Source organism: Mesorhizobium sp. M0663, from assembly GCF_040320585.1.
Lineage (GTDB): Bacteria > Pseudomonadota > Alphaproteobacteria > Rhizobiales > Rhizobiaceae > Mesorhizobium.
Genome location: NZ_JAMYPX010000006.1, coordinates 55,882 through 111,677 on the forward strand (window position 1 = coordinate 55,882; position 55,796 = coordinate 111,677).

At 61.3% G+C, this 55,796-nt stretch carries 59 protein-coding genes and 1 tRNA gene (1 of these 60 running past the window's edge); 33 read left to right on the top strand and 27 right to left on the bottom strand.

Going from position 1 to position 55,796, the window contains the following annotated elements:
- Together NKI54_RS14060 and NKI54_RS14065 are read left to right on the top strand one after the other, a co-directional pair.
- Positions 1-343, top strand: the 3' portion of a protein-coding gene (locus NKI54_RS14060; RefSeq protein ID WP_352691753.1) for a hypothetical protein. It extends 74 nt beyond the left edge of the window; only the last 343 of its 417 coding nucleotides appear in the window; the start codon falls outside the window, past its left edge; it ends in the stop codon at positions 341-343.
- Between the two features lie 108 nt (positions 344-451).
- On the top strand, positions 452-604 hold the full coding sequence (locus NKI54_RS14065; RefSeq protein WP_352691755.1) for a hypothetical protein: 153 nt from the start codon (positions 452-454) through the stop codon (positions 602-604).
- 60 nt (positions 605-664) lie between these two features.
- On the opposite strand, the gene NKI54_RS14070 is transcribed toward NKI54_RS14065, so the two are convergent.
- The 10 genes from NKI54_RS14070 to NKI54_RS14115 all read right to left on the bottom strand — a co-directional run bounded on the left by NKI54_RS14070 (position 665) and on the right by NKI54_RS14115 (position 7,351).
- Positions 665-919, bottom strand: coding sequence for a hypothetical protein (locus NKI54_RS14070; protein ID WP_352691757.1), 255 nt, complete (start codon positions 917-919; stop codon positions 665-667).
- Positions 910-1,047, bottom strand: coding sequence for a YHYH domain-containing protein (locus NKI54_RS14075; RefSeq protein WP_352691759.1), 138 nt, complete (start codon positions 1,045-1,047; stop codon positions 910-912). The genes NKI54_RS14070 and NKI54_RS14075 overlap by 10 nt, the downstream gene beginning before the upstream one ends.
- A gap of 118 nt (positions 1,048-1,165) precedes the next feature.
- Positions 1,166-1,702, bottom strand: a complete 537-nt coding sequence (locus tag NKI54_RS14080; RefSeq protein WP_352691761.1) for a cell division protein ZapB — start codon at positions 1,700-1,702, stop codon at positions 1,166-1,168.
- Between the two features lie 89 nt (positions 1,703-1,791).
- Positions 1,792-2,541 (bottom strand): hypothetical protein, encoded by a 750-nt coding sequence (locus tag NKI54_RS14085; protein WP_352691764.1) that lies wholly within the window; start codon positions 2,539-2,541, stop codon positions 1,792-1,794.
- A gap of 11 nt (positions 2,542-2,552) precedes the next feature.
- Positions 2,553-3,128, bottom strand: coding sequence for a hypothetical protein (locus NKI54_RS14090; RefSeq protein WP_352691766.1), 576 nt, complete (start codon positions 3,126-3,128; stop codon positions 2,553-2,555).
- 217 nt (positions 3,129-3,345) lie between these two features.
- Positions 3,346-3,687, bottom strand: coding sequence for a hypothetical protein (locus NKI54_RS14095; protein WP_352691768.1), 342 nt, complete (start codon positions 3,685-3,687; stop codon positions 3,346-3,348).
- A 365-nt stretch (positions 3,688-4,052) separates the two neighbouring features.
- Positions 4,053-4,412, bottom strand: a complete 360-nt coding sequence (locus NKI54_RS14100; protein ID WP_352691770.1) for a hypothetical protein — start codon at positions 4,410-4,412, stop codon at positions 4,053-4,055.
- A gap of 249 nt (positions 4,413-4,661) precedes the next feature.
- Positions 4,662-5,135, bottom strand: a complete 474-nt coding sequence (locus NKI54_RS14105) for a hypothetical protein (protein WP_352691772.1) — start codon at positions 5,133-5,135, stop codon at positions 4,662-4,664.
- 293 nt (positions 5,136-5,428) lie between these two features.
- Positions 5,429-6,952: a recombinase family protein gene (locus NKI54_RS14110; RefSeq protein ID WP_352691774.1), complete on the bottom strand. Its 1,524-nt coding sequence runs from the start codon at positions 6,950-6,952 to the stop codon at positions 5,429-5,431.
- Between the two features lie 54 nt (positions 6,953-7,006).
- Entirely contained in the window at positions 7,007-7,351 is a 345-nt protein-coding gene (locus NKI54_RS14115) for a DUF2147 domain-containing protein (protein ID WP_352691776.1), read from the bottom strand.
- A gap of 459 nt (positions 7,352-7,810) precedes the next feature.
- Here NKI54_RS14115 and NKI54_RS14120 point away from each other — a divergent pair, with 459 nt between their 5' ends.
- Complete coding sequence (locus tag NKI54_RS14120) at positions 7,811-8,077, top strand: sel1 repeat family protein (protein ID WP_352636424.1); 267 nt, start codon at positions 7,811-7,813, stop codon at positions 8,075-8,077.
- Positions 8,078-8,456: 379 nt separating this feature from the next.
- Positions 8,457-9,578, top strand: coding sequence for a branched-chain amino acid ABC transporter substrate-binding protein (locus NKI54_RS14125; protein WP_023677800.1), 1,122 nt, complete (start codon positions 8,457-8,459; stop codon positions 9,576-9,578).
- Positions 9,579-9,676: 98 nt separating this feature from the next.
- Here the strand turns inward: NKI54_RS14125 and NKI54_RS14130 are convergent, their stop codons facing one another.
- The 11 genes from NKI54_RS14130 to NKI54_RS14180 form a co-directional block, all read right to left on the bottom strand.
- Complete coding sequence (locus NKI54_RS14130) at positions 9,677-11,665, bottom strand: acetyl/propionyl/methylcrotonyl-CoA carboxylase subunit alpha (RefSeq protein WP_352636426.1); 1,989 nt, start codon at positions 11,663-11,665, stop codon at positions 9,677-9,679.
- Between the two features lie 111 nt (positions 11,666-11,776).
- Positions 11,777-12,151, bottom strand: a complete 375-nt coding sequence (locus NKI54_RS14135) for a hypothetical protein (protein WP_352591963.1) — start codon at positions 12,149-12,151, stop codon at positions 11,777-11,779.
- Positions 12,152-12,194: 43 nt separating this feature from the next.
- A complete protein-coding gene (locus NKI54_RS14140) occupies positions 12,195-12,575 on the bottom strand; it encodes a hypothetical protein (protein WP_245274740.1) in 381 nt (126 codons plus the stop codon).
- 29 nt (positions 12,576-12,604) lie between these two features.
- Positions 12,605-12,979: a hypothetical protein gene (locus tag NKI54_RS14145; RefSeq protein WP_352636440.1), complete on the bottom strand. Its 375-nt coding sequence runs from the start codon at positions 12,977-12,979 to the stop codon at positions 12,605-12,607.
- 115 nt (positions 12,980-13,094) lie between these two features.
- A complete protein-coding gene (locus tag NKI54_RS14150; protein ID WP_352591969.1) occupies positions 13,095-13,625 on the bottom strand; it encodes an O-acetyl-ADP-ribose deacetylase in 531 nt (176 codons plus the stop codon).
- A 1-nt stretch (position 13,626) separates the two neighbouring features.
- The gene (locus tag NKI54_RS14155; RefSeq protein WP_352636427.1) at positions 13,627-15,234 is read right to left on the bottom strand and encodes a carboxyl transferase domain-containing protein; all 1,608 of its coding nucleotides are present in this window, start codon (positions 15,232-15,234) and stop codon (positions 13,627-13,629) included.
- 4 nt (positions 15,235-15,238) lie between these two features.
- A complete protein-coding gene (locus NKI54_RS14160) occupies positions 15,239-15,622 on the bottom strand; it encodes a type II toxin-antitoxin system VapC family toxin (protein WP_023677795.1) in 384 nt (127 codons plus the stop codon).
- Complete coding sequence (locus NKI54_RS14165; RefSeq protein WP_352591975.1) at positions 15,619-16,011, bottom strand: AbrB/MazE/SpoVT family DNA-binding domain-containing protein; 393 nt, start codon at positions 16,009-16,011, stop codon at positions 15,619-15,621. The genes NKI54_RS14160 and NKI54_RS14165 overlap by 4 nt, the downstream gene beginning before the upstream one ends.
- A gap of 82 nt (positions 16,012-16,093) precedes the next feature.
- Positions 16,094-17,257, bottom strand: a complete 1,164-nt coding sequence (locus tag NKI54_RS14170; RefSeq protein WP_352636428.1) for an isovaleryl-CoA dehydrogenase — start codon at positions 17,255-17,257, stop codon at positions 16,094-16,096.
- Positions 17,258-17,305: 48 nt separating this feature from the next.
- A complete protein-coding gene (locus tag NKI54_RS14175; protein WP_352591978.1) occupies positions 17,306-17,968 on the bottom strand; it encodes a TetR/AcrR family transcriptional regulator in 663 nt (220 codons plus the stop codon).
- 150 nt (positions 17,969-18,118) lie between these two features.
- Positions 18,119-18,397: an acylphosphatase gene (locus NKI54_RS14180; protein ID WP_023677791.1), complete on the bottom strand. Its 279-nt coding sequence runs from the start codon at positions 18,395-18,397 to the stop codon at positions 18,119-18,121.
- A gap of 199 nt (positions 18,398-18,596) precedes the next feature.
- On the opposite strand from NKI54_RS14180, the gene NKI54_RS14185 reads away from it, so the two are divergent.
- Positions 18,597-19,097, top strand: a complete 501-nt coding sequence (locus tag NKI54_RS14185; protein WP_023677790.1) for a MarR family winged helix-turn-helix transcriptional regulator — start codon at positions 18,597-18,599, stop codon at positions 19,095-19,097.
- 32 nt (positions 19,098-19,129) lie between these two features.
- Here NKI54_RS14185 and NKI54_RS14190 read toward each other — a convergent pair whose 3' ends face one another.
- On the bottom strand, positions 19,130-20,242 hold the full coding sequence (locus tag NKI54_RS14190; RefSeq protein WP_352691780.1) for a pyridoxal phosphate-dependent aminotransferase: 1,113 nt from the start codon (positions 20,240-20,242) through the stop codon (positions 19,130-19,132).
- A gap of 119 nt (positions 20,243-20,361) precedes the next feature.
- Between NKI54_RS14190 and NKI54_RS14195 the strand changes: the two genes are divergently transcribed.
- Together NKI54_RS14195 and NKI54_RS14200 are read left to right on the top strand one after the other, a co-directional pair.
- Positions 20,362-22,014, top strand: coding sequence for a tetratricopeptide repeat-containing sulfotransferase family protein (locus tag NKI54_RS14195; RefSeq protein WP_352622527.1), 1,653 nt, complete (start codon positions 20,362-20,364; stop codon positions 22,012-22,014).
- 80 nt (positions 22,015-22,094) lie between these two features.
- Complete coding sequence (locus NKI54_RS14200) at positions 22,095-23,747, top strand: tetratricopeptide repeat-containing sulfotransferase family protein (RefSeq protein WP_352691782.1); 1,653 nt, start codon at positions 22,095-22,097, stop codon at positions 23,745-23,747.
- A gap of 263 nt (positions 23,748-24,010) precedes the next feature.
- Here NKI54_RS14200 and NKI54_RS14205 read toward each other — a convergent pair whose 3' ends face one another.
- A complete protein-coding gene (locus NKI54_RS14205; protein ID WP_352471037.1) occupies positions 24,011-25,162 on the bottom strand; it encodes a porin in 1,152 nt (383 codons plus the stop codon).
- Positions 25,163-25,611: 449 nt separating this feature from the next.
- On the opposite strand from NKI54_RS14205, the gene NKI54_RS14210 reads away from it, so the two are divergent.
- The 4 genes from NKI54_RS14210 to NKI54_RS14225 all read left to right on the top strand — a co-directional run bounded on the left by NKI54_RS14210 (position 25,612) and on the right by NKI54_RS14225 (position 28,642).
- Positions 25,612-25,702: transfer RNA gene (locus NKI54_RS14210), tRNA-Ser, on the top strand.
- A gap of 94 nt (positions 25,703-25,796) precedes the next feature.
- Complete coding sequence (locus tag NKI54_RS14215) at positions 25,797-26,048, top strand: GIY-YIG nuclease family protein (protein WP_352622533.1); 252 nt, start codon at positions 25,797-25,799, stop codon at positions 26,046-26,048.
- 97 nt (positions 26,049-26,145) lie between these two features.
- Positions 26,146-27,342, top strand: coding sequence for a porin (locus NKI54_RS14220; protein WP_352622535.1), 1,197 nt, complete (start codon positions 26,146-26,148; stop codon positions 27,340-27,342).
- A gap of 238 nt (positions 27,343-27,580) precedes the next feature.
- A complete protein-coding gene (locus tag NKI54_RS14225) occupies positions 27,581-28,642 on the top strand; it encodes a tyrosine-type recombinase/integrase (protein ID WP_023677783.1) in 1,062 nt (353 codons plus the stop codon).
- 265 nt (positions 28,643-28,907) lie between these two features.
- On the opposite strand, the gene NKI54_RS14230 is transcribed toward NKI54_RS14225, so the two are convergent.
- Positions 28,908-29,801: an alpha/beta fold hydrolase gene (locus NKI54_RS14230; RefSeq protein WP_352691784.1), complete on the bottom strand. Its 894-nt coding sequence runs from the start codon at positions 29,799-29,801 to the stop codon at positions 28,908-28,910.
- 232 nt (positions 29,802-30,033) lie between these two features.
- Positions 30,034-32,073 carry a lytic transglycosylase domain-containing protein gene (locus tag NKI54_RS14235; RefSeq protein WP_352691830.1) on the bottom strand — a complete coding sequence of 680 codons (2,040 nt, stop codon included), beginning with the start codon at positions 32,071-32,073 and terminating at the stop codon, positions 30,034-30,036.
- 327 nt (positions 32,074-32,400) lie between these two features.
- Between NKI54_RS14235 and dapA the strand changes: the two genes are divergently transcribed.
- The 4 genes from dapA (at position 32,401) to NKI54_RS14255 (ending at position 35,251) form a co-directional block, all read left to right on the top strand.
- A complete protein-coding gene (gene dapA, locus NKI54_RS14240) occupies positions 32,401-33,282 on the top strand; it encodes a 4-hydroxy-tetrahydrodipicolinate synthase (RefSeq protein ID WP_352449009.1) in 882 nt (293 codons plus the stop codon).
- 25 nt (positions 33,283-33,307) lie between these two features.
- Positions 33,308-33,787 (top strand): SsrA-binding protein SmpB, encoded by a 480-nt coding sequence (gene smpB, locus NKI54_RS14245; protein WP_023768487.1) that lies wholly within the window; start codon positions 33,308-33,310, stop codon positions 33,785-33,787.
- A gap of 106 nt (positions 33,788-33,893) precedes the next feature.
- Positions 33,894-34,622, top strand: coding sequence for a GH25 family lysozyme (locus tag NKI54_RS14250; protein ID WP_352691786.1), 729 nt, complete (start codon positions 33,894-33,896; stop codon positions 34,620-34,622).
- A 107-nt stretch (positions 34,623-34,729) separates the two neighbouring features.
- On the top strand, positions 34,730-35,251 hold the full coding sequence (locus NKI54_RS14255; RefSeq protein ID WP_352622542.1) for a hypothetical protein: 522 nt from the start codon (positions 34,730-34,732) through the stop codon (positions 35,249-35,251).
- 30 nt (positions 35,252-35,281) lie between these two features.
- On the opposite strand, the gene NKI54_RS14260 is transcribed toward NKI54_RS14255, so the two are convergent.
- A complete protein-coding gene (locus NKI54_RS14260; protein WP_245274739.1) occupies positions 35,282-35,959 on the bottom strand; it encodes a uracil-DNA glycosylase in 678 nt (225 codons plus the stop codon).
- Complete coding sequence (locus tag NKI54_RS14265; protein WP_023677774.1) at positions 35,956-36,537, bottom strand: LabA-like NYN domain-containing protein; 582 nt, start codon at positions 36,535-36,537, stop codon at positions 35,956-35,958. The genes NKI54_RS14260 and NKI54_RS14265 overlap by 4 nt, the downstream gene beginning before the upstream one ends.
- A gap of 278 nt (positions 36,538-36,815) precedes the next feature.
- Here NKI54_RS14265 and rpoZ point away from each other — a divergent pair, with 278 nt between their 5' ends.
- The 18 genes from rpoZ to NKI54_RS14355 all read left to right on the top strand — a co-directional run bounded on the left by rpoZ (position 36,816) and on the right by NKI54_RS14355 (position 55,703).
- Positions 36,816-37,217 carry a DNA-directed RNA polymerase subunit omega gene (rpoZ, locus tag NKI54_RS14270; protein WP_023677773.1) on the top strand — a complete coding sequence of 134 codons (402 nt, stop codon included), beginning with the start codon at positions 36,816-36,818 and terminating at the stop codon, positions 37,215-37,217.
- A gap of 111 nt (positions 37,218-37,328) precedes the next feature.
- The gene (locus NKI54_RS14275; RefSeq protein ID WP_023677772.1) at positions 37,329-39,557 is read left to right on the top strand and encodes a RelA/SpoT family protein; all 2,229 of its coding nucleotides are present in this window, start codon (positions 37,329-37,331) and stop codon (positions 39,555-39,557) included.
- A gap of 102 nt (positions 39,558-39,659) precedes the next feature.
- Positions 39,660-40,238 carry an orotate phosphoribosyltransferase gene (pyrE, locus tag NKI54_RS14280; RefSeq protein WP_352449004.1) on the top strand — a complete coding sequence of 193 codons (579 nt, stop codon included), beginning with the start codon at positions 39,660-39,662 and terminating at the stop codon, positions 40,236-40,238.
- Between the two features lie 13 nt (positions 40,239-40,251).
- Positions 40,252-40,632 (top strand): VOC family protein, encoded by a 381-nt coding sequence (locus NKI54_RS14285; protein ID WP_352592010.1) that lies wholly within the window; start codon positions 40,252-40,254, stop codon positions 40,630-40,632.
- A 230-nt stretch (positions 40,633-40,862) separates the two neighbouring features.
- Positions 40,863-41,444, top strand: coding sequence for a DUF2062 domain-containing protein (locus NKI54_RS14290; protein WP_023677769.1), 582 nt, complete (start codon positions 40,863-40,865; stop codon positions 41,442-41,444).
- The gene (gene acpS / locus NKI54_RS14295) at positions 41,441-41,854 is read left to right on the top strand and encodes a holo-ACP synthase (RefSeq protein WP_023719885.1); all 414 of its coding nucleotides are present in this window, start codon (positions 41,441-41,443) and stop codon (positions 41,852-41,854) included. The genes NKI54_RS14290 and acpS overlap by 4 nt, the downstream gene beginning before the upstream one ends.
- A 77-nt stretch (positions 41,855-41,931) precedes the next feature.
- Positions 41,932-42,681, top strand: a complete 750-nt coding sequence (gene lepB / locus NKI54_RS14300) for a signal peptidase I (protein ID WP_023677767.1) — start codon at positions 41,932-41,934, stop codon at positions 42,679-42,681.
- 4 nt (positions 42,682-42,685) lie between these two features.
- Complete coding sequence (gene rnc, locus NKI54_RS14305; protein WP_023677766.1) at positions 42,686-43,411, top strand: ribonuclease III; 726 nt, start codon at positions 42,686-42,688, stop codon at positions 43,409-43,411.
- Complete coding sequence (gene era, locus NKI54_RS14310) at positions 43,408-44,334, top strand: GTPase Era (protein WP_023677765.1); 927 nt, start codon at positions 43,408-43,410, stop codon at positions 44,332-44,334. The genes rnc and era overlap by 4 nt, the downstream gene beginning before the upstream one ends.
- A gap of 368 nt (positions 44,335-44,702) precedes the next feature.
- Positions 44,703-45,407 carry an antitoxin Xre/MbcA/ParS-like domain-containing protein gene (locus NKI54_RS14315; protein WP_352454374.1) on the top strand — a complete coding sequence of 235 codons (705 nt, stop codon included), beginning with the start codon at positions 44,703-44,705 and terminating at the stop codon, positions 45,405-45,407.
- Positions 45,408-45,770: 363 nt separating this feature from the next.
- On the top strand, positions 45,771-46,859 hold the full coding sequence (locus NKI54_RS14320) for a porin (protein WP_352637892.1): 1,089 nt from the start codon (positions 45,771-45,773) through the stop codon (positions 46,857-46,859).
- 117 nt (positions 46,860-46,976) lie between these two features.
- A complete protein-coding gene (gene recO, locus NKI54_RS14325; RefSeq protein ID WP_352637865.1) occupies positions 46,977-47,762 on the top strand; it encodes a DNA repair protein RecO in 786 nt (261 codons plus the stop codon).
- A 248-nt stretch (positions 47,763-48,010) separates the two neighbouring features.
- Positions 48,011-50,710, top strand: coding sequence for a DUF2339 domain-containing protein (locus NKI54_RS14330; RefSeq protein WP_352637866.1), 2,700 nt, complete (start codon positions 48,011-48,013; stop codon positions 50,708-50,710).
- A 612-nt stretch (positions 50,711-51,322) separates the two neighbouring features.
- Complete coding sequence (locus tag NKI54_RS14335) at positions 51,323-51,841, top strand: sigma-70 family RNA polymerase sigma factor (protein WP_352622556.1); 519 nt, start codon at positions 51,323-51,325, stop codon at positions 51,839-51,841.
- A complete protein-coding gene (locus tag NKI54_RS14340; protein WP_352637867.1) occupies positions 51,838-52,632 on the top strand; it encodes an anti-sigma factor family protein in 795 nt (264 codons plus the stop codon). The genes NKI54_RS14335 and NKI54_RS14340 overlap by 4 nt, the downstream gene beginning before the upstream one ends.
- Positions 52,633-52,841: 209 nt before the next feature.
- Positions 52,842-53,948 carry a peptidase C39 family protein gene (locus tag NKI54_RS14345; RefSeq protein WP_352637868.1) on the top strand — a complete coding sequence of 369 codons (1,107 nt, stop codon included), beginning with the start codon at positions 52,842-52,844 and terminating at the stop codon, positions 53,946-53,948.
- Positions 53,945-55,408 carry a RimK family ATP-grasp domain-containing protein gene (locus tag NKI54_RS14350; protein WP_352448993.1) on the top strand — a complete coding sequence of 488 codons (1,464 nt, stop codon included), beginning with the start codon at positions 53,945-53,947 and terminating at the stop codon, positions 55,406-55,408. Before NKI54_RS14345 ends, NKI54_RS14350 begins: the two co-directional genes overlap by 4 nt.
- A 22-nt stretch (positions 55,409-55,430) precedes the next feature.
- The gene (locus tag NKI54_RS14355; RefSeq protein ID WP_023719871.1) at positions 55,431-55,703 is read left to right on the top strand and encodes a DUF3303 domain-containing protein; all 273 of its coding nucleotides are present in this window, start codon (positions 55,431-55,433) and stop codon (positions 55,701-55,703) included.
- Positions 55,704-55,796: the final 93 nt, after the last annotated feature.

Here is a 55,796-nt window from a genome sequence, read left to right on the forward strand (position 1 = left end):
GAAATTGAATCTCGGGATGAACCACGAGGTGGCCGTCAAGTTGGCGAGCATGGGCATAAAGCCTAAGGGGACGGCAACGCTCGCGTTCTCATTCTACAAGCTACTCGCGCTAGGCGCGCTCGCCATGGGCCTTTACTGGGCCTTCACTAGCGCGTGGTGGTGGGGCGTACTGGGATTGATCGCCATGACTATTATCTGGAATGGCAACAAAGCCGGACACGCTGATAATTTACTCGATGCGGCGATGGATGACGCGCTATTTTACGAGCGTGTGCGGGAGTTAAACGGCTGGCGCTACCAGATCGACTCAGATGCTGCGGCCCCATTCATGGCGACCAGCTAGCAGCTGTTCTCCCGGATAGCGGAGACTCCCGATTGGCTTGGCTTTTTTTCCCTGCGGATGTGTGATTCATAGCTATCGGCAATCACGCCACACATGGAAAGCCGATAGATGGCCAGCTACCTGATCACCTATTTTGACAAAACCGGAGAAACCCTTGAGGAACTCTCAACCTCCCAATGGGACCATTGGGATGCTTGCGAGTTTGGCTGGGGCAACGCACCTAAGGGCACGGAAGACTTTCAAGTGACCGAAGCGCTGTAATGGTTACCCCGAGTGCCCATGCGTTGACCCTAACGAAAACGCATGGGCACTTTGGATCAGTTAGTCGTCGCCGTCCTGTTCTGAGGAGTCGGCATTCTCTTCGACATACGACTGACAGCCTTCGACAAACGAGTTGCTGTTGCCACCGCAGTCGGATGCGCTTTCAATGCCTTTACCTGCTGCCCAGTCGTATCCGGCCTGATGACCGGAACAATCTTGGGTGCAGTCGTAGCCGTTGAACGTCTGAGCAAATGACACGCTCGGCATAACACCAGCAGCCACGAAACAAATGGCGGATAGCAATTTCAGTGACAATGGTATCCACCGGTCTGCGTGTCGTGGTGACAGCCGTTTGAGTCTGTGCCGCCACTGTGTGCGACAGCTGCGCCAACGCCCCCCATGATCCAAGAGAGCAGACACATGACAATCAATGCGTACTTCATTATCAACCCCCTAGTATTTGCCCAAGTGCAAACCGGTTAGACATGGGATTGATAAAATCCGCAAGCGAATTTTGATTGTCTGGTTAAGGCACACAGCAAGGGTGCAGCAATCCGGTTGTTAGCCTGCGGCGATCTCCAAAGCGGTCTTGAGTTCCGACAGATCGGTATCGGCCAAGGCGTCGGCAGTATCCGTCACGTCTACCTCAGGGCCACTCAGGGAAGGAAAGAACGAGTCCAGTTCCGTCCGGGTCACCTTGGGTGCCCCTGCGGTCAAGTCGCGCTGCGGCTTGGTGTCGGCGGTATAGGGCTTACCTGTTGCGGGGTCGTGGGTGCCCTTCTGAATACCAAGCTGCACCTCTGCCAATTCCATGCGGCCAGCAAGGTCGGCAGCTGCGGTAATCTCGGCATGGCCGGGCCTGTCTGCGCCGTGGGAGCGCGTCCGAACATCAACCTTGCGGATGGCCTCGCGGACCAGCTGGAGAGCCTCGCGTTCCTGCTTAAGCTGGCGCTCAAGTTCCTGACGTTGAGAGATGAGCGAGGCGTTCTCCTCAGTCAGCCGGGAGACCTCGTCCTTGAGCTTGCCGATTTCGGTGGAGTTGTCGAGGGTATCGAGTTGAGCGAGGAGTTCCTCGCGGGTCATTGGTTTCTTGGCCATTTGTGGCGGTCCTTTTGTCAAATGATTGAGTTGATAGCGATCACGCAGATCGAAGCGAGGTAGATGGTGATAGCGAGGTTCAGCATGGGTCAGCCATCGACACCCGGCAGGGACTGCCACCAGAGGGAATAGGCGTTTGCCAATCGGGCAGGGTCCAGCCGACCGGTTACCACATCTGAGACGATGCGACGGGCCAAGCTGTCGTTGGTGCGCGATGCCGCATAAACTAGCGAGTTCCAGCGTTCTCCACCGATCTGTTCGGATGCAATGGGGGTCGCTTCCATCACTGTCGTTTCGAGCAGGTTGGTGGCTGTCACCTCGTCCAAGCCGGTGGCCTGAGAGAGACGGGCGATGGTGTCGTTAAAGTCTCCCGTTTCGACCATTGTTTCCACCCCGTCCACGAAGGCCTCATCCGTGAAGCACTCGGCAATGTCGTTTAGGGTTTCGGACAGGGCGAGTGCAGGGTCATTGCCGTCGACCTCCAACTTCAGCTGGAGAGCCTCGAGTTCTTCGTCGGACATTTCGTCAACGTCGATGTGTTTAAGCGGATCGTCGCCAGCCGGGATTGCCCGATGGTCAAGCGCAGCCTCATTGGTCTGGTAGTCGGGCGCGGTGGCGCTGGGGGTGCCCTGGGGGCCAGTCAAGCCAAGCTGTTCGGCAATGTCAGCATCGACATACGTGTTGAGACCAGCAACAAACACCTTGCCATCGGGGGCAGGACCGGCAGCGGAGCCGCTGGCGTAGTTGGGATTACTCGTGGGGGACCAACCGGACCTGTCGTCCATAGGGTTGGGCATGCGCATCGTTTCGGCTGCGGTGTGGTCGTAGTAGTTGGACATATTGTGATTTCCTAAAGGAGGTTCGCGGCCCTCAGGGCCATGCGGGTGTAGGCGAGGAGGGTCAGAGACTGACCGTCGTTGGTGGAGACGGTGGAGGACCAGAAGTCCTTGCCGTGTATCTGTTGGGCATGGCGGACGAAGTCGCGGCCAAGGTGACGATGGGTTGCCCCTGAGGCCTTCTTGACCAGCGAAGTGGTGCCGATGGTCTTGCGGAAGTCCCCCAAGAGGGCACCCGCGCGGGTCTCAAGGAACCGGGCGCGGTTCGCCCAGAGACCCCCAGCCTCACCAGAATGGAAGTAGACATGCATCCATCCAATGAGCGCCAGGGCGTGAGTGACCGCTTCGGTATAGGTGCGGCTGTCCTTGTGCTGCCAGCTAGCGAGGAGCCCCTTGGCCTTGGCGATCTGGGGGAGCTTTGGGTGAAGGTCGGTGACACTGAGACAGAAGGACGGAGGAAGAACCATGCGGTTCTCCAACCCCCTCAAGTCCACCCCGACACGCGCGGCAAACTTGGGGTCTGTTCGCATGTAGAGGTCGATGGCCTTCTTGAAGATGGCCAGTTCGTTGCGGGATGGAAGGCGGGCCAAGGGGTCCCCCCGAGAACTCGTGGCGTCCCGGTGAGGTCCGCAGTAACGGGAGACCCCGGAGCGTTTGCGGTCGCAACCGGGACAATCGCAAGGTTTGGTTTCGTTGGTGATCTGGCGACAACGCAACTGCTGGCCGCTTATGGGAGCTTGGGGTCCAACACGCCAGTCGCGCGGTAGACCCCGAGTGACAGGGGATGCCATGGGTTACCTCTGGGGTTTATTGAAACGCGCTGTAGTTCTTGAGGCCGGACGTGGCGACGTCCAGGAACGTGGTCATCGGGTTCATGCGTTGCTTGTTGAACTCAAGCTGGTTGGCTTTGCCCTGCATGACGTAGTTGGCTTGAGCGCCCTGCCGCTGGTCCTTGGCGTTGGAGATAGACAAGGCGGTCTGTCGGCTCTGTTCGGCCAGCCTGAGGCCAGCAGTGCTGCCGTTCATGCCAGCGCCCGAAGCGACTGCGGCTGACTTGGCGCGGTCACCCTCAAGGGTTGCTTCGTATCCCGCCTTGTTGGCGGCATCGGTCTTGATGACGAAGTCATGCATATTGCTGGCTTGGTTCATCTTGTAGCGAGCTTGAATGCTCTTGGTGTTGGCGGTAGCTGCGGATGCTTGTCCAGCAGCCTCAGCGATCCCGGCAGCAATGCCGAGAGTAAGACCTAGATCGCAAATGGCGACCTCCTATGTGGTTGGATGTGGGAGAGCCTCATTCAGGAGGCGGTAGAGGAAGGCGGTCGAAAATCGAACGTCGAGCCGAGCTTATGGGGAACTCAAGTTCAACCCGAGTTAACTGGTGATGAACTCAGGGGTACCTCAAGAGATAATCCTTGGTAGTAATCCTAAAGAGAGAACCTTGAGGAGTCTCTAGGTAACTAAAGATAACTTAAGGGGCGCGCGCGTGTACGCGTATAGGGAGCCCAATCTCGTCTTCAAGCAGCGCGACCGATTTTTTGTCTTTCAACAAGGGTCTCGCCACTAGACAGGCCTTCGAATGGGCGGAACTTGATCCGTACCGCTGAGCGGTCCTGAGTGTCCACGACATCATGGTCTGCCCAGTAGGCCAGGGTAAGGTCCCGCTTGAAGACCGGGGTTCCTGCCCGTTCAACGTGGATACGGGTCTCGGGCGAGTAGCCTAGGGTGTCCCTGAGGCTGCGGCACAAAGGGCCGATCGGGTCCTTGTAGGTACGGCGACCATAAGCGGTGTCGGATGTGTCGATGCGTTTGCCCGAGGCCGGGTGATGGGCGGTATAGGAACCGTTGAGTTCGATGGTGGTGGTGTGAGGGGACATTGGAACGGCTTTCTTCCTGTGTGCGGTGGTGGCCACAACAGGGGTTGTGTAGGTGCGGGGGGACGAGACGGGCATACAAGGGCGTCCCGTGGACCGGACGGTCCCCGAGTGGGAGTCGGTTACAAGTAGGCTCCCTTTGTGTGTGCGGTGGTGGCCTAGACGGGTGCCCGTGGGGTTGGGTGGAGCATGACAGCGAACTGACTGGCCAGCGGCATTGAGACGGGGCACCGCACACAGGTTGCGAGGCGGCTAGACGGGCTTGCCGTCCCGGAAGTACCTGAGTTCATCGACCGAGTGGCGGCGGATGAACCAGTCGGGCATTAGGTCCTGGGTGTCCTTGGGGCGCTGAGTGCCAGCGGCTACAATCTCAGTGATCCGGTCATACTCGAAATAGTTGGTGTCCGAAGGGAGCCACCCGAGGAGCCGGAAGGACCAGAGGGTCCCAAGGATTTCCTTGATCGCTTCAACATGGACGCGGTGGTTGCATCGTACCCTTTCCATATCCTTCGCAGTGCAGCCTTCCGGCAACATTCCGCCGACGTGGGCGAGACGGCGCGCGGCGCGGGTGATGCGAAGGGGCAGGGGAGACGTGCGGCCCCAGTGGCGACCATGTGTTGGGAACGTGGCAGCTAATGAGGGCTTGGCGGGAGTGGCGCGCATGGCGTCGATAGTCGCGGCTATGTCCGCAGACGCGGTAAGTTCCGCTGCATCGGTATAGGTCACGGTTGATCCTAGATGTTGTGGGTGTGGTGCGCCATTGGCACAGGATATGGAGGCTGCCCCTTGGGGCCACAGAAGGACCCACCTAGACTGAAAAACAGGGAACAAGGGAACAGACGTGGGGACGCGAGCGAGGGCGTTCGCATGTCTTGTATGAGGGGAAAACCAGACATGAGCAGCGAGCGGAGGAAAAGAAAATTTTTCGTTCTATGTCCAGTATGGGCTACTAATTATTTTATTCTAAGTGACCCCCGCTTTTGGGGGTATTCTAGGAATAATATTCTCCTCCGCTGTAATCAGCCCGGCTCCCCTGTGCTGTCGAAAACAAGGGCTTGGCTGTGCCCGCTTCTCATGGTGACAAGCGCCCGCCTGAGGGTCTTGCTGTCGCTCTCAAGGTCGATGCGCTGCACGAGACTGGAGAGGAGCCCTTGGGCACCCTTCCGGTCATCCTTGGCAAGCCGCCTTATCTCCTCCTGGTCCATTTCAAAGTCCCAGACAGCCGCCGCGCTCTCACGATACCGCGCATCGTTCTCGCGGATAGCTACGATCTCTCGACGCTTGGCTTCGATCTGGCGGGTGAGTTCATCGGCCTTCCCCGAGAAAGCCTTGCGGGTTTCGGCGGTTTCAGCGTCGAGGGCACCCGCAAGGGCGTTCTCGCGCTTGGCCTCAAGGGCACCTATGGTGTCCTCAAGGTCCCTTGAGAGATCAGGGGACGTCGGGTCTTGCGGTACAGGTACGGCAAGGAAGCCGATGCGGTCAATCAACTCCCGCTCGAATTGGTCATAGCGCCAGTTGGGCGCGGTGCATGTCGTGCGCTTGAACGACTTCCCCGTACAGATGAAATAGCCCCACACCGCACCGCCCTTCTTGGAGGACGTGAGGACCATCGGGGAGCCACAGTGTCCGCAGTGGACCATGCGGGAAAACAGGTTCGATGTGCGGCCCACCTGTCTGCTGTGGCGGCGGGCCTTGGTGCGCTGCCGGGTAGCCAGCCATTCGGTCTCGCTGATCAGCGCCGGGAAATAGCCGGGGACTTCCTCGCCCTTGAGGACAAGGCACCCATAGGCGGCTGGAGAACGAAGGACTTCCCCGACCACAGCTTGAGCCCAAGTTTTCCCTGAGGGAGAAGGGATGCCACGAGTGTTCAGCATCTGTGTGATAGACTGCTGGCCGTGCCCTTCCTTAGCGAGTTCAAAGAGCAGCCGCGCATCGGCGGCGCGTTCATTCAACTCGTTGGTGTCGCGGTCAATCCAGAATGGCAACTTCGCAACCTTGATCCTTGTCCCGCCGCTTGCGACAGCTGCCCGTGCCTTCTGGGCCTTTCGGGACCATGCTTCACCTACTCTGTGAGACAGCTTGGCGCTGTATTCGTAGGCGGCTTGCATGGACATGAGGGACATCATGAGGCTGGCGAAGTTAGCGCGGTAATCCTCATACGTGTGGACCCGTTGGTCCTGTAGGGTCACCAAGGTAAGGCCGGTCTTGAGGAGTTCCGCGAGGATTGGTTGGGCATCCATGGGATGAATGCGTGAGAAGCGGTCTAGGTTCTCCAAGAGGAGGACCGCATTGCTTGGGATGGTGCCATCCTTCACATCGGCAATGAACTGCCCAAGGCTCGCCGCAACGTCGAGGTTGCCGCCCTTGAAGGCTGAGACACCATTGTCGACCAGCCGCTTGTCGAGGGTCAGCCCGAAGGTGGAGCAGAAGGCCTCAGCATTCTTTGTCTGTCTTGCGAGACTGTCGCCCTGTGCCTGCTTGCCGGATGACCAGCGAGCATAGGAAATCGCGCTTAGTCCCTTGAGTTCTCTGGGCTGTAGCATGGCTGGACGGTCTCCGTTGGTGTCTTGGAGACCGTCCGATATCACTATGCAGAATTAAAGTCTATGCCAGGTCTGGCTCTTGCAGATCAGCCCGCCGAGCACGCAGCCGCTCATCTTGAGCGAACTGCCGGAAAGCGATGCTTTGCCCGAATAGGTCTTGTCGGTTTCCGGGTCGGTTATGGTGCCGGCATATTTGTTGTCGCCGGCAACCTTCAGTGAACCGATGTTCTTGCCGGCAAATTTGCCGGATTTGAGCGTAATCGAAAATGCCCCGCCGCCACCCGAAATGGCGGCAGTCGATCCGGCTTGCGTTTTCCAATTGCCTTCGATCGGATCGGCCCATGCCGCGCCGGTCATCATTATTGCGGCCGCGAGGGCCAGGCTCACTTGTCGAAACATGTCTTTCCTCCCTCAGGTAAGTCCAATCGGGCTCCGTCCCGGGTGTCTGCCCCTTACGCAAACGTAAGCTAGTCCAGCTCCCGGAAAAACAAAAGCGGTGCCGCGACGGAAGGGTTGCGGGTTTTTGCCCGCTCCCGAACGGCCGCGCCGGCGAAAAATGAAACGGGCCGCACACGTCTTTGTCTTCTGTGGTTAGCGGAGTCTTGATCCGCGCCTCGCAAGTTTTCTTCAAATCTTGTGCAAACCGGCGCGATTGCTGGCTTTGTATCCTTAACGAATTTTCGCGTTTACCTCTTGTTTTAGCTTTGTTTTCCTCAAATTAAGCACGCCATTTAACGACGGATTCAAGCCTCCGGGGCATTCTCGAAAGCATCGAAAGAGCGGCCGCCCCCGACGGTAATCAAGGACACCGAGGGGCAGACGGAGACAGCTCTCGGGAGCCAGAACAGGGGATTTGAAATGGCACGTTTTGAAATGCTTGAAGCCGGCTTCGGCGCCATGGGGGCAACTGCCCAGGCCGATGTTCTTTTCGAGTTGGGCATGATGTATGCGACTGGCCGCGATTGCGAGACCGATGTCGTCGCCGCCCACAAATGGTTCAACATCGCCGCGATCAAGGGTTCGGCCCGCGCCGCGGAACTGCGCTCCGAATTGTCTGCCGCCATGTCGAAGGTCGAGATCGCCAAGGCGCTGCGCGAAGCTCGCGAATGGATGACGATGCACTGAATTCGCCGGCATCGACTTCACAAGGGTACTGACCTCACAACAGGGACGCTTCGGGTCAAGGCCGCGCAGAGGGCCGGGCCCGAAAAATCAAGGCCGCGCAAGACGGCTGAGCCAACAAGATCAAGAACACGGCGGCAAGCTGTGCAATAGACAGGGAAGGCGAGCGGGTCCTGGCGCCGATGCGTTGGGAAGCTCATGGCAAAAGCCGCGACCGGCCGGAACAAGGCTGGCGCGGCTTTGTCTTTCGGACTGCGTGTTGCAGGCCCAATCGAGGGCCGACGATGCGTCTAGACAGCCCCGGTGAAGGATGAAATTCTCCCGCCACTCTGGAAGAGGCGCGGCCGGGATGGTCGCGCGAGAGTGGAGGAGTTGTGTCACCATGAAGAAATTCAGTATTTTGAGCGCCGCCATATTTGGCCTGATGATGACCGCGCCGGTCGCCTTCGCCGACGACATCACCTTTTCGGTGGTCGGACCGATGACCGGTCAGCTTGCCACCATCGGCGATCAGTTCAAGCAGGGCGCGCAAGCCGCCGCCGACGCGATCAACGCGGCGGGCGGCGTCGACGGCCGCCAGATCAAGCTCGACATCGAGGACGACCAGTGCGATCCGAAGCAGGCGGTTTCGGTCGCCAACCGCATCATCGCCAATGGTGTCAAGTTCATCGATGGCCACGCCTGCTCGGGCTCCAGCATCCCGGCCTCCGCCGTCTACGCCGAAGCCGGTGCGCTGATGATGAGTCCGGCTTCCTCGAACCCGGTACTAACCGACGCAGCGGCGAAGGCCGGCTGGCCGACGATCATGCGCCTCTATACGCGCGACGATGCGCAGGGCGCTTTCATCGGTCCATGGATCGCCAAGAAATATGCCGGCAAGAACGTCGTCATCATGCACGACAAGAGCGCCTATGGGCAGGGCGTGGCCGATGCCGTCAAGGCAACGATGAACCAGAACGGTCTCAAAGAGATCCTCTACGAGGGCATCAACGCCGGCGAGAAGGACTATTCCGCTCTTGTTACCAAGCTCAAGGAGCTGAAAGCCGACGTCGTCTATTTCGGCGGCTATCACCCCGAAGCCGGCCTGATCCTGCGCCAGTCGGCGGAGCAGAACCTCAAGTTCCAGTTGATCATGCCGGACTCGATCGCTTCGCCGGAATTCTGGCAGGTTGCCGGTCCGGCCGGCGAAGGCACCATGTTCGTCTTCCCGTCGGATCCGCAGGCGAAGCCCGAAGCCAAGGAAGCCATCGCCAAGATCAAGGCCGGCGGCTTCGTGCCGGAGGGCTTCACGCTGTTTTCCTATGCGGTGATCCAGGCCTTCGCCGAAGGCATCAAACGCGCCGGCAGCGACGATCCGGCAAAAGTCGCCGAAGCGTTGAAGAACGGCCAGCCGATCAGCACGGTTGTCGGGTCAGTCACCTTCGACGAGAAGGGCGACCTCAAAAACGCCAGCTACGACATCAACCAGTGGCACGACGGCAAATACGCGCCGATCCAGCCGTGATGGCCGCGGCGCCGCAAGACGCGCTGCTGTAATTGAACATGGCCGGGGTCAAACCCGGCCATGTTGTTTTTGGCGACGCCTTTGTCACGCGTTCGAGATCACTTCGTGGATAGGGAAACAGCAGTCAACTGAGGTTCTTCGGCAAAGCGAACCAGCACGGTGCCGTCGGTTACCTGCGCGCCTTCGGCAGCAATCTCGGCGATAACCCCGTCATGGGGCGCGGCAATGGTGTGCTCCATCTTCATCGCCTCCAGGATCAGCAGCGGCTGGCCCTTGATCACGGACTCGCCTCTGGCTGCACGCACCAATTTGACCAGGCCGGGCATTGGAGCGCGCAGGCTGCCGGAAGCGGCGGCGGCTTCGTCGGTTCGCGCCAGCGGATCCGGCACGGCAAAACCGTAGCCGATTGCACCGTCGAAGACCGTGACGTGGCCCGGCCAGCGGGCGAGGCGAGGCGCGGCGCGGAGATCACGCGAATTGGCGCTGTCATAGGGCGCATCCAGCGCCACCTCGAACCGCCCGTCCGGCCGCACCGACACGCGCGCGCCGATCTCCTGCTCGCCAAACTTCAGCAGAGTGCGCCGCGCTACAGTGTGGAAATGCGCATAGCCGGCCAGTGACGACCAGGGATCGTCCGAGGACGGCAAGTCGCCCGCACCGGACGCGGCAAGTGCCGCGGCGGCAATCGTCTCACCGCTCGGCGGCGGAACCGCCGTCAACGCCTGCAGATGCCTGGCGATCAGGCCGGTATCGACATCGCCCGCCGCAAAATCTGCATCAGCGGCCAGCGCGGCAAGAAAGGCAGTGTTGACCGTCGACCCGGCGATTTCGGTCTGCGACAGCGCTGCGCCAAGTCCCGTGAGGGCCGCCCGTCTGTCCTTGCCGTGGATGACCAGCTTGGCGATCATCGGATCGTAAAACGGCGAAATCGCATCGCCAGCGCGCACACCGGTTTCGACGCGCATGGTCGCACCCTCCGGTGCCGGCTGCGGAAATTTCAGATGGTGCAAGGTGCCGGTCGCCGGCAAAAACCCTCTTGCCGCGTCCTCGGCATAGATGCGCGCCTCGAAGGCGTGGCCGGAGAGCGCGATCTCGCTCTGCGTCTTCGGCAGTTTTTCGCCGGAGGCTACCCGCAACTGCCACTCGACCAGGTCGATGCCGGTGACCATTTCGGTGACGGGGTGCTCGACCTGCAGGCGGGTGTTCATTTCCATGAACCAGAAACGGTCGGCCTTCAGCCCTTGCGAGGCATCGACAATGAACTCGATCGTGCCGGCGCCGGAATAGTGGATTGCCTTGGCGGCTTTCACCGCCGCGTCGGTCATCGCCTTGCGCAGTGCCGGCGTCATGCCCGGGGCAGGCGCCTCCTCGATCACCTTCTGGTGGCGGCGCTGTGCCGAGCAGTCGCGTTCGTGAAGATGCACGGCGTTGCCGAAATTGTCACCAAACACCTGCACTTCGATGTGGCGAGGCTTGTCGACATATTTTTCCACCAAGACGCGGTCGTCACCGAACGCGGCTTTCGCCTCGCGCCGCGCGCCCGACAGTGCTTCCGAAAAATCATCGGGATGCTCGACGCGCCGCATGCCTTTGCCGCCGCCGCCGGCGCGCGCCTTGATCAGTACGGGGTAGCCTATCTCGCGCGCCTTGGAGGCGAGCAACACGATCTCCTGCGCTTCGCCATGGTAGCCCGGAACGACAGGCACGCCGGCCTTTTCCATCAGCCGCTTGGCCGCGTCCTTCAGTCCCATGGCGCGGATCGAGGCCGCCGACGGGCCAATGAAGATCAGCCCCGCCGCGACCACCTGGTCGACGAAATCAGGGTTTTCCGAAAGAAAGCCGTAGCCCGGATGGATGGCCTCGGCACCTGTGGCCAAGGCCGCCGCGATGATCTTGTCGCCGCGCAGATAGCTTTCGTTGGCGGGAGAGGCGCCGATATGCACCGCTTCGTCGGCCATTTCGACATGCAAGGCGCGATTGTCGGCGTCGGAATAGACGGCGACGCTGCGCACACCCATCCTGCGTGCCGTGCGGATCACCCGGCAGGCGATCTCGCCACGGTTGGCGATCAGGATCTTGGCGAACATCGGGCCTCCACAGGCAGAGCTGCCGCCAACGGCGCGAATTCTCGTCACGCGAACTGCGGCAATGCCCTGCTTTGTAGTCTGGCGGTCAAAGGGTAGGCAAGCGAGGCCTGCCTACTTTGAGGCCGCGATTTCGCAAGCTCCCCCGGTCGTGACCCTGTAACGGTCGCGGGTGACCTGGCAGGATTTCATCGCCATATCCTCGGCAGCCTTTTGCGAGGGCGCATTCAAGCGCGAGCCGCACAGGATGTACAACGAACGCACCCGGGAATACGGAGTGGTCGCATAAGCTGAATGGCCGCTGGCCGCCACATAGGCCTTATATGCCTTGGTGCATGGCCGATCCGCGGTCGCCGGAAAATACGGGTAGAAGCGGACGTCGCCCTTGCTTCCAGCCAGCGATTCCGCCGCGCCGACATTGGGGCTCGAGATTAGAAGCAACCCGGTTATTAGCGAGAAGACTGCTTGTTTGACGCCTATAGATTTCATTTTTCCCACCCATTGAATACGTCGAAGGCCGACGAGTGTCGGTCTATTTGGAGGCAGCTATGGCGCAGGCCCCTGCAGTCGTGACCTTGTACTTGCTGCGCGCGGACTGGCAGGATTTCAACGCCAGCGCCTCCGCAGCCTTCTGGGATGTTGCATTCAGATAAGCACCGCAAATAGTGAATTCGGTTGCCCAGTTGAATGGCGTCATCGCATAGGCCGAGTGACCGCCAGCCGCCACATAGTCCTTGTAATTCTTGCCGCAGCCTCCGATTGTACCCGGTGCAAAATAGACCGGAAAGCGGCTGTCGCCCTTGCTTCCCGCCAGCGATTCGGCGGCGCCGACATTCGGTGCAGAGGCCACAAGCAGTGCAAGTACCGACATGGTTGCTCGCTTGATTGATAAAGATTTCATTGCCAAACCCATTTGAACCCCAAACACTGAAATATATTCGCCTACTTGGAGGCAGCGATTTCGCAGCCGCCGCCTGTTGTAACTCTGTAACTGTTGCGGGCGGCCTGACAGGATTTCAACGCCAATTCTTCGGCAGCTTGCTGTGACGGTGCATTCAAGCGCGAGCCGCAGATGATGTACAGAAAACGCACCCGGGAATACGGAGTGGTTGCATAGGCTGAATGGCCGCCGGCCGCTACATAGGCCTTGTGGGCCCTGGTACACGGATCCTTCGGGCTCTGCGGCAAATAGGGATAGAAACGGGTCTCGCCCTTGCTTCCCGCCAGCGACTCCGCTGCGCCGATGCCAGGGGTCACTAATATAAGCAACCCTGCAAGTAAATGCACAGTTGTTCTCTGAAAAACCCGCCGCCTCATCTTCGCCCAATCCCCATTGGTATTTGCGATGATCAATAGCCGTGATTCTTTCGTCTGGCCAGATCGAGAAGCAAAAAATAGTCTGGAGATGTGGTGGGTTGTCTCCCGCGCAGGGTCACACCCTGCCGAGTGCAGCGACGACCCGCTGATACAATTCGGCCGTCGGCTCGTCGAAGCAGCAGAAAATGACGGTTTCCGGAACGATGTTCTGGCCGATGAAGGCGCTCACGGTCCCGACAGCAATTTGCGTCGCCTGATCCTTCGGATAGCGGTAGGCCCCGGTCGAGATCGCAGGAAACGCCACCGTCCGGCAGTCCTTTGCGGCGGCGATTTCGAGCGACCGGCGATAGCAGGAGGCGAGCAGTTCGGCTTCTCCTTTGCTGCCACCTTGCCAGACCGGCCCGACCGTATGAATGACGTAGCGCGCGGGCAGCCTGTAGCCCTTGGTGATTTTTGCGTCTCCGACCTTGCAGCCATGCAAGGTCCGGCATTCTGCCACAAGCTCGGGGCCGGCCGCGCGGTGGATAGCGCCGTCGACGCCGCCGCCTCCGAGAAGAGAGGTATTGGCGGCGTTGACGATGGCATCGACCGCCAGCTTCGTGATGTCGCCGGTTTGAATGCGAATCCTCTGGCCGGTATCGCTCATCTCACATCCTGAACACGCCGAATTTTGTCTCCTCGACCTCGGCGTTGAGCGCGGCCGAAAGGCTGAGCGCCAGCACCTCGCGGGTCTTGGCCGGGTCGATGATGCCGTCGTCCCAGAGCCTTGCCGACGAATAGAGCGGGTGTCCCTCGTGCTCGTACTTCATCAGAATCGGCTTCTTGAATTTCGCTTCCTCCTCAGCGCTCCATTCCCCGCCCTTGCGCTCGATGCCTTCGCGCTTGACCACGGCCAGCACCGTTGCCGCCTGCTCGCCGCCCATCACCGAAATGCGGGCATTCGGCCACATCCACAGGAAGCGTGGCGAATAGGCGCGTCCGCACATGCCGTAATTGCCGGCACCGAACGAGCCGCCGATGATCACGGTCACCTTCGGCACCTTGGCCGTTGCGACCGCCATGACCAGCTTGGCGCCGTCCTTGGCGATGCCGCCGGCCTCGTATTTTCGCCCGACCATGAAGCCGGTGATGTTCTGCAGGAAAATCAGCGGGATCTTGCGCTGGCAGCACAGCTCGATGAAGTGCGCGCCCTTCAGCGCGCTTTCCGAAAACAGCACGCCATTGTTGGCGACGATGCCGACCGGCATGCCGCTGAGATGGGCGAAACCGGTGACCAGCGTGGTGCCATAATTCTGCTTGAACTCATCGAACTCGGAACCGTCGACGGTGCGGGCGATTACCTCGCGCACGTCGTAGGGCTGGCGCAGATCCGTCGGCACGATGCCGTAGAGTTCATGTGGATCGTGAAGCGGCGGAATCGATTTCTGTAAGGCAAGGCTTACAGTCTTGTTCCGATTCAGGTTTTTGACGATACGCCGGCATATGGCCAGCGCATGCTCGTCGTCGAGCGCATAGTGGTCGGCAACGCCGGAAAGCCTTGTGTGCACGTCGGCGCCACCGAGGTCCTCGGCGGTGACGTCCTCGCCGGTGGCCGCCTTCACCAGCGGCGGCCCGCCGAGAAAGATGGTCGCCTGGTTGCGCACCATGATTGTCTCGTCCGACATCGCAGGCACATAGGCGCCGCCGGCCGTGCACGAACCCATGACGCAGGCGATCTGCGGAATGCCGGCGGCCGACATGTTGGCCTGGTTGTAGAAGATGCGGCCGAAATGATCGCGGTCGGGAAACACCTCGTCCTGGTTGGGCAGATTGGCGCCGCCGCTGTCGACCAGATAGACGCAAGGCAGATTGTTCTGCAATGCGATCTCCTGTGCACGCAGATGCTTCTTCACCGTCAGTGGATAATAGGTGCCGCCCTTCACCGTGGCGTCATTGACGACGACCATCACTTCGGTGCCTTCGACGCGGCCGATGCCGGCGATGAGGCCGGCCGAAGGGATGTCCTCGCCATACATCGACCATGCCGCGAACTGGCCGATTTCGAGGAAGGGCGAGCCTGTATCGAGCAATTGGGCTAGGCGTTGCCGCGGCAGGAGCTTGCCGCGGGAGACGTGCCGCTCACGCGCCTCTTCCGAGCCACCGCGCTCGATGGCGGCGGCTTTTTCAGCAATATCGGCGACTAGCGCCCGCATGCGCTCGGCATTGCCGCGGAAGGCATCGGAGGCGGACGACATCTGAGAGGTGAGGGGGGCCATGGCGCTACCGGATCAGCTCGATCTTGCAGCCGACATCGAGGTCGCCCCAATCGCGATCAGCGGTGACGGCAATGGCATTCTCGCGAATTGCCAGCGCCAGGCAAGCCCGATCGCCCAGCGACAAGCCGCGATGCCGCGTCAATTGGCGAAGCTGCCCAGCGGCGATGCCCATCGCGTCGTCGAAAACGGCGATCGGCATGCCGAGACTGGCGAGGTCGTCCGCGGCCTGTTCCATGCTGCGTCCCTTGTCGATCAGCTTGGCGATGATTTCGGCCGCATTGACCGAACTGCATTGTGCATCCGGCGCGAACCCCAAAGCATTATCGGTGCCTTGCTCGTTGAGCAGGATTGCGAGCGCCGCCGAACTGTCCATGACGTAGGGCTTCATTTCGCCCGCTTTCCTGTCGTCCCTTCGGCGTGAAGCCGGTCCAGACGCTTGTCGCTTCGACGCTGCTCTTCCCGCCGCTCCTTCAGAAATTCGTCGACGACGCTTTCACCGGGCTGTTTCAGCGTCGACAATTCGGCCTGGACGCGTCGCAGATTCTGCAGCCACGATCTTACCCGCAGCTCGCCGTTTTCGACATGAAGGATCATGTCCTCGCCAGGCTTCACGCCCATCTCCTCGCGCATCGCGGCAGGAATGACGAAGCGCCCGCCCTCGCCAAGCTTGACACGCTCGCGTTTCGCCGGAGCACGAAGCTGTGGTTGGCGAGCGCCGGCATCGAACCGTGCTTGCGGATCTTCGTCAAATCCGGACTTTCCCGTTTTGCCAGCCATGGTCCGTCTCGCCTGTGTTGTGGCACATATTCCGAAGTATGCCACATCGTGCGGCTTCTGGCAAAATCTCAAAAAGACGCCATCAGGCGCCCTCCACCATGATTTCCCGCCCGATCAGCCAGCGACGGATTTCGCTGGTGCCGGCGCCGATCTCGTAGAGCTTGGCGTCGCGCAAAAGCCGGCCGGTCGGGTAGTCGTTGATGTAGCCGTTGCCGCCCAAAAGTTGGATGGCGTCGAGCGCCATCAGCGTTGCCTTTTCGGCGGCGAAGAGAATACAGCCGGCAGCATCCTTGCGGGCCGTCTCACCGCGATCGCAAGCGGCGGCCACGGCATAGACGTAGGCGCGCGCCGCGTTCATCGTCGCATACATGTCGGCTAGCTTGCCTTGCACCAGCTGGAACTCGCCGATCGGCTGGCCGAACTGCCTGCGTTCGTGCACGTAAGGGATCGCCACGTCGAGGCACGCAGCCATCAGCCCGATCGGGCCGCCGGCCAGCACGGCGCGTTCGTAGTCGAGGCCCGACATCAGCACCTCGACGCCGCGCCCTTCCTCGTGCAGCACATTGTCGAACGGCACTTCGACATTCTCGAACACCAGCTCGCCGGTGTTCGAGCCGCGCATGCCGAGCTTGTCGAGCTTTTGCGCCACGGAAAAACCGGCAAAGGCCTTTTCGACGATGAAAGCGGTGATGCCGCGCGAATGGAGTTCCGGATCGGTCCTGGCGTAGACGACCAGCGTGTCGGCATCCGGCCCGTTGGTGATCCACATTTTGGTGCCATTGAGCACATAGCGATCATTGCGCTTTTCGGCGCGCAGGCGCAGCGACACCACATCGGAGCCGGCTCCCGATTCCGACATCGCCAGTGCGCCGACCTTCTCGCCGCTGCAGAGCGAAGGCAGATATTTTTCCTTCTGCGCCTGCGTCGCCCAGCGGTTGATCTGGTTGACGCAGAGGTTGGAATGGGCGCCGTAGGAGAGGCCGACCGAGGCCGAGGCGCGCGAAATCTCCTCCATCGCCACGACATGGGCGAGGTAGCCCATGCCGCTGCCGGCGAAATCGGGATCGGCGGTGATGCCGAGCAGGCCGAGCCCGCCGAGCTCCGCCCACAGATGTGCCGGGAATTCGTTCGAGCGGTCGATCTCGGCGGCGATCGGTGCGATCTTTTCCTGGGCGAAGCGCCGCACCAGGTCGCGCAGCGCCTCGATGTCTTCGTCAAGCCCGAAGTTGAGCGTATGCGTGTACATGCCGTTCCTCCCGGCGCACGACCGCGAAAATCGGGATCATGCGCGAAATCAAAGTGCTGCAGCGTCCGTTGCGCGCTCGAATGGACGCACGGCGCCGTGGCTCGTCCTCGCGCCATCGCTCTTTGCTCCAACAAGGCGCATTGTCATTGCTAGATATGTAGCGGTGACTTCGGCGATCGACAGCCGTTCGCCCGGCCGGAACCAGACGATGACGCCGGTCATCATCTGGATCAGCGCCATGGCGGTGAGCCCGGTGTCTTCGATGCTGAATAACCCCCCTTCGACGCCGTCGCGCAGGATGGCGCGCAGCTCCTTCTCGTAGGCCGTGCGCATGCGCAGGATCTGCGTGAGTTTTTCATGCGACAGGCTGCGCAGCTCCATGTTCGAGACATGGGTGGAGTGGCGGCGTTCGATATGGAAAGCGATGTGGTTTTCGACATAAGCGGCAAGCCGCGCTGCCGGATCGGCGCCGACAGGGCGTGTTGCGCGCCACGCCTCGATCAAGCCTTCCATATGCTCACGCATCAGCATGAACAGAAGGTCCTGCTTGGTCGGGAAGTAGCGGTACAGCGCCGCTGCCTGGACGCCGACCTCGGCCGCCAGTTGGCGCATCGACATCGCCTCGTAGCCAAGACGCGCAATCAGGCTGACCGCCGCCTCGCGGACCGCAGCTTCGGTCTTCTCTCCGTCGGAACCGGTCGTACGCGCCATGACAAGCCGCCTTTTCGCGGACAATAAAACAAACGTTCAATTAATTCAAGAACCGAGGCATGTCCGGGCAGGGCAATGGCTTCAGATTTGCTCTATCTGCACCCTGGAGAATTTTGTGCGATGGAAGCGAATGAGCAGGACCATGCCTTGCTAGGCAACAATCCTGAAATCGGCCGACGTGTCGCGAGCCTCGATCTCTTCGACATCGACCTTTGAAACCGCTGCCCCTGGCGGCCCTTGCCAAAACCGTTCGATCATCGTCGAGACCGCCGCCCCGGTTCCTGCAATCAAGGCTGTCACCGAGCCGTCAACTTCGTTGCGCACCCACCCGGCAAGGCCAAGCGCCGACGCCTCGCGCCGCACCCAAACCCGGTAGCTGACGCCTTGCACCTTGCCGTATATGCGTACCTGCACCGTACGATCGGTCATCGCGCTCTCCATCCTTTGAGTCGAGTCTGGCGCATCGCCGCGCAAATTCAACCGCGCAACGTGCATCGAAGGTTTCTCTCCGGTCGCTATCCGCCAGATTTCGCACTGCGAGATGGGTGGCGCCTCCACCGATGATTGACTAAGTCAAATAATAGGCGATCATGGCCCTGACGGAGCGGTCCGTCCGAAGGAGGTCGACATGCCGGCCGATCGGAATGCCCTTGTCGCGGAGATACGTGGCTTCAATCGCTTCTACACGCGCCTGATCGGGCTGCTCGACCTGACCTTGACGCACAGCGCCTATACGCTGGGCGAGGCGCGGCTGCTGTTCGAATTGGGCGGCCGATCCCGCGCTGTCGCCAATAGCGGCGGTGAGGCAGGGTTTCTTGCACGGGCGTTCCACCTCGATCTCCGGCCGGCGGCCTCCGAAATCGCTGCCGAACTCCGGCTCGATCCGGCCTATGTCACACGCGTCCTGAGGAGGTTCGCCGCCGCTGGCCTGACCGAGACACGCTCTGACCCAGCCGATCGGCGCAGACGTATCCTGTCGCTGACCGCTCGCGGAAGTGCTGAGCTCGCCAGGCTTCAGGCTGCGGCGGATCGCGACCTCGCCCGGCTGACGGCCGGCCTCGCCGATGACGCGGCTGCCGAATTATCGGACGCCTTGAAGTGCGTCATGCGCCTGCTCGGGGAGAAATAGCGGGCAGCACTGGAATCCCGGCGTTGCGCTCTTCAGTTCCCCCGCGCTGCCGCCAGTGCGCCAGGCAGTTCCTCGGCAAAGATGTCGAGCTCGTGGTCGAGGCCGACACTGACCCGGATGCAGCGGTCGAGAACCGGCACCATCGGCTTGCGGATGAAGACGTCGCGTGATAACAGCGTCTGCAGCACTTTCAGTGCGAAAGCGCCGTCGCGGCCGCAGTCGATGGTGACGAAATTGGTCGCCGAAGGCAGCGGCTTCAGCCCGTTCGCTTCGGCTATTGCGGCGATACGCCGGCGGCCGGCGGCGACCCGCGCCACCACGCTATCCAGCCAGGCCTGATCGGCAAGCGCCTCGACACCGGCGATCTGCGCCATGCGGCTGACGCCATAGTGGTTGCGGATCTTCTCGAAGTCCCGAATCACCTGGGCCTCGGCCACCGCATAGCCGCAGCGTATGCCGGCCAGCCCATAGGCCTTGGAGAAGGTGCGCATATGAATGACGTTCGGCCGCGCCACATCGATCGGCGGCAGCGCTGAGGCTGGCCCTAATTCGCCATAGGCTTCGTCGAGCACCAGCATTGTGGTTTCCGGCAAGGCTTCGATGAAGCGGCTGAGCTCGGCGGCTTCCCACCAGCTGCCCATCGGATTGTCCGGATTGGACAGGTAGACCAGTGGCGCCTTTTCCCTGGCCACTGCCGCCAGCAGGCCGTCGAGGTTTTCCCGATCGTTCTCGTAGGGCACTGCGACCAGCCGGCCGCCGACGCCGGCAACATGAAAGTTGAAGGTCGGATAGGCGCCGAGCGAGGTCACCACCGCATCGCCCGGCGCCACATACATGCGCGCAACCAGGCTGAGCAGCCCGTCTATGCCTTCGCCGACGACGACGTTTTCGGCGCCGACACCGAGATGCCGGGCCACGGCTACCTTCAAATCGTGATTGTCAGGGTCGCAGTACATCCACATGTCGCCGGCAATCTCGGCCATGCGGGCAACGACGCGCGGCGAAGGGCCAAAGCTGCTCTCATTGGCGCCGATGCGGGCGCGAAAGGCGCGGCCGCGATCACGCTCCTGCGCCTCCGGGCCGACAAACGGTACCGTGGAGGGAAGCGCGTCGATGAGCGGCGTAAGGGGAGGGCGCAGGCGCATGATAGGGCTCGTTCGAAAGGGGGCCTTCTTGCTAGCCTGCCAGCTTGGCCTGCGCAAGTTCCGCGGCAGGCGGGCACGTCAGGCTGGATTCTCCCGGATCATTTTGCTAGCGAGACATGATGAGCAACCGACTGCCGCCCGCCTGGTCCAAACATATAAAGTCCCGCTCGGCGCCGAAAGTGGAACCGCCGAAAGCCAAACCATTGTCGCGGGCGCAGGCTGACGACATGCTGCTGAAACAGGCATATGACTTTCAGCAGGCCAAGCGGTTGGCCGAGGCTAAGGAACTGTGCCGTCGCGTGCTGGAGCGCACGCCCAACCATCCCTTGGCATTGTATATCATGGGCACGCTATTCATCGGGCTCGACGATGAAATTGCATTGCGATATTTGGCGCGAGCCGTCGGCGAGGAGCCTCGAAACCCCTATTACCACCTTAGTCTGGGTGAAACCTATCTGAAGGTCAGCGAATATTCGCCCGCAATCACGCATATTCAGCAAGCATTGAAGCTGAAGCCGGATTTGCTGGAAGCGCTTTGCGCGTTGGGACGCGCTTACGTCGAATTCGACAAGGCTGACATGGCTCTGCCGCTTTACGAGAGAGCGCTCAAGATCAACCGCGATCATCCTCGCGTTCGGGCGGGATTGGCCAGTGCCCTCATCGGTCTCGGCCGCATGGACGAAGCCGAAATCTATCTGAAAGAGGCGATCGAACGTCGCATAGCCATGCCAGCCGCCTATAATGAGCTTGTGCGCACGCGCAAATTCACTGAAGAGCCGGCGGAACTTAAGTCCATCTTGCGCGAGCTTGGCAACCCAAAGCTTGACCCGGACAGTGCGATGACACTTCATCACGCTGCCGGCAAGGTGCTGAACGACCTTAAGCGCTACGACGACGCGATAGATCATTTCAAGAAAGCCAAACAGGTCGCCGGCTATAAGTTCGATCTGGAAACCTATCGCCGCTGGGTCGACTCCACGATCGAGTTCTTCAACCCGGATATGTTGGCTGCCAAGGCGGGTTATGGAAGCCCATCGGAAGTGCCCGTGTTTGTACTGGGCATGCCCCGCTCGGGGACCACCCTGACCGAGCAGATTTGCGCGAGCCACCCGGATGTTCACGGCGCAGGAGAACTCAGCAAGCTAAGACGAACTGCAAATGCTGTCGGCCTTACGAGGCTTTCGGCACAGGGCTTGGGCCAATCGATCGTGCCGATCACCCCCGACCTAGCCAAGATGCTGACCGAGGGGCACCTGTCCTACCTTCGTGAGCGTGCGCCGACCGCACTTCGCATAGTCGACAAAATGCCCCAGAATTTCGAACTGGTCGGTCTCATAGGCCTTCTTTTCCCCAACGCGCGGATTATTCACTGTCGCCGCGACGCCATCGACAATTGCCTCTCATGCTTTTTCCTGAATTTCTCCAAGGGACACAGCTACATCACCGACCTGCAGACGCTCGGGCTGTATTATCGTGAATATGATCGCCTGATGCGACATTGGGACAAGGTTTTTCCGGGACGCATCTTCGAAAGTCGCTACGAGACGCTGGTTGCGGATCAGGAGGCACAATCGCGCCGTCTGATCGATCATCTTGGATTGCCCTGGGACGATGCCTGCCTGCGCTTCTTCGAGAATGACGGTTCGGTCAACACGGCCAGTCGCTGGCAGGTTCGGCAACCCATCTACAACTCGTCCATCAAGCAATGGAAAAATTATGAGAGCAAGATCCAGCCGCTGATTGACGCCTTGGGCGACCTAGCCGAACTTTGAACAAGGAGGGCGCCCGACAGGATAGGCCAGCCCTTCAGGCCAGGCTGGATTCTCCCGGACCATTTTGCTAGCGAGACATGATGAGCAACCGACTGCCGCCCGCTTGGTCCAAACACATAAAGTCCCGTTCGGCGCCGAAAGTGCAGCCGTCGAAAGTGAAATCGCCCTCGCGCGCGCAAGCTGACGACATGCTGCTGCGACAGGCGCTCGAACTTCAGCAAGCCAAGCGGCTCCCGGAGGCGGAGGAATTATGCCATCGCGTTCTCGCCCGCACGCCCAACCACCCGCTTTCGCTCTACATCCTCGGCACGTTGGGGCTCGGTATCGACGACGAGTTGGCTCTCAAATATTTTGCGCGGGCAGTAAGCCAGACGCCTCAGAATCCATATTTCCACCTTAGCCTGGGAGAGGCCGGTCTGAAGCTTGGCGACAGCTTGCTTGCGATCAGGCACCTGCAGCGCGCCTGCGAATTGAAACCCGATCTGGTGGAAGCGCTTTGCGGACTAGCGCGTGCCTACGTCAACTTCGACAAGGCCGAGATGGCTTTGCCCCTTTACGAGAAGGCGCTAAAGATCAACGGCGACCATCCCATGGTCCGGATTGGTCTGGCTGGTGCGCTCACCAGCCTCGGCCGCATGGACGAAGCCAGAGCCTATCTCGATCAGGCAATAGAACGTCGCGTCGATGTTGGGGCAGCCTACAATTACCTGGTCGACACGCAAAAGTTCATCGAAAAACCTGCCGAGCTCGACTCTATCCTGCGCGAACTCTCCAATCCCAGGCTCGAACCCGTTGCTGCATCGCAGCTCCACCACGCGGCAGGCAAAGTGCTGAACGATCTTCAGCGCTATGAAGAGGCGATAGATCACTTCAAGAGGGCGAAAAAGGCCGCTGGTCACAATTTCGACCTGGAGTACTACCGCCGAAGCGTCGATTCCATGATCGAGATATTCAGCCCGTCACTATTGGAAGCCAAGGCTGGCCACGGCAGTCCGTCTGAAGTGCCTGTGTTTGTGCTGGGCATGCCCCGGTCGGGGACGACGCTGACGGAGCAGATCTGCGCGAGCCATCCGGATGTCCATGGCGCCGGGGAGCTTACGAAGCTGCGGCGAATCGCGAACTCGATGGGCTTTAGAATACTGTCGGATGAGGACCTGCGCAGTTCGATTATGTCGATGACGAGGGATCAGTCGAGGGCGCTGGCCGAAGAATACCTGTCTTATCTGCGCCAGCACGCGCCTGCCGCGCCCCGCATCGTCGATAAGATGCCGCACAACTTCGAGTTTGTCGGCGTGATTGGAATTCTCTTTCCCAACGCGCGCATCATTCATTGCCGGCGCGATGCTATCGACAATTGCGTGTCCTGCTTCGTCTTGCATTTCACCAAGGACCACGGCTACAACGCCGACCTTGAGACACTCGGGTTGTACTACCGCGAATATGATCGCTTGATGCGGCACTGGGACAAGGTCTTTCCCGGACGTATTTTCGAAAGCCGCTATGAGACGCTGGTTGCGGATCAGGAGACGCAATCGCGCCGTCTCATCGATCATCTCGGCTTGCCTTGGGACGATGCCTGCCTGCGCTTTTTCGAGAGGAGCGGATCGGTCAATACCCCCAGCCGCTGGCAGGTCCGGCAGCCGATCTATAGTTCATCCGTCAAACGCTGGAAAAAGTATGAGAGCGCAATTCAGCCGCTGATTGACGCCTTGGGCGATCTGGCTGAAATTTGAACAAGTAGGATGCGCCCGATCGGCCGAGGTCGATCGTGACTTGCTGTCGAGATACATTGATCCGGTAAGCCAGCTCTTCAGATCGACCCAAGTTTTTCTTTTGCACGAACAAGCGTGCGGAGCGAGCATTGCATTCGACCAGCCCTGCGATCGGCTGCTCAGCAGCAGCCTGCATTATGCATCGAGCGTTGACAGCTGCGTCGCGCCGATACGAAAAACCCGGCGGTTGCCCGCCGGGTTCAATCTCAATCTAGCTCGGACTGTTAGAATGAGCGCTGGAAGCGGAGCATGCCGCCGACGCTGTCCTTGTCGTCGGCATTGGTCCAGTTGCGATCGTAGGCTTTGTCAAACTGACCGTCGCGGGCCCAATCGACTTCGGCAGTGATCGTGAGACCGGGAACGATATCGTAGGCAATGTTCGCGGCGACGCCGTAGTTTTTGTCATCGTCAGCCGACGCCTGGAGGTTGAACGAGGTCTTCTCGTTTATGGTGTAAGTGCCACCACCCCAGACTGCCCAGTTGCCGCCCCATTGCTTGTAGAAGTTGCGGTCGATGTTGTCGTCAGAGCCGTAGCCGGCCATGATGAACAGCGTCAGGTTCTGTATCGGCGTAACGTCGACGCGAACCTTGCCGGCCCACTCTTCCCAGGTGCTGTCATAGGCGGCGACACCGGTGATCGAGCCCCAGCCCTGTGTGTATTTGATACCGCCGACGACATACGGGACATAGCTGTCGATGGAATCATTGCCGCTGTTGCTGTCTTGGAAAATGCCAGGATCCGCAGCGGCACTGCCCGAACCGGTTTCCAACGAAGCCACGGCCGAGAAGCCGTTGCCGGCATCGAAGTAGTACTGGACGACATTGGTGTCGAAGCCGCCATAGGGGACCAGCGTATCCTGGATGACATTGCCGGCGTAGCCGATGAAGGTATCGAAGGCCGATTCGTCCTTGCCGACGCGCAGACCACCGAGCTGGACCCAGGCAAAGTTCAGCGAAACGCTCGTACCGCCATTGAAGTTGTCATCAAGGTAATCGTTGTGGTTACCCCAGTTGAAGCGCGTCTCGGTGTAGGTCTTCAAGGTGCCGAGCTCGGTTTCCTGGCCGGTCCAGGTCTTCAGCGTGAAGCGGGCGTGCTTGTAGTAGGTATCCTGCGAGTCGCCGTCCTGCTGATCGGTGGTCTTTGCACCGTCGAATGAGCCGACGTCGCCGATGCCGATGTCATAGCGGACGTAGCCGCCGATGCGCAGGCAGGTTTCGGTGCCGGGGATGTAGAAATAGCCAGCGCCGTAGACGTCGCAAATCTTGACGTATTCAGCGGGTTCCGGCTCGGCGACGACGACGGCGTCGGCGGCGCGCGCACCGGAAACTGCGATCAGTGCCGCAGCGGAGCCGAGAAGAAGGCTCTTGATGTTCATTTTCTGACCTCCAGTCAAAAGTTAAAAAACGGGTCTGGGTATTCTTTGCTGAAGGACAGCGTTCCCTGCCCCATCCCCACTACCGAAAAAGATGCGCACCGCGCCGCTCCTTCAAACCCGACATTACCCATGAGACGGCGGCGTTCAACCACGATCGTACCGGCAAAAGGTTTGTGTTGGCGCTATACCCCAGCGTTGTTGCACAAATGACACGATTTGGCCTCACTCCGAAAGCTCCCGTTAACCAACAGCCCTTCGCAAGCCGTAGCAAACGGCGGATTCCGGCGATGGTCGGCCTGAAATGTGACCATGGCCCGAGTCGCGAACCAGGGAATTGCCGCAGAATCGCCACATCGCCGGGCGGCGCTTTGGCGAAGGGTCGATTTTTCAAGGATAATAGCGCCAGCTTGTTGATTGTGCCGGCGCTTTTCTTTATCCACCGGCGCAACGGAGAGGTGGCCGAGTGGTCGAAGGCGCTCCCCTGCTAAGGGAGTAGAGGTCAAAAGCTTCTCGTGGGTTCGAATCCCATCCTCTCCGCCACCCTACGCCCTGCGGGCTTCGGGTGGCAGACCACCCGAAACCGCATTTTGGGCGTAGGGTGTCGCCCGAAGCTACGAAGTAGCGTAGGGGGACCATGTGGTACGTCTATTTTCTGCAACTCCGTAACGGCGATGTCTATGTCGGATCGATCAACGATCTTCGACGCCGTTTTGATTCGCACCGATCAGGCTATGTGACTTCGACTAAGGCTTATCTGGCTGCAATCTTGAAGGCCTACATCGGGGTTGAAACCGAGGCCAACGCACGGCAACTCGAGCGATATTTCAAGACCGGTTCGGGCAAGGCCTTTGCGAGTAAACGTTTTTGGCCGACAGAGCCTCGCTGACGGCCTTAGGACCTATCTATTTGAAATATAAATAAAAACGAACCCAACGAGTTGCTTTTCGCCGACCTCCGTCCCGATTCTGACTGGAGGTCAGAAAATGAACATCAAGAGCCTTCTTCTCGGCTCCGCTGCGGCACTGATCGCAGTTTCCGGTGCGCGCGCCGCCGACGCCGTCGTCGTCGCCGAGCCGGAACCCGCTGAATACGTCAAGATCTGCGACGTCTACGGCGCTGGCTACTACTACATCCCCGGCACCGAAATCTGCCTGCGCATCGGCGGCTATGTCCGCTATGACATCTCCGTGGGCCAGGCTGGCTCGTTCGACGGCGCCAGGTACCAGGACCTGTCGGATGCCTTGGATGGTGAAGACAACGTCAACGACGGCTATTACAAGCAGGCTCGCTTCACACTGAGGACCTACACCGGCCAGGAAACCGAGATGGGCACCTTGAAGACCTACACCGAGACCCGCTTCAACTGGGGAACCGGTTATCAAGACGTGCCTGGGTTCGACGAGCACTTTTCCAGGTTTGGTAGCAGAGGCGTTTCGCTGAATTTCGCCTGGATCCAGCTCGGTGGTCTTCGCGTCGGTAAGGACGAAACAGCCTTCAACACGTTCACCGGCTACGCCGGCAACGTCATCCAGGATACGATCGTTCCCTACGGCGGCTTCGACACCAATGTCGTCCAGTACTACTTCGATGCCGGCAACGGCTTCTCGGCCGTGGCTTCGTTGGAAACCGGTGAAGGCTTTATCCTTAACAGCGCCAATACTGCCACCACTCTCGGTCACGACTCGGTCGACAGCTATGTTCCGTATATCGTTGGCGGCGTGAAGTACACGCAGGGCTGGGGTTCCATCAGCGGTGTTGTTGCCTATGACAGCAGCCTGGAAGAATGGGCCGGCAAGGTTCGCCTCGACGTGACGCCGATGCAGAACCTGTCGCTGTTCCTGATGGCCGGCTACGGCTCTGACGACAATCTCCCGCGCAACTTCTACAAGCAGTGGGGCGGTAACTGGGCAGTCTGGGGTGGTGGCACCTACACCATCAACGAGAAGACCTCGTTCAACCTGCAGGCGTCGTATGACGAAGCCAAGGAAGCTGGCGTCGCGGCCAATATCGCCTACGATATCGTTCCCGGCATGACGATCACGGCCGAAGTGGACTGGGCTCATAACAGCCACCACATCGATAGCGACTCGCTGCCCGGTTATGAATACAACTGGACCGGCATCCCGGGCGACAAGAAAAACGCCGTTGGCGGCTTCCTCCGCTTCCAGCGCTCGTTCTAAGGGCTGGACTTAAGGCAAGTGAAATCCAGCCCGGGCGCCTTAACGCCCGGGCTGTTTTTGTTTTCGCGACTGGTCGCAAACAGAAGGAAAAGGGGGTTCGGTAGCTGAACAGGGTTGTGGAACGATGTCGTTGGGATCCGCCACTGGTGGATGAAATCGGCCGCAACGCTTAAAACTCTTGAAAGGGCACCGCCAAGCAGGTAGGTCTAGGCCTATCCACTCGGGGGTGTGGCGAATAATGACGAACGATGCGATTCAAGAGGGAGGAACCTCTGATCATTTTTCGATGTTTTCTTCTCAAACTGCAAAAATAAAATACAGTTACAACAAGATACGAGAAGTAAAGTCGCACAGGATCGGAGAACTTTTTTCAGCATACCGGGACATACTTTGGGATGACGGGCGGCATAAATACAATGTCAGCTCCTTCATCGGCGAAATAGACGAGATCCTCCTTGGGGAGCGTTTCAGCGCCTTTGACCAAAGCACCCTCGACAATCTTATCGGCACCTTGCGCCAGCGCGGCAACAGCAACGCAACCATCAACCGGAAGATGGCTGCCCTCAGCAAACTGCTGCGCAAGGCTCACAAGATGGGAGATATCCACAGCCTGCCCGAGTTCCGCCGCCAGAAGGAGCGGGCGGGACGGATTCGTTTCCTCGAAAGGGACGAGGAAGCCAGGCTGTTCGCCGCCATCAAGAGCCGCAGCGAGGACGCTTATCGGCTTTCCGTCTTTCTCGTCGACACCGGTTGCCGCCTCGGCGAAGCGCTGGGCTTGATCTGGAATGATATCCAGGAGCACCGCGTCAGTTTCTGGATCACCAAATCCGGCCGCAGCCGCACCATCCCGATGACCGAGCGGGTAAAAGAGGTGATCAAGCTGCCGGCCACCGAGGGCCGCCGGCCCAAAGGCCCGTTCACCAAGCTCAGCCAGGCGCAGTTTCGCGCCATCTGGAACGATGCCAAGGCCGAGGTCGGGCTTGGCGCCGACGATCAGGTCGTGCCGCACATATTGCGCCATACTTGCGCCTCGCGTCTCGTCCAGGGCGGCATCGACATCAGGCGCGTGCAGATGTGGCTCGGTCACCAGACGCTGTCGATGACCATGCGCTACGCCCATCTGGCCACCAACGACCTCGACGGCTGCGTCACTGTGCTGGAGACGCCGCGGTGCAGTGGCGCGGACAGTGGCGGCGCAAGCGCTTTGTCTGCTCATTCAGCGATGGATGAGCAGAAGAATAAGCCGGCTAAGAGCGAAAAGTCTCCGAAAACCGTGGTGAAAAGAGCAAAATCCCGGTAGTGTCGCCCATCTGGCTCGCGTACGGCTCTCCCTTCTCCCCTTGTGGGAGAAGGTGGCCGAGCGCAGCTCGGTCGGATGAGGGGTGTTCCAGGGAACGCCAACGCCTCATTTCTTCCAACACCCCTCAACCGTCTTGGCGCTACGCGCCAATCCACCTTCTCCCACAGGGGGAGAAGGGAAGAAACGTGGGCACCGACTTCGACAATCTGTCACCACTAAATAGGGTCCGTGTAAAGCTTTCAAGGTGGTTATTTGATCTTGAGCTTTACTTCCTGCCACCCCGCCGCTCCGCTCGATCGAAAAAACCAGCGATCCTGCCCGGCAGGATCCCGGACTCCAAAAACGGTGCATGCCCCTGGCCGTCGGCGGTGATCGTCTCGATATCGGTATGGCGCGTCCGCATCTGCTTGAGCGTTTCGGCGGACAGCAGCATCGAATTGGCGCCGCGTATGACGAGCATCGGGATGGCCGCCAGTGCGTCGAACTGCGGCCACAGATCGGGCAGCGGCCGGGTGAGGTCCAGGCCTGCCAGCGTGTCGACCAGTCTCGGATCGAAATCGGGCAAAAATCCCTCTTCGGTCTCGCGGTAGAGGGCTGACGCCATCCGCTCCCAATCCGCATCGGTCAGCGCCGAAAAATCCCCGCCATGGGTGCTGCGCAGGCCGCAGACCACCTCCTGGTACGTCTTCGGCCTTGGCGCGAGGTCGAGATAGGAGCGGATATGGGCGAGACCTTGCGCCTCGATCACCGGGCCGATGTCGTTGAGAACGACGGCCTTCAGCACGGCCGGCCGCATCGCCCCGAGCACATGGATGATCAGTCCGCCGCGCGAGGTGCCGATGAAGGCTGCCTCGTCGACGCCAAGTGCAGCCAGCCCGGCGAGAATATCCCCCGCTTCGATGCCGATATTGTAATGGCCGATATCGGCATCGTAGGCGGACTGCCCGCGCCCGCGATAATCGAAGGCGACAACCCTGCGCTTCGCCTGCGTCGACAGATAAAGCGCCAGCTCGTGGAAATCACGGCAATTGCGGGTCAGGCCGGGCAGGCAAACGACTGGCCAGCGGCCGGAATTCGCTTCGCCGTAGATGCGGGCGTGCAGGGACAGCCCGTCCGGCGCGGCGTAGAAGAAATCGGAGAAGCCTTCGTCGTTTGGCATGTACACTCGATTCCGTGCTGCTGTCAGATCGTTTGCGACTGCTACAGGCGAGGGCAGGGGCGGTCAAATCGGGGGCTCTTCCTTCTCTCCTTGTGGGAGAAGGTGGATCGGCGCGTTAGCGCCGAGACGGTTGGGGGGAGGGTGGACGGACGCTGTCGGAACCAAGCTGGAGCACCCCTCATCCGACCGAGCTTCGCTCGGCCACCTTCTCCCACAAAGGGAGAAGGAAAGGCTAACCCCGGCCGTTCACCAGATCCCCGACAATGTCGTATTTGCCGGAGATACGCATCTTGTAGACCTCGTAGTTCTCCATCACGCGCTGGACGTAACTTCTTGTTTCCGTATAGGGAATCCGCTCGATCCAGTCGACGATGGCATCGATGTCCTTGCCGCGCGGATCGCCGTATTTCGCCACCCACTGGGCGGCGCGGGTGGGGCCGGCATTGTAGCCGGCGAAGGTCAGCACGTAGGAGCCGTCGAAGCGGCCGAGCTGCTCGCCGAGAAAGGCAGCGCCCAGCGTTGCGTTGTAGCCGGCATCGGTGGTCAGCCGGGCCTGCGAGAAAGTCATGCCGGCCTTCTTCGCCAATTGCTTGGCCGTGCCTGGCATCAGCTGCAGCAGTCCTCGCGCGCCGGCGCTGGAGACGGCGCCGATATTGAACTCGCTTTCCTGACGGGCAATCGCATAGGCCAGCGCCTTGCCCGAGCCGGAAATGTTGGCGGTGTCGGGAATGACGCCGAGCGGATGCGACAGCGCGCCGACGTCGATGCCACGTGCGCCGGCGATCTTGCCGACCTTCAGCGCCATGAAATGGTTGCCTTGTCTTTCCGCCAGCATCGCAAGCAGCGCCAGTTCGCCGGGGCTGCTCAACTGCCCGGCAAGGTCGCGGTAGAGGGTTTCGGCATAGCGGTCATAGCCTGCCTGCTGCAGCCGCTCGATGGCGCTGACCGCCTCGCGGGTGGCAAAATTCTGGCGATCGGCGGCACTTGGCTGCGGGTAGACGATGTTGAGGGTCTGCCGGCCGACACGCTCGCCGGCGAGCTGGCCGTAAAAGGTCGTGCCGTAGCTGGCGGCACGGCTGAAATAATCCTTGGCACTGCCGGGACCGCCGACCTCGGCGGCACGGCCGAGCCAGTAATAGGCGCGCGACAGCGACATCGGCCCTTGGGCGAGCTCCGCGATTTGCGCAAAATGCTTGGCGGCGGTGCTCGGGTCGTTGAGGCCGCGCAGCGCGTACCAGCCTGCATGGAATTCCGCCTCGGCAGCATTGGCGGGACTTTCGGCGGCATGCGCGGCGACTATTCTGTAGGCGGTCTTCATGTCGCCCTGGTCGACCAGCTCGCGCGACAGCACCCGGCGTTCGACCCACCAGGCGTCCGGATCGACCAGCGCGTCGCGGTCGCCCGGCGCCTTCAGCACCAGCGCGGCGGCGTCGGAAAATTTCTGTTGCTTGCGCAGATATTCGGCTTCGGCAAAGAGATAGCCGGCCGCCCGCTGCGCTGCCGGCACCGCCTTCAGCAGCATGGCCGCGTTCTTGTCGCCTTTGGTGACTGCCGCCCAGGCATCGGCCAATTGCTGGGCGCCGGCGAGACCGGCGACGCGCAGCGCCGAAGCGACCCGATCGGCATAAAACATGCGCTCCATGCGGAAGCGATGGTCGGCGGCCGGGATCAGCGCGCCGAACTCGCGGATGACCGCCGCCTCGTCTCTGGCTTCGAGCTTTTCGGTGCGCCAGAATGGCGACAGCACCGAGCGCGCCGCCTTGGTATTGCCTAGCGCTACATAGGAGCGCGCAAGGATCACCACGCCCTCGAAGGTCAGCGGCTGGCTGCCGTCGAACGCCCGCACCACGACCTGCGGCGTGGGATTCTCGCGATAGAGCGCGCGCTCGCTGTTCCTGCGCAAGGCGATCGTGCCCGGCCAGTTCGGCAGCATCTTTGCCGCATCGGCGATGTCGCCGCTCGGCACCTGGTCGCCGCCATAGAGCGCAATCGCCCAGGCAAGGATGTGCCGATCGAGCGATTTGGCCGGCAGCGCTTCGCGCACCTGGCGCGCGCGCTGAATGTCGTTTGCCGCCAGCGCATCGAGACCGCTCTTCAGCGCCGCGACGCTGGCGGATGGCGAAGGGGACTGCTGCAGTGCATCGTTCTGCGGCTCCGTCATCGGGATCGCCGACGTGACCTGCCCATCGACGCTGCCGCCGACCGCCGCGCCGGGGATCAGCACAACGATCGCGCCGAGAAGCGCGAAAAGATGAGGCCGCCTGGTCGGCATGGATTTGGTCATTTCCTATTCTTCGATGCTACCACTGGCACAGATGAACTGCAGTCTATTCGTCTGTGATGAAGGGCCCGTAAAGAAAACCTTATCGAGGTCGTTCGAATTGCAATTGCTGGCGCAATGCTTGCCGCGCAACAATGTCGAGACTATGGTGCGCCGCTTCGCTTTCGGCTAGAAGGCGCGCACGACAAACACCTACAGCGCCGCGCGTCTTCTCAGACGCGCAAAGGACGCTGTAGCAATTTAAATTTGGCGCATGATCCTTTCCGAAATCGACTGCGATTTTCGGGGTCATGCGCTAGTCCCAAGGAGTTGGACGACATGCTAAGAGGCTCGCTGACCGCGCTCGTCACACCGTTCGAAAAGAGCGGCCGTTTCGACGAGAAAGCCTTTCGCGCGTTCATCGCCTGGCAGATCGCCGAAGGCACGACGGGCGTGGTCCCGGTCGGCACCACCGGCGAGTCGCCGACGCTGTCGCATGACGAGCACCGCCAAGTCGTCAAGGTTTGCATCGAGGTCGCCAAAGGCCGGGTTCCGGTCGTCGCCGGCGCCGGCTCCAACAACACCGATGAGGCAGTCGGCCTGGTCCAGTATGCCGAGAAGGCGGGCGCCGACGCGGCCCTTGTCGTCACGCCCTATTACAACAGACCGACGCAGCGCGGCCTCTATGCGCATTTCGCCGCCGTCGCCAAGGCAACCAGCCTGCCGATCATCATCTACAACATTCCGCCGCGCTCGGTGGTCGACATGAGCCCCGAGACGATGGGCCAGTTGGTGCATGACTTCAAGAACATCGTCGGCGTCAAGGATGCCACCGGCAAGGTCGAGCGGGTTTCGGAGCAGCGCGCCACCTGTGGCAAGGATTTCATCCAGCTCTCCGGCGAAGACGCCTCGGCGCTCGGCTTCAACGCGCATGGCGGCGTCGGTTGCATCTCGGTGACGGCAAATGTCGCGCCCAGGCTTTGCGCTGAATTCCAGGAGGCAACGCTTTCCGGTGACTGCGCCAAGGCGCTCGACCTGCAGGACCGTCTGTTGCCGCTGCACAAGGCGATTTTCATGGAGCCCGGCGTTTCCGGCGCGAAATATGCGCTGTCGAAGCTGGGCAAGGTCGAGAACGTGCTGCGCTCGCCGCTAATGACGGTCGAGCCGTCGACCGCCGAGAAGATCGACGCGGCGATGAAGCACGCCGGCTTGATAAACTAGGGACGAGGCGCCACCTCTCCGCATCATGAATCAAGTCAGAAAAGCCGATCCCAACAACAAGACCGTTGCGGAAAACCGCAAGGCGCGGTTTTCCTATGAGGTGCTCGACACGATCGAGGCCGGCCTGGTGCTGACCGGTACGGAAGTGAAATCGCTGCGCCAGGGCCAGGCCAATATCCAGGACAGCTACGCCTCGGTCGAGGGCGGCGAGATCTGGCTGATCAACTCCTATTTGCCGGAGTATCTGCAGGCCAACCGCTTCAACCATGAGCCGCGCCGCCGCCGCAAACTGCTGCTCAACAAGCGCGAGATGGCCAAGCTGGCGCAAAGCGTCGACCGCGAAGGCATGACGCTGGTGCCGCTGAAGATCTACTTCAACGACCAAGGCCGTGCCAAGCTGCTGCTCGCCGTTGGCCGCGGCAAGAAGCTGCACGACAAGCGCGAGACCGAAAAGCAGCGCGACTGGTCGCGCGAGAAGGGCCGGCTGCTGAAAGAGCGAGGGTGAGGGGCGGTCCGCGAAGCGGAAAAAAAGCCAGCGATTTGGCTTTTCGAGCGACGAACGCCCGGAGCCATAGCGGCGGGCAGGGCGGACCAAAAGGGATAGGTCTCGTTTGAAAAACCGGATCGTCTTATGGGGCGCGGCCGGTCTGCTCGTGGCGGGCCTCGTTCTGGCCGGCGGCTATACCTACTTCCAGACGTTTTCTCCGGATCGCGGCAAATATCCGGTCAGGGGCATCGACGTCTGCCATCATCAGCGGCAGATCGACTGGCGGCGTGTTGCCGCCGACGATGTCGCCTTCGCCGTGATCAAGGCGACGGAAGGCGGCGATCATGTCGACGATGCCTTCGCCGCCAATTTGCGCGCGGCCCGCGCCGCCGGTCTTGCCGTCGGTGCCTATCATTTCTTCACCTTCTGCAGACCGGGTGCCGATCAGGCACGCAACTTCATCTCGGTGGTGCCGCACGATCAGCCTTTGCTGCCGCCGGTGGTAGACATCGAGTTCGGCGGCAATTGCCCGCAGCGGCCAACTCCCGAACAGCTGAGCGCCGAACTCTCCGCCTTCCTCGGCCCGGTCGAGGCGGCGTTCGGCAAGACGGCGATCCTCTATGTGACCGACGAGGCGGCGCAAGCCTATGCCGGGCAGCTAGCCAGCCGCCCGCGCTGGCTGCGTTCGCTGGCGCTGCGGCCGGGCCATGACAACTGGATCTACTGGCAGTATCACAACCGGGGCCGCGTCGACGGCATCAGCGGCGACGTCGACCTGAATGTTCTCCAGGGCGGACCTGCGACGCTGGCCGCATTGTTTGCCGCAGCGCCTGAAGCGACGGCGTCGGATTGACGCTATTCCTGTCCACCAAAACACCCTCGATGGCCCGAAGACAGAGCGACGAAGCGTTCCCCATGTGGCTATTCATATCGCAGGCGACGCCGTGCTAAGTACATTTGATGCCGGAGCGCCCTTCATCAACCAATGACAGCAACGCCCCGCCTGCTGCGACGGACGGCGGCGACCCCCGCCTGGCATTTGTCTATGCGGAGGCGGTGCGTGGCCTCCAGCACCAGCAGGGCGTGGTTGAAAGTCTCAATACGCGCGCCGGCAATCTGATCTTCGCAACCGCGTTCGCGAGTTCTCTCCTCGGAGGCAGGGCGCTCCTGGATGGCGTGGGGCCTTGGGACTGGCTGGCGCTGACATTGCTTTTTCTTATCGGGCTGCTGGTCGCGATTATGGTGTGGCCGTATTATAACTATACGTTCCGTTTCGATCCAGAGAAGCTGCTCCAGGACTTCGTCGATCAGCACCCTCCCGCAACCCTGGACGGGATGCACCGAGCGCTTGCGCTGCGCATCAAATCCGACATGGCCAGCAATTGGCGGATCATCCAACGCCTGCGCGTCGCGCTGCAGCTTGCACTGTTTCTGTGGTTGCTGGATCTCCCGGCCTGGTTGTTCGCGATCGCCCGAATCTAGGGCTCGTGCCCTGGCGGGCGTCGCCCGACTCTATGTCTTCAGAAAAGCTTCTATCTGACTGAAGACGTTGACGAACATCGCTTCCGTCAACACGCCGGTATTGGTGTTGTAGCGCGAGCAATGATAGCTGGAAAACAGCGTGATGCCATTGGCCTGCTGCTGCCCACCATGCCGGAACGGATAGGCTGCAACGCGTTGGCCGAGCGCCCGCACGGTCGACTGGTGCGCGATCGAGCCAAGCGCCAGCACAGCGCGCAGATTTGGAAATCGCGCGATCGTCGGCACCAGGAACGTCCGGCAGGTCGCTATCTCGGCGCCAACCGGCTTGTTGTCCGGCGGCACGCAGCGCACCGCATTGGTAATCGCCGTACCGACAAGCTCCAGCCCGTCATCCGGTCGCGCTTTGAATTCGCCGCGCGCAAAGCCGTGCGCGATCAGCGTGTTGTAGAGCAGGTCGCCGGCAAAATCGCCGGTGAAGGGGCGCCCCGTCCGGTTCGCCCCGCGCAGTCCAGGCGCCAGCCCGACGATCAGCAGACGCACTGCATCCTCGCCTTCCGGCGGCAAAAAGGTCGGCACCGGCGCGTTGAACCAGGACGGCTCGCGCCGTCGCCACTCGGCGATGAAGTCGTGCAACCGCGGGCAGAGCGGGCAATCGCGATCGGGTTCGGGGGAGACGACCAGGGGCGCGGTCAAGGCAACGACCGTCAATAGTCTTCCTCGTCGACTTCGGCCGGTTCGGGCCGGCGCACCGGCCGCTCCGACGGATCGCGGCCGACTTCATTCTTAAGCGTCATCAAGTCGATGAAATGGTCGGCCTGGCGGCGCAGATCGTCGGAGATCATCGGCGGCTGCGAAGCCATGGTCGAGACGATCGACACCTTGCGCCCGCGCCGCTGCAGCGCCTCGACCAGCGTGCGGAAATCGCCGTCGCCCGAAAAGATGACATAATGGTCGACGACATCGGCAAGCTCGAGCGCATCGACGGTCAGCTCGATATCCATATTGCCCTTAATCTTGCGCCGGCCGGTCGAGTCGGTGAATTCCTTGGCCGGTTTGGTCACCACCTTGAAGCCGTTATAGTCGAGCCAGTCGATCAGCGGCCGTATCGAGGAGTATTCCTGATCCTCGACCAGCGCGGTGTAGTAATAAGCGCGCAGCAGATAGCCGCGTTTCTGGAAGCTCGCCAGAAGTTTGCGGTAATCGATGTCAAAGCCCAGCGCGCGCGAGGTGGCGTAGAGATTGGCACCGTCGATAAAGAGAGCGATTTTTTCACGAGGATCAAACATGGAAAATGTCCTTTTTCGAAATAAGCGGTCGTCTAAATGCGTGGCGACTATCGGCCGGTCTGATAATAGACCTGTTGGCCTTCATCGTTCGAGATAACGCCAGTTTTACGGCAATCCAAGGCACCATGCCGCACCGCAAGCAATTGTGATCGGCGCTGTGTCGTCGCAGGCGGCCCGCGTCAGAGCTGCGCACCGCCATAAAAGCTTGTATTTTGGCAGCGTTCAGGTTATGGACCGCGCCTGTTTTCCATCAAATCCAGGCATGAAAGGGGCAACTCATGGCCCGCGTAACCGTTGAAGATTGCATCGACAAGGTCGACAACCGCTTCGAGCTGGTGCTCTTGGCCGGCCACCGCGCCCGTCAGATCAGCCAGGGCGCGCAGATCACCGTACCGCGCGACAACGACAAGAACCCGGTCGTTGCGCTCCGCGAAATCGCCGAAGAGACGCTGTCGCCGGACGACCTCAAGGAAGATCTCATCCATTCGCTGCAGAAGCATGTCGAGGTCGATGAGCCGGAAGCCGATGGCGAGGCGATTGCCGACCAGACCGGCAGCGCCGTTGCAGCCACCGATGCCGACGACGCCGAGGACAACGTCACCTTCGATCGCATGACCGAAGAAGACCTGTTGGCCGGCATCGAAGGCCTGGTGCCGCCGGAAAAAAGCGACGATTATTGATCTTAGCGACAACTGCCGACACTTTCGCGTCGGCAGTTTCGTGGCTATCTATGACATGCGCCGTACGCCAGTGCGGCGCATGATTCATTTCAGCATTGCGAGATCCCGGCCATGATGCGTCAGTATGAGCTTGTCGAGCGCGTGCAGCGCTACAAGCCTGACGTCAACGAGGCGCTGCTCAACAAGGCCTATGTTTACGCCATGCAGAAGCATGGCCACCAGAAACGCGCCTCCGGCGACCCGTATTTCTCGCATCCGCTCGAAGTCGCCGCCATCCTCACCGAAATGCACATGGACGAGGCGACGATCGCCGTTGCCTTGCTGCACGACACGATCGAGGACACCACGGCGACCAGGGCCGAGATCGACGAATTGTTCGGCCCGGAAATGGGCAAGCTGGTCGAGGGCCTGACCAAGCTGAAGAAGCTCGACCTCGTCTCGAAGAAGGCCGAGCAGGCGGAGAACCTGCGCAAGCTGTTGCTGGCGATCTCGGAAGACGTGCGCGTGCTTCTGGTCAAGCTCGCCGACCGCCTGCACAATATGCGCACGCTCGACCATGTGCCGGAAGCCAAGCGCCTGCGCATCGCCGAAGAGACGATGGACATCTACGCGCCGCTGGCTGGTCGCATGGGCATGCAAGGCATGCGCGAGGAGCTGGAGGAGATTGCCTTCCGCTTCATCAATCCGGAAGCCTACCGCGCCGTCACCGCACGGCTGGCCGAAATCTTCGAGCGCAACAAGGGCGTGCTGTCGGAGATCGAGAAGGCGCTCTCCACGCTGTTCGACAAATATTCGATCAAGGCCGAGGTCAAGAGCCGGCAGAAGAAGCCGTGGTCGGTATTCCGCAAGATGGAGGCCAAGGCGCTGTCGTTCGAGCAGCTGTCCGACATTTTCGGCTTCCGCGTCGTTGTCGAGACGGTCGAGGACTGTTACCGCGCGCTCGGCGCCATCCACACCACCTGGTCGATGGTGCCCGGCCGCTTCAAGGATTACATCTCGACGCCGAAGCAGAACGACTACCGCTCGATCCACACCACCATCGTCGGCCCGTCGCGCCAGCGCGTCGAATTGCAGATCCGCACCTATCAAATGAACAAGATCGCCGAATACGGCGTCGCGGCTCATTCGATCTATAAGGATACCGGTGGCAAGATGAATGGTGCCGCCCATGCGATCTCGAAGGAAACCAATGCCTATGCCTGGCTGCGGCGCACCATCGAGCAGCTTGCCGAAGGCGACAATCCCGAGGACTTCCTCGAAAACACCAAGCTGGAACTGTTTCAGGACCAGGTATTCTGCTTCACGCCGAAGGGCATGCTGATCGCGCTGCCGCGCGGCGCCACGCCGATCGACTTTGCCTATGCCGTCCACACCGACGTCGGCGACACTTGCGTCGGCGCCAAGGTCAATGGCCGCATCATGCCGCTGATGACGGAGCTGAAGAACGGCGACGAGGTCGAGATCATCCGCTCGAAGGCGCAGGTCCCGCCGGCGGCGTGGGAATCGGTGGTCGTTACCGGCAAGGCACGCTCGGCCATCCGCCGCGCCACCAAGAACGCCATTCGCAAGCAATATTCGGGTCTCGGTATCCGCATTCTGGAGCGCGCCTTCGAACGCTCTGGCAAGACCTTCACCAAAGAAAGCCTGAAGCCGGTGCTGCACCGGCTGGCGCGCAAGGACATCGAGGATGTACTGGCCGCGGTCGGCCGAGGCGAACTTGCCTCCACCGATGTCATGAAGGCGGTGTTTCCCGACTACAAGGACGAGCGTGTCACGCTGGTCGCGCCCAAGCAGCGCGAGGAGGGCTGGTCGAAGATCCGCAACGCCGCCGGCATGCTGTTCCAGATTCCGGGCCGCGCCGCACGCAAGGACAAGAACCAGCCGCGAGACGATGCAGTGCCGATCCGCGGCGTGCGCGGCGATCTGCCGGTGCGCTTCGCGCCGGAGGGGGCAGTGCCAGGCGATCGCATCGTCGGCATCGTGCAGCCGGGAACCGGTATCACCATCTATCCGATCCAGTCGCCGGCGCTGCAGGCCTTTGACGACCAGCCCGAGCGCTGGATCGACGTGCGCTGGGATATTGACGAGCGCACCAAGGAGCGGTTCCCGGCGCGCGTCTCGGTCACCGCCATCAACGCGCCGGGTTCGCTGGCCGACATTGCACAGGTCGTCGCATCCAACGACGCCAACATCCACACTCTGTCGATGGTGCGCACCGCGCCCGATTTCACCGAAATGCTGATCGATCTTGAAGTGTGGGACCTCAAGCACTTGAACCGGCTGCTGTCGCAGCTAAAGGACAATTCGAGCGTCAGCGATGCAAGGCGCGTGAATGGGTGAATAGCGAATAGTGAATAGTGAATAGTGAATAGTGAATAGTGAAAGAGGGTGCTCTCACTACCCTACTACCATTCACCATTCACCATGGACATGGAGTGAACGATGAACACCGATGAAGTGCTGGGCATTTTCCGCGAGGCCGGCGCCGTTCTCGAAGGGCATTTCATCCTGACGTCGGGCCTGCGCAGCCCGGTCTTCCTGCAGAAGGCGCGCGTTTTCATGCATGCCGACAAGACCGAGCGCTTGTGCAAGGCGCTCGCCGAAAAGATCCGCACTGGCGTGCCCGGCAGGATCGACTACGTCGTCGGCCCGGCGATCGGCGGGCTGATCCCGGCCTATGAGACCTCGCGCCATCTTGGTGCGCCGGCGATCTGGGTCGAGCGGGAAGGGGGCGAATTCAGGCTGCGCCGCTTCGAGATCGCCAAGGGATCGCGCGTCGTCATTGTCGAGGACATCGTCACCACCGGCCTGTCGATCCGCGAGACCATCGACTGCCTGCGCGGCCTTGGCGCCGAAGTCGTTGCCGCCGCATGCATCATCGACCGCTCGGCCGGCAAGACCGATGTCGGCGTGCCGCTGATCGCGCTCGCCGAATATGAAGTTCCGGCCTATCCAGCCGACATGCTGCCGCCCGAACTCGCCGCCATACCGGCGATCAAGCCGGGCAGCCGCAATATATGACTGAGACGCTGCCGTGATTGCCGGCATCGATCATTTCGTGCTGACAGTTCGTTCGGTGGACGATACCTGCGCCTTCTATCAGCGCGTGCTTGGCTTCGAGCGCCTCGACGAGCCGGATCGACCAACGGCGCTGCTGTTTGGAACGCAAAAGATCAATGTGCATGAGGTCGGGCGTACCTTCGAGCCGAAGGCCAAGGCGCCGACGCCGGGCTCCGGAGATTTCTGCTTGATTGCTGCCCGGCCGCTCGCCGAGATATGTGCCAACCTCGCCGCCAATGGTGTGGTGATAGAGGTCGGCCCGGTCGAGCGTGCCGGCGCTCGTGGCGCGATAATGTCGGTCTATTTTCGTGACCCGGACGGCAACCTCGTCGAGGTCAGCGAATATCGATCCTAAGCGACGCTCCTTAAATTCGCCGCGATCATACCCTGTTCAGAACGGCGATACCCAAGGCTGGCGCGACCGGCCACCGAGCGGATGCCTCGGCCTCGTTGTTCTTCGGCCAGCGCATCGCTATATCAAAGTCGTAGTTGCTTTTCGGCGACCGCAGAGCGCAGCATAGGGCTGTCGCGCCCGGCTGGAGAAGCCGGCGTGAAGCTATTGACGGAACTAGGAACAGGAACAGAGTGCTTTTTCGACGGCGCAAGCCTGATGGTTTTTTCGAGCGGGTGCGTACTTATTTGTGGCCGCGCCGCTCGTTCTCGCGCTCGCTGCGGTATTTTTCCAAGCGCATCCTGCGGCTTAGGGCCACGCCGCATGCCGTGGCCGCCGGTGTTGCGGCGGGCGTATTCGCGTCGTTTTTCCCGCTTGGCTTTCACTTCATCATTGCTGCCATCCTGTGCTGGCTGATCGCCGGCAATCTTGTCGCGGCAGCACTCGGCACGGTCTTCGGCAACCCCCTGACCTTTCCGCTGCTATGGGCCGCCTCCTGGGAGGTCGGCAAGCTGATCCTGCATGAACACCTGCCGGCGCATGGCCCGCCCGCGCATCTCGGCGACATGCTGCATAATCTTTCCTTTGCGCAATTGTGGGGACCGGTGCTGAAGCCGATGACGATCGGCGCAATACCGCTCGGCCTGGTTTTCGGCCTGCTGTTTTACGGCATCACCCGCTGGGGCATGGTCACTTTCCACGAGCAGCGCCGCAAGCGGCTGGCCGAAAGAGCGGCAAAGGCTGGAAAAACCGGGCCGGAAGTTCCTGCCGAATGATTATCGGTATCGGCAGCGACCTCATCGACATCAGACGCATCGAGAAGTCGCTGGAACGCCATGGCCAGCGCTTCATCCAGCGCATCTACACCGAGATCGAACAGGCGCGCTCCGAAAACCGCGCGGCGCGTGCGGCCTCCTACGCCAAGCGTTTCGCTGCCAAGGAAGCCTGCGCCAAGGCATTGGGTACCGGTCTGGCGCAGGGTGTGTTCTGGCGCGACATGGGGGTCGTCAACCTGGCCAGCGGCAAGCCGACCATGGCGCTGACCAATGGGGCGGCAGCGCGGCTGGACGAAATTCTGCCTGAAGGGCACCGCGCGGTGATCCACCTCACCATCACCGATGATTTTCCGCTCGCTCAAGCCTTTGTGATCATTGAAGCGTTGCCGGTCGAAGAAGCGCCACATTGATTGCATCTGACCACCGGCATGACGTTGCCCAGCGCGCGCCGAGACTCTATACCATCCAACGCACAATCGAGGACGACATGAGCGTGGCTGAAAAAACCCAGAAGAAATCCGGCGGACTTGGCGAAACCGTCAGCGTCATAGTCCAGGCCCTGCTGCTTGCGCTGGTCATCCGCACGCTCCTGTTCCAGCCGTTCTCGATCCCGTCCGGGTCGATGCGGCCGACTTTGCTCGAAGGCGACTATCTCTTCGTCACCAAGTGGTCCTACGGCTTCTCCCGCTATTCACTGCCGTTCGGGCCGAACATCTTTTCGGGCCGCATCTGGGGCTCAGAGCCGAAGCGCGGCGACGTGGTGGTGTTCAAGTTTCCGCCGGATCCTTCTGTCGATTATATCAAGCGCGTCGTCGGCCTGCCGGGCGACAAGATCCAGGTCAAGGATGGCCAGCTCTTCATCAACGACGTGGGCGTGCCGCGCGTCAAGGTCGGGCAGATCGACAACCGCGACATCACCGAGGAGAACGGGCCGGTCGATGTCTATCGCGAGACGCTGCCGAACGGCGTCAGCTACGACACGCTCGACCTGACGCAGGCTTCGATCGGCGACAATACCAAAGAGTTCAAGGTGCCGCCCGGTCACTATTTCATGATGGGCGACAATCGCGACAACTCGTCGGACAGCCGCTTCACCGTCGGCTTCGTGCCGGACGAGAATTTGGTCGGCCGCGCCAACCTCATTTTCTTCTCGATCGGCGGCAGCGCCAGCCCGCTCGAAATCTGGAAATGGCCGTCACTGATGCGCGCCTCGCGCCTGTTCGATTTCGTCAATTAGGGCCATGGCGGCGACGAAACGGCTGACCGCCGATGCGCTCGCCGAGGCGCTCAGGGAGCGCACCGGCCACAGTTTTGGCGACCATCAGCGCCTGCAGCGGGCGCTGACCCATGCCAGCGCTCGCGGCAGTCACGCCGGCATCGACTACGAACGTTTCGAATTCCTGGGCGACCGCGTTCTCGGCCTTGTCGTTGCCGATATGCTGCTGGCGGCATTTCCCGACGCCGCCGAGGGTGAGCTGTCGCTGAGATTGAACGCTCTGGTCAACGCTGAAGCCCTGGCGGAAATTGCCGAGGAGATCGGCCTGCCGGAACTTATTCGCGCCGGTTCGGACGTACGCGGCCTCGACGGGCGCAAGCGCGTCAATCTGCGCGCCGATGCATTGGAATCGCTGATCGCCGTGCTCTATCTCGACGGAGGGTTGGAAGCGGCCCGTGCCTTCATCCACAGATACTGGCAGCCGCGCTCGCAAGCCATTGACGCCGCCCGTCGCGATGCGAAAACCGAACTCCAGGAATGGGCGCATCAGGCGGCAGGCGCAGTGCCGGTTTACATAATCGACAGCCGCGAGGGACCGGACCACGATCCGCTGTTCACCGTCAGTGTCAAGGTCGGCGCCTATCCGCCGGCGACCGGCAGCGGGCGCTCCAAGCGCGAGGCGGAGCAGGCTGCAGCCGCGGCACTTCTGCAGCGGGAAGGCGTCTGGCTCGATCAAGGGAGTGCCGCATGACCGCCACCGAAGCTCCGGCAACAGAAGCTCCCGCTACCCGCTCCGGCTTCGTCGCGCTGATCGGCGCGCCCAATGCGGGGAAATCGACGCTGGTCAACCAATTGGTCGGCGCCAAGGTGTCGATCGTGACGCACAAGGTGCAGACCACGCGCGCTATCGTGCGCGGCATTGCCACCCACAACAACGCGCAGATCGTCTTCGTCGACACGCCGGGCATATTCAAGCCGAAGCGCCGGCTGGACACCGCGATGGTGACCACAGCGTGGGGCGGTGCCAAGGACGCCGATATCGTGCTGCTCTTGATCGATGCCGAGCGCGGCATCCGGGGCGATGCCGACGCCATCCTCGAGCGGCTGAAGGATGTCCGGCAGCCGATGGTGTTGATCCTCAACAAGGTCGATCGGGTCAAGCACGAGACGTTGCTGGCATTGTCGGCGGCAGCCAACGAAAGGGTGCCGTTCAAGCGCACCTTCATGGTTTCGGCGCTGACCGGGTCCGGCTGCAAGGACCTGCTCGACTATCTCGCCGAGACCTTGCCGGCCGGCCCCTGGTACTATCCGGAGGACCAGATCTCCGACCTGCCGATGCGCCAGCTCGCGGCCGAGATCACCCGCGAAAAGCTCTATCTCAGGCTGCATCAGGAACTGCCTTATTCCTCCCACATCGAGACCGAGAAATGGGAAGAGAAGAAGGACGGCTCGGTGCGCATCGACCAGACAATCTATGTCGAGCGTGACAGCCAGAAGAAGATCGTGCTCGGCCATAAGGGCGAGACGATCCGCGCCATCGGCCAGGCCGCGCGCATGGAAATCGCAGGCATACTCGAGCAGAAGGTGCACCTCTTCCTGTTCGTCAAGGTGCGCGAGAACTGGGGCGACGATCCCGAGCGCTACCGTGAAATGGGGCTCGAATTTCCGCACTGAGCCTGTTTGGGCGATCCGCAGAGCGGCCTGTTGGCCGCCTCAGGATTCTGAGCGGTCGCCGGGCTGCCCGATTGGTCGACTTGCATATTGAACAGCCGGCCGAAATCATTCCGGGAGGCCATGCGCCGGCCATGTCGGGCCGACCCGTTCCTTGGGGGTACCGGCGCGACGGGAAATCCTGAGCGGTTTCTGAGAAATTTCCGATACTTCATGCAAAACAGGCCAGCTGACCGGCTGGAACTCCTGCCGATACTGCGATCGAGCATGGTTACCGTTTGTCGTCTCTCCGTCATACACCCTGCCTATAGGCGTGCGAAGACCCGCTTCCGAGCAAACCGGAACAGGCGGGCAAGCAGCCAGATTAGGACATGACCAGGACTTGGAATCGCATCGACCCCATCCGTCAGATCGAGTTTGCAAACGCCGTCGCTGTTGAGATCGAGCGCGTGCTGGCGCGGCAAGGCAAGGTTACGAACAGCGATGCGGTCGTTGCAGCGGGCAGGGTCGCCGGCGCCGTTGCCGCCGCCGTCGCTTTGCTTGCGCCGACCGACATCAGTGCGATCGACACCATGCAGGAAAGATTACCCGGCATGGCGTCGCGTTTCGTGCGGATATTGGCAGCCGAAGCTGCGGAACGCCGTGCCCGGACGCATCTGTCGACGGCGCACGAAGGCCAAGGGGCAGACATCCAACACCTGGCCGGAACGGGCGACCTCGACTCGATGAGGCTCGAGGACTGGGCCGGTCGGGTCGCCGGGTCGACGTTCCTGCAGCAAAATCTCGGCATATCGCGCTCGACCCTGCATCGCTGGCAGCGGAGCGGCACCGTCGTTGCGTTGCGCACCGGTGGCCGCAAACATGTATTTCCCCTGGCCCAGTTCATCGACGGCAGGCCGGCGCCGGGTATCAAGGAAGTGTTATCCGCGATGCCCGATCCACGGCATGCCTGGTCGTGGCTGATCGGCCCCGCGCCCGGCCTCGCCGGACGTATTCCCATTGAAATGCTCAAACGGGATCTGGTGGCAGAAGTCGTTCTTGCCGCACAGAACGCAGCGATGGCGAAGTCGCCTTGATCTCGCTGCCAACGTTAGAAGTCTATTCCAAAAAAAGAACACGTAGAAGGAATGTATGTCGGACTCGTATCGGTTTGCCGGCTAATGGCATAAGTATATTTTTGTACAATTGTGACAGTGTCTCGTTTGTGCCGGGGGCAAATTGTGAAGAAAATATAAAGTGATATTTGTGCAACATGAATTTATTCTGTTATATAAACATTGATTATTTTTGGAATCGTCATTGAGACTGGAATGCGGATGAGTATGTTCGCCGCCTGAAGAGGGGGTGCGGTGCGCGCCTTTTTCGACGTGGGTGAGGCGTTGAGCCGTTCAACCCATGAATCCAAAGCCATTTTTAACTTTGACTGGAGAGGTCAGAAAATGAATATCAAGAGCCTTCTTCTCGGCTCAGCCGCGGCATTCGTCGCGGTCTCCGGTGCGCGCGCCGCCGACGCTGTTGTGGTCGCCGAGCCGGAACCCGCCGAATACGTCAAGATTTGCGACGTCTACGGCCCCGGCTACTTCTACATTCCCGGCACCGAGACCTGCCTGCGCATCGGCGGCTATGTCCGCTATGACGCCAGCTTCGGCGACGCCGGCCGCGTTTTCGATGGCGCGACGACACATGACCTTTTGGACGGTGACGAGCAGCAGACCTGGAACAAGAATGCCCGCTTCAATCTGAAGACGTGGACCGGCCAGGAGACCGAGCTCGGCACGTTGAAGACCTATACCGAGACCCGTTTCAACTTCGGCAACACCAAACACACCGTGAGCGGTGTTGATTTCAGCGTGCAGGACAACAAGGCGGTTACCCTGAACTTCGCCTGGATCCAGCTTGGAGGTTTCCGCGTCGGTAAGGATGAAACTGTCTATGATTCGTTCATTGGCTACGCCGGCAACGTCGTCCAGGACACTATCATTCCTTACGGCACCAAGGACACCAACCTGATCAGTTATTACTTCGACGGCGGTAATGGCTTTACGGCAGTCGCCTCGGTCGAAACGGGCTCCGGCGCTAGTCAGTCGATCGACAGCTATGTTCCGTTTGTCGTCGGCGGCGTGAAATACAAGGGTGACTGGGGTGCGATCACCGCGGTCGGCGCCTATAACAGTGCGTCGGAAGAATGGGCCGGCAAAGCTCGCCTCGACGTCAAGCCGATTACTGACCTGACCCTGTTCGTGATGGCGGGCTACGGCAGCGACGACAACGTCGCGAAGAACTTCTACAAGCCGTGGACTGGCAACTTTGCCGTCTGGGGCGGCGGCAGCTATGCCGTCAACAAGAAGACGTCTTTGAACGCCCAGGTCTCCTATACCGACGACCAAGACTTCGCCGTTGCGGCCAACGTCGCCTACACCATCGTTCCTGGTTACACGATCACCGCCGAAGTCGATTATTACGACAATTTCGATGCCGACGATGCCGACACAATCGGCGGCATCTTCCGCTTCCAGCGCTCGTTCTGATCAAACGACGATCTCGCAAAAAACGGCCCATAGCGATACGCTACGGGCCGTTTTGGTTTGGCGGCGGATACGTCGCACATCTTGATTTCGCCATCCAACCGGTGACAAGCTCTCGTCATGGAATGGCGCGACGAGGGAATCATTCTCGGCACCCGCAAGCATGGCGAAACCAGCGCCATTCTCGAGGTGATGACGTGCGCGCATGGCCGCCATCTCGGTCTCGTGCGCGGCGGCCGTTCGCGCAAACAGCAGCCTGTCTTGCAGCCCGGCAATCGCGTCGACCTGTTGTGGCGGGCGCGGCTCGACGAGCATCTCGGCACCTTCCAAGTCGAGGCTATCGAGATGAACGCCGCCCGGCTGATGGACAGCGCCGTTGCCGTCTACGGCCTGCAGACGATGGCCGCGCATTTGCGTCTTCTGCCTGAGCGTGACGCCCATGGCGGCCTTTACGAGACGCTTGCGGTGATGATCGCTCATCTCGACGATGCCGATGCCGCCGGCGAGCTGGTGGCCCGCTTCGAGCTGCTGGTACTCGACGAACTCGGTTTCGGCCTCGATCTCAGCCAGTGTGCGGCGACCGGCACCAGGCAGGACCTTGCCTATGTCTCGCCGAAATCCGGCCGCGCCGTGTCGCGGGCGGCGGGCGCGCCGTGGCGCGACAAGCTGCTGGCGCTGCCTGCCTTCCTGCAGCGCGGCTCCGGGCTGCGCGCCGATCCGGCGGCGATCGAGGACGCCTTCCGGCTGACCGGCTTCTTTTTGACCCGCCATGTCTACGAACCGCGCGGCATCGAGCCTCCCGGCGCCCGCGCCGGGTTTCTCGCCGCCTTGCGCAGGCATTATGCGCCCGGCCATGGATCCGGCAAGGCGAGCGCCGCAGAAACCGCCGGGGAGACCACCAGATGAGCGACGTTGAACCTTATCCCGGCAACGTTTCGCCGCTCGGCCGTGGCACAAGGGCCGCACGCTGACGGTTTCGGAAGCGGCGCTGAACGACGCCAACGGCAAAGCTGCTGGCTTTCGCCACCGAAACATGCTCGATCTTTCCGGCCAATCTGGCGGCACGTTGAATGGACCGGCCGTTTGGCCGCCGCATTTGAATGTCACTGAACATTGAATGTCAGTGACAACTGGCCTGGTTTGGGGGAACCGCCATGTTTGAAAGCCTGATTGGCCTCGTCGCCATCATCGTGCTGTTCGTCATCATTTCACGCCAGCAGAGCCGCATCGGCCTGATCGAGCGCGAGCTTGGCGCCTTGCGCAGCCTTGTGCTTTCGGGCACGCCTGCGCTGCCGCCGCAAGCCAAGGAACCGGCTGCAAACGACAGCAAACCGGCGGATGCCGCAATCCCGCTTGCGGCCGCAGCCGACATGGCCGTATCGCCACGGACCGCAGCGGTCGTGTCAGCTTCAGAGGCCGATGCCGATACAACGGCGCCGTCCGCGCCGGAGTCGGCGCAACCGGCGGCAGCGGCGAAGGCAGCTCGCCAGTCCGACGTCGAAACGGCGCTCGGTACCCGCTGGGCGGTCTGGGTCGGCGGCATCGCGCTGGCGCTGGGTGGCTTGTTTCTGATCCGCTACACCATCGAGGCCGGCATTTTCGGGCCACGCGTGCGGCTTGTCATGGCGGCGGCACTCGGGCTGGTGCTGGTCGCCGGCGGCGAGTTCATCCGGCGCACCGGCTTCAGGGTGCCGGTGCAAGGTGCCGCCGGTGCCTATATCCCGGCGATCCTGACGGCGGCCGGCGCTTTCATCCTGTTCGGTACCGTCTACGCCGCGTACAGCGTTTACGGCTTCATCGGCCCGACGCTCGCTTTCACGCTGCTCGGCGCCATCGGGGTGGCGACGATCGCGGCAAGCCTGGTCCACGGTCAGGCGCTGGCCGGCGTCGGCCTGCTCGGTGCCATGGTGACGCCGCTGCTGGTCGCCTCGCAGGCGCCCAATCCGTGGGCGCTGTTCGGCTATCTGGCGATCGTGCTCGCCGCCACCTGCGTCATTGCCCGCATCCGCGACTGGAGGCTTTTGATGGCCGCAGCCTTCGTCGCCACGGGCATCTGGACCATCTTCTACATGACCGACGCGCCGGGGGCGAACCTTGCCGTCATCCTCTTTATCGACGGGGTGACACTGGCCGTGCTCGCCTTCGTCTGGCTTGGCCGCCGCGACGAAGCGGTCGCCGGCAGCGGCTTCGACTGGCCGTCGATCGCGCCGGGCTTCTTCGTCGGCCTTTCGGCGCTGGCCCTGTTTGTCGATCCGGCCTTCGCCGCCATCCGCGGTGCATTGCCGGGGGCCGCCCTTGTCGCAGCCCTGGTGGCGGTGGCGCTCTACCGGCCGCGGGCGCTTGCACTGCTGCACGCCGCCGGGCTGGCGACGGTACTGGTCTATCTCGGCATCATTCCGCCGACCACGATCGCTTCCGATTTTTCGGGTGGCGCTCTCGGCGTCGACGGCATGCCGGTTGTGGGGTCCGATGCCTTGATGCTCAGGGTCGGCATCGCGCTCGGCCTGGTCTTCATCGGCGCCGGCTTTTGGGCGGCGCGCCGTTTTGCGTCCGCTGGCTGGCTGCGCGCCGCCGCATGGGCGGGCTGGAGCGCTGTCGCGCCGCTGGTCATCCTGCTGGCGCTCTGGTCTGCCTTCGGCAATCTCGACCGTGACCTTGCTTATGCGGGGGTCGCAGCCGTTTTGGTCGGCGTCTTCGTCGCCGGCGGCGAATGGATAGCGCGCGGCGAAGCGCCGCCGCTAACCGGCGGCGCTGCTGTCTCCTTCGCGCTCGGCGGGGCGGCGATTGCCGGCCTGCTGATGCTGCACATGGCCTTTGGTTCCGGCTGGACAACCATCCTGCTCGGAGCAGCCGCCGTCGTGCCGGCGCTGGCGACGCGCTGGCGCAGTTATCCGGTGCTTGGCTGGATTTCCGTTGGTGCGGTGATTGCAGTGCTCGGCCGCGCTGCCTTCGACCCGACCATCGTCGGTGCCGAGTTCCTGTCGAAGACGCCGGTGTTCAACTGGCTGCTGCTTGGATATGGCGTGCCGGCGCTCGCTTTCGGTTTTGCCGCCTGGCAGCTTGCCCGAACCACCAACGGCCGACCGCGCCTCGCAATGGAGGCCGGCGCCGCGCTGTTCGCCCTGCTCACCGTCGCCATGCTGGTGCGCCATGCCATGCATGGCGGCGTCATCGATACCGCTGCTGCGACGCTTGCCGAACAGGCGATCTACACGCTGATCGCGATCGGTGGCGGTGCCATCCTGGTCGCCATCGACATGCGCTCGCCAAGTTCGGTGCTGCGCTACGGCTCGATTGCAGCGGGCGTGGTCTCGGTCGCGTTCATCGTCCTCCAGCATTTTTTGGCGCTGAACCCGTTGCTGACGGATGAATCGACCGGCAGCATTCCGGTGTTCAACCTTCTGTTGCTCGCCTACCTCTTGCCGGCAGTCGCGACAGGCGCACTGGCGCTCTATGCCCGCGACAAGCGGCCGAAATGGTATGCGGCCATGCTGGCGGTTATGGCGGCGGTGCTCGCCTTCGCCTATGCGACGCTGTCGGTCAGGAGGCTGTTCAAGGGTGAGTTCATCGGCCTGTGGAGCGGCCTCGGCCAGCTCGAGACCTATACCTATTCGGCGCTCTGGCTGGTCATCGGCGTGGTGCTGCTCACCGCCGGTGTCTGGCTGAGGTCGCAGGTGCTGCGCATTGCGTCGGCGGCGCTGATCTCGGTCGCCGTGCTCAAGGTCTTCGTCTTCGACATGTCTGAGCTGGAAGGCGTGTTGCGGGCGCTGTCCTTCATCGGCCTCGGCGCGGTGCTCATCGGCATCGGCTTGTTTTATCAGCGGCTGCTGACAAGAGCGGCGAGGGAGGCCTAAGGGATCAGGGGAGATCGCTGGAGTCACGGCCTTCCTCAATTTTCCAAGGATGCAGAAAAGGCGCTGTCGCCGAAGCTGCCAATCTCCCACTTGTGGCGGAGATGCCCGGCAGGGCAGAGGGGGGCGCGAAGGAACGCGGCCTCAAAGGCGAACAGGGCGAAGCGAATTCGCATTTTTTGCCGGTCGCAACGTATTTTGTTCTTGCTTTGTGCCGGCAGCTATGGTACTAATTTCGCTATGGTGCCAATTGGCTCCAACGACCCGCCCGCCGAGGCGGGTTTTTTGTGTGTGCCGAGCATGATCGACCAGCTCGGAGGTGCAAGTCCTCTACCCAGCCTGATGGCGGCGAAGGGTTATCGAAGCACAAGGGCTCGATTCTGGATCGCTGCGCCTTCCGGCACGTGCCAAGGCGGGATATCGGGTCTTTGTCGCGTCGCTCGCGATGGGAGGGACTCTGTTTGCCTCTCAATCCTGCCGGGAATAAACCTGCCGCTGGCAGCGTTATTCAGATGCTTGGGTGACCGGGGCGGCGGACCGCTTCGCGCTGGCCGCTTGCGCCGCGCCGCGAAGGCGCGTTCAATCACCACGGACAGGGCTCCAGAACCAGCGGTCATGGACGAAAAGAAGGCAGCAATCCTTGGTGAAATACCGCGTCTGCGCCGCTATGCACGCTCGCTGTTGCGCGACCGCGATTCCGCCGACGATCTCGTCCAGGATTGTCTCGAGCGGGCACTTGTGCGGCTCGACAACTGGCAGACAGGAGAAAGCCCCAGGAGGTGGCTGTTTACGATCATGCATCATTTGTTCATCGACCAGATGCGCAAGGTGAACCGGCGCGGCGAGGCAGCGATGCTGCCGCTCGAGGCGAGCGAGGCGCAGGCAGCACCCGCCGAGCAGGTCGAGAGCATCGCCTCGCGCGAGATCGTCGAGGCTCTGCAGGCGATCAGCCCAGACCGGCGCGCGGCCCTTGTGATGGTCGCCATCGAAGGGTTTTCCTATGCCGAAGCCGCCAACATCCTTGGAGTCCCCGCCGGCACTTTGATGTCGCGCATCGCGCGCGGGCGTGAGGAACTGCGCGCGCTGCTGGATGATACCGCGCGCCGCCGATCGATAAGGATCGTCGAGAAATGAGCCGGCGCGATTTCTCCGAACGCGACATTCACATGGCGCTCGATGGCGAGTTGCCGGGCGACGAGCGGACGGCCTATGAGGCATGGCTCGACGCCAATGCCGAGATGAAGGCCAAGAGCGCACGCTACGCCGCCGACCGGGCAGCATTGCGCGCGGCCTTTAACGGCGTGCTGGACGAACCCGTCCCGGTGCGGCTGAATAAAGTGGTGCTCGGCGAGGCGCCAGCGGTCAGAGCGTCGCCGTCGCGCTCGCGTTGGTGGCTTGCGGCCGCCGCTGCCGCCATCCTGGTGATTGGCGGTGCTGGCGGCTATCTTGCCGGCATCGGCGGCCTCGGCCTGGAAAATACGGCCGAGGACCAGCTTGCCGAAGAGGCGATTGCCGCCCACGTCATCTATGCCGCTGAAAAGCGGCATGCTGTGGAAGTGCCGGCAAGCGACAAGGATCATTTGCAGAACTGGCTGTCTAACCAGGTAGGTTTGAAGCTCGTCGCGCCAGATCTGGCGGCGCAGGGATTCCAACTGGTCGGTGGCCGGCTGCTGCCTGCCGGCCAGGGCAAGGCCGCGATGCTGCTTTACGAGGACGACAAGGGCGAGCGCATATCGCTCTTCGTAATCGCCGAATCGGCGGCCAAGGCCAAGGGCACTTATGGGTCGGAGGAAAATGGTCCTGAGGCCGTCTACTGGCTGGACAAGGGTTATGGCTGTGCCGTCGTCGGATCGCTGCCGCGCGAGCAGCTAGCCGCGGTGGCCAAGAGCGCCTATGGCCAGCTTCTGGCGGGCTTGAAAAGCTGAGCAGGATCTCGTTTTTCCGGAGCCGCGCCGATGCCGAAACACGAAGGTCGTTTCAAAGCCTTTGCGCGACCTGCCTGCCTTGAAAACTGTCACAATTCGGCCCTAATCGAGGTGCGATAGCGCTTGCTGAATGCTGGCGCTTCGGCTGGTGTGACCGATGTTTAGACTAGGGCCGTTTCCACAACCCAATCGAGGTTTTCTGAGCCCGCATGCCTGCCGAGATTCGCAAGGCCCGCGCGTCCGACGTCGATGACCTCGCCGCCATCGAAAAAGCTGTTTTCTCGAGCGACCGCATTTCTCGCCGCTCCTTTCGCCAACTGATCGAACGCGACACCGCCGAACTGCTGGTTGGCGAGAACGATGGCCACGTCGCCGGCTATGCGGTCGTGCTGTTTCGCAAGGGCAGCGGCGTCGCACGACTCTATTCGATCGCCGTCGGTCCATTTTTCGGCGGCCGTGGCGTTGGCCGCCTGCTGCTGGAAGAGGCTGAAGCCGCCGCTTTCGAGCATGGCCGCATGATGCTTCGTTTGGAAGTCCGCGAGGACAACCCGCGCGCCATCCAGATCTACGAGCAGAGCGGCTACCGCAAGATCGGTCGTGAACCGGACTACTACGAGGATGGCGCCACGGCGCTGCGCTATGAAAAGACCTTGCGCGGCGACATTCCGGTCGCCACCGAAGTGCCGTTTTATCAGCAGACTTGCGAATTCACCTGCGGACCATGCTGCCTGATGATGGCGATGGCTTACTTCGGCCCCGGCTTCGTGCCGGACCCGGTGATGGAAATCCGGCTGTGGCGTGAGGCGACGACCGTTTTCATGATGTCGGGGCCGGGCGGCTGCGAACCGTTCGGGCTGGCCGTCGCCGGTTATGAGAGCGGGCTTGCTGCTGAGATCTATGTCTCCTTCTACGGCGCGCTGTTCCTGCAGTCGGTGCGCAGCGAGGACAAGCGCCGGGTCATGGAGCTGGCGCAGGTCGACTTTCGCCGCCGCGCGGAACTTTACGGTATCCCGGTGAATTACCGTTCATTCGGGCTTGACGACATTCGCACCGCGATCGCAGAGGGAAAACTGGTGCTGGTCCTGATCAGCGGCTTCCTGATGTTCGGCAAGAAGGTTCCGCACTGGGTATTGGCCATCGGTGACGACGGCGATCATATCCTGATCCACGACCCTTGGGTCGAGGTCGAGCGGCAGGAGACGATCCTCGATGCTGCCAACATTCCCGTGCCTTACGGCATCTTCATGAACATGGCGCAATTCGGCCGCGACGGATTGCGCGCCGCCATCACTCTCGGAAAGCGCGACAGCCAATGACCTGGGTCATCCTTACCGGCCGGCAGAACGATCTCGACCAGGTGGCGACGCCGCACAAGATCATCACCAATCGCGACTACCTTGCCCATCCGGCACTGTTTCGCGGTCAGCGGCCGAAGGTCATCAACCTGTCGAACAATTATGGCTACCAGAGCCGCGGCTATTACGCGTCGCTGCTTGCCGGTTCGCGCGGCCATAAGGTCATCCCGACGGTCGAAACGATGATCGACCTGTCAGAACGCAAGCTCTATGAGCACGCGTTGCCGGAACTCGAACTCGCACTCAACAAGTGCCGCAAGGACCTGGGTGGCGCTTTTCCGCAGAAGGTCTGCATCTTCTTCGGCATCGGACCATCCAGGATCTGGGACCGCTTCGCAAAACTTCTGTTCGACTGGTTCCGTGCCCCGGCTCTCGAGCTCCACATCAGGGACAGCGCCGAATGGGCCTCGATCCGCAAGATTGGCTTCCATCCCCTGGCCAGGATGACCGAGGACGAGGAAACGCACTTTCTCCAGTGCCTGGAGACCTACACCAACCGCGAGTGGCGCGACACCAAGGGCCGCACGCCGGCGCGCTACACTTTCGCAACGCTGGTCGATCCGCATGAGGAACTGCCGCCGTCGGAGATTTCGTCGCTGCGCCACTGGGCCAAGATCGCTGAAAAGATGGGCGTCGAAATCGAGCCGATCACCAAGCGGGATCTGGCCAAGCTCGCCAACTACGACGCGCTGTTCATCCGCGAGACCACTTCGATCTCCAACCACACCTACCGCTTTGCCCGCCGCGCCCAGCAGGAAGGCATGCCGGTCATCGACGATCCGCTGTCGATGATCCGCTGCACCAACAAGGTCTATCTCAACGAGCTGATGACCTACAACAAGGTACCGGTGCCGCCGACGGTGATGATTGCCGGCACCTCGGACCTGGAAGTTGCGGCACAGACGCTGGGCTTCCCGCTGGTGCTGAAGATCCCGGACTCCTCGTTTTCGCGCGGCGTCAAGAAATGCGGCACCTTTGAAGAGTTGAAGACGCTCGCAACCGAATGGCTGGAGGATTCCGACCTCCTGATCGCGCAAAAATTCATTCCGACGGAATATGACTGGCGTGTCGGTGTCCTCGGCGGCCAGCCCTTGTTCGCCGTCCATTATCTGATGGCCAAGAAACATTGGCAGATCGTCAATCATAAGGCCAACGGCAAACCCGACCAGGGCGGCATCAAGACCTTCACCCTGAAGGAAGCACCGGCCCATGTCGTCGAGACGGCGGTGAGCGCGGCGCGCTGCATTGGCGACGGCCTCTACGGCGTCGACCTCAAGGAAACCAGGGACGGCGTCTTCGTCATCGAGGTCAACGACAACCCCAACCTCGACCACGGCTGGGAAGACTCCGGCGAAAAAGACGAGGTCTGGGTGCGGCTGACGCAGTGGTTCCTGGAGCGGCTGGACCGGCCGGGGCGATAATATCCGAACTGAGGGGAAAAAGATGCTGTTCTTCGTAACCGAGGATTTTCGCGGCTGCGACCGCAAGGAGATCTACCGCCGTTTCCGCGACCAGGGCCGCCTGAAGCCGGACGCGCTTCTCGTGCACCACAGCTGGATCGCAGCGGATATGAGCCGCTGCTTCCTGCTGGTGGAGGCCGATGACGTCACGCTCCTGCAGCGGTGGGTCATCGAATGGGCGGATCTGGTCGAATTCGAGATCGTTCCCGTGGCGACGAACAAGGATATGGTGGAGGCATTGAGCGGACATCTCTGACCCGTTGGGAACCTCCTGGTTCGCCACACCTGAATGCCGCCTTCTCCTATCAAGGAATTAACACGCGGATCGAGCGTCATCTCAAGGAGATCT

Coding starts and splice junctions, on each gene's coding strand:
- NKI54_RS14065 (WP_352691755.1), top strand. CDS start 452: ATGGCCAGCTACCTGATCACCTATTTTGACAAAACCGGAGAAACCCTT.
- NKI54_RS14075 (WP_352691759.1), bottom strand. CDS start 1,047: ATGAAGTACGCATTGATTGTCATGTGTCTGCTCTCTTGGATCATGGGG.
- NKI54_RS14080 (WP_352691761.1), bottom strand. CDS start 1,702: ATGGCCAAGAAACCAATGACCCGCGAGGAACTCCTCGCTCAACTCGAT.
- NKI54_RS14085 (WP_352691764.1), bottom strand. CDS start 2,541: ATGTCCAACTACTACGACCACACCGCAGCCGAAACGATGCGCATGCCC.
- NKI54_RS14095 (WP_352691768.1), bottom strand. CDS start 3,687: ATGAACCAAGCCAGCAATATGCATGACTTCGTCATCAAGACCGATGCC.
- NKI54_RS14100 (WP_352691770.1), bottom strand. CDS start 4,412: ATGTCCCCTCACACCACCACCATCGAACTCAACGGTTCCTATACCGCC.
- NKI54_RS14110 (WP_352691774.1), bottom strand. CDS start 6,952: ATGCTACAGCCCAGAGAACTCAAGGGACTAAGCGCGATTTCCTATGCT.
- NKI54_RS14115 (WP_352691776.1), bottom strand. CDS start 7,351: ATGTTTCGACAAGTGAGCCTGGCCCTCGCGGCCGCAATAATGATGACC.
- NKI54_RS14120 (WP_352636424.1), top strand. CDS start 7,811: ATGGCACGTTTTGAAATGCTTGAAGCCGGCTTCGGCGCCATGGGGGCA.
- NKI54_RS14125 (WP_023677800.1), top strand. CDS start 8,457: ATGAAGAAATTCAGTATTTTGAGCGCCGCCATATTTGGCCTGATGATG.
- NKI54_RS14130 (WP_352636426.1), bottom strand. CDS start 11,665: ATGTTCGCCAAGATCCTGATCGCCAACCGTGGCGAGATCGCCTGCCGG.
- NKI54_RS14135 (WP_352591963.1), bottom strand. CDS start 12,151: ATGAAATCTATAGGCGTCAAACAAGCAGTCTTCTCGCTAATAACCGGG.
- NKI54_RS14140 (WP_245274740.1), bottom strand. CDS start 12,575: ATGGGTTTGGCAATGAAATCTTTATCAATCAAGCGAGCAACCATGTCG.
- NKI54_RS14145 (WP_352636440.1), bottom strand. CDS start 12,979: ATGAGGCGGCGGGTTTTTCAGAGAACAACTGTGCATTTACTTGCAGGG.
- NKI54_RS14150 (WP_352591969.1), bottom strand. CDS start 13,625: ATGAGCGATACCGGCCAGAGGATTCGCATTCAAACCGGCGACATCACG.
- NKI54_RS14155 (WP_352636427.1), bottom strand. CDS start 15,234: ATGGCCCCCCTCACCTCTCAGATGTCGTCCGCCTCCGATGCCTTCCGC.
- NKI54_RS14160 (WP_023677795.1), bottom strand. CDS start 15,622: ATGAAGCCCTACGTCATGGACAGTTCGGCGGCGCTCGCAATCCTGCTC.
- NKI54_RS14165 (WP_352591975.1), bottom strand. CDS start 16,011: ATGGCTGGCAAAACGGGAAAGTCCGGATTTGACGAAGATCCGCAAGCA.
- NKI54_RS14170 (WP_352636428.1), bottom strand. CDS start 17,257: ATGTACACGCATACGCTCAACTTCGGGCTTGACGAAGACATCGAGGCG.
- NKI54_RS14175 (WP_352591978.1), bottom strand. CDS start 17,968: ATGGCGCGTACGACCGGTTCCGACGGAGAGAAGACCGAAGCTGCGGTC.
- NKI54_RS14180 (WP_023677791.1), bottom strand. CDS start 18,397: ATGACCGATCGTACGGTGCAGGTACGCATATACGGCAAGGTGCAAGGC.
- NKI54_RS14185 (WP_023677790.1), top strand. CDS start 18,597: ATGCCGGCCGATCGGAATGCCCTTGTCGCGGAGATACGTGGCTTCAAT.
- NKI54_RS14190 (WP_352691780.1), bottom strand. CDS start 20,242: ATGCGCCTGCGCCCTCCCCTTACGCCGCTCATCGACGCGCTTCCCTCC.
- NKI54_RS14195 (WP_352622527.1), top strand. CDS start 20,362: ATGAGCAACCGACTGCCGCCCGCCTGGTCCAAACATATAAAGTCCCGC.
- NKI54_RS14200 (WP_352691782.1), top strand. CDS start 22,095: ATGAGCAACCGACTGCCGCCCGCTTGGTCCAAACACATAAAGTCCCGT.
- NKI54_RS14205 (WP_352471037.1), bottom strand. CDS start 25,162: ATGAACATCAAGAGCCTTCTTCTCGGCTCCGCTGCGGCACTGATCGCA.
- NKI54_RS14215 (WP_352622533.1), top strand. CDS start 25,797: ATGTGGTACGTCTATTTTCTGCAACTCCGTAACGGCGATGTCTATGTC.
- NKI54_RS14220 (WP_352622535.1), top strand. CDS start 26,146: ATGAACATCAAGAGCCTTCTTCTCGGCTCCGCTGCGGCACTGATCGCA.
- NKI54_RS14225 (WP_023677783.1), top strand. CDS start 27,581: ATGACGAACGATGCGATTCAAGAGGGAGGAACCTCTGATCATTTTTCG.
- NKI54_RS14230 (WP_352691784.1), bottom strand. CDS start 29,801: ATGCCAAACGACGAAGGCTTCTCCGATTTCTTCTACGCCGCGCCGGAC.
- NKI54_RS14235 (WP_352691830.1), bottom strand. CDS start 32,073: ATGCCGACCAGGCGGCCTCATCTTTTCGCGCTTCTCGGCGCGATCGTT.
- dapA (WP_352449009.1), top strand. CDS start 32,401: ATGCTAAGAGGCTCGCTGACCGCGCTCGTCACACCGTTCGAAAAGAGC.
- smpB (WP_023768487.1), top strand. CDS start 33,308: ATGAATCAAGTCAGAAAAGCCGATCCCAACAACAAGACCGTTGCGGAA.
- NKI54_RS14255 (WP_352622542.1), top strand. CDS start 34,730: ATGCCGGAGCGCCCTTCATCAACCAATGACAGCAACGCCCCGCCTGCT.
- NKI54_RS14265 (WP_023677774.1), bottom strand. CDS start 36,537: ATGTTTGATCCTCGTGAAAAAATCGCTCTCTTTATCGACGGTGCCAAT.
- rpoZ (WP_023677773.1), top strand. CDS start 36,816: ATGGCCCGCGTAACCGTTGAAGATTGCATCGACAAGGTCGACAACCGC.
- NKI54_RS14275 (WP_023677772.1), top strand. CDS start 37,329: ATGATGCGTCAGTATGAGCTTGTCGAGCGCGTGCAGCGCTACAAGCCT.
- pyrE (WP_352449004.1), top strand. CDS start 39,660: ATGAACACCGATGAAGTGCTGGGCATTTTCCGCGAGGCCGGCGCCGTT.
- acpS (WP_023719885.1), top strand. CDS start 41,441: ATGATTATCGGTATCGGCAGCGACCTCATCGACATCAGACGCATCGAG.
- lepB (WP_023677767.1), top strand. CDS start 41,932: ATGAGCGTGGCTGAAAAAACCCAGAAGAAATCCGGCGGACTTGGCGAA.
- rnc (WP_023677766.1), top strand. CDS start 42,686: ATGGCGGCGACGAAACGGCTGACCGCCGATGCGCTCGCCGAGGCGCTC.
- era (WP_023677765.1), top strand. CDS start 43,408: ATGACCGCCACCGAAGCTCCGGCAACAGAAGCTCCCGCTACCCGCTCC.
- NKI54_RS14315 (WP_352454374.1), top strand. CDS start 44,703: ATGACCAGGACTTGGAATCGCATCGACCCCATCCGTCAGATCGAGTTT.
- NKI54_RS14320 (WP_352637892.1), top strand. CDS start 45,771: ATGAATATCAAGAGCCTTCTTCTCGGCTCAGCCGCGGCATTCGTCGCG.
- recO (WP_352637865.1), top strand. CDS start 46,977: ATGGAATGGCGCGACGAGGGAATCATTCTCGGCACCCGCAAGCATGGC.
- NKI54_RS14330 (WP_352637866.1), top strand. CDS start 48,011: ATGTTTGAAAGCCTGATTGGCCTCGTCGCCATCATCGTGCTGTTCGTC.
- NKI54_RS14335 (WP_352622556.1), top strand. CDS start 51,323: ATGGACGAAAAGAAGGCAGCAATCCTTGGTGAAATACCGCGTCTGCGC.
- NKI54_RS14340 (WP_352637867.1), top strand. CDS start 51,838: ATGAGCCGGCGCGATTTCTCCGAACGCGACATTCACATGGCGCTCGAT.
- NKI54_RS14345 (WP_352637868.1), top strand. CDS start 52,842: ATGCCTGCCGAGATTCGCAAGGCCCGCGCGTCCGACGTCGATGACCTC.
- NKI54_RS14350 (WP_352448993.1), top strand. CDS start 53,945: ATGACCTGGGTCATCCTTACCGGCCGGCAGAACGATCTCGACCAGGTG.
- NKI54_RS14355 (WP_023719871.1), top strand. CDS start 55,431: ATGCTGTTCTTCGTAACCGAGGATTTTCGCGGCTGCGACCGCAAGGAG.